Raw genomic sequence first — 57,671 nt, forward strand, 5'->3', positions numbered from 1 at the left:
GGGCGCGTTCAAGGGTTGCCTGCACCAGGTCATCGGCAGCGCTGGGGTCGCGCGTCAGGGACAGCGCAAAGCGCCGCAGCCGGGGCAGCAGGTCGCGCAGTTGTTCGTCGAAATCGTTCATGGCCGGTGGCCCGCAAGGTGTCGAGATGCGGTAGACGCCTGCGCCGCCGGTTTATTCCCTCGGCCGACAGTTGAAACACTGCGCGGAATAAACCCTCGCTGCGGGGCGTCCCCCCAGGGATGAGCAGCCAACCGATGAGGAAACTCCCGTGACCGATGAACCCGTAGCCCTGAGCCCGCTGGCCAAGGCCTGCCGGCTGGGCCTGATCGCCGTGCCGGTGATCGCCCTGGGCGCAGGCCTGGCCTGGGCCCGTGACCTGTTCGACCCCACCCGCCTGACGCCTGCGCGCATCGTCGACACTCTCGAAGGTGGCAAACCGCATGCCGGCTACCGACGCAATCACGCCAAGGGCGTGTGCGTGACCGGCTGGTTCGAAAGCAATGGCCAGTTGCAACACGCCTCGCGCGCCGCGCTGTTCGCGCCGGGGCGCACGCCGGTGGTGGGCCGTTTTGCCCTGCCTGGTCCCAACCCGTATGCCCCCGATAGCAGCGTGCCGATCCGCAGCCTTGCCCTGCGCTTCACCCAGCCCGATGGCCAGCAGTGGCGCACCGGCATGAACAGCATGCCGGTGTTCGCGGTCGGCACGCCGGAGGCCTTCTACCAGATGCTGCAGGCCAGTGCTCCGCTGCCCGAAACCGGCAAGCCGGACCCGGCAAAAATGCAGGCCTTCTTCGCCAGCCACCCGGAAACCGCGCCGTTTCTGGCCTGGGTCAAGACAGCCAAGCCATCGCCCAGCTATGCCAGCGAGCGCTACGACGGCTTGAATGCCTTCTACCTGGTGGACGCCCAGGGCCAGCGCCAGGCGGTGCGCTGGCGCGTGCTGCCGCAAGCGAGCGACACCGGCCAGCCGGCCGGGCAGGGCGCCGACTACCTGGCCGCCGACCTCAAGCAGCGCCTGGCCCAAGGCCCGCTGCGCTGGACCTTGCAGATGAGCTTTGCAGGCCCCGGTGATGTGGTCGATGACGCCAGCAAGTCATGGCCGGCCGATCGGCAGGCCGTCGATGCTGGCACCCTGGTGCTCGACCGCGCGCTGGACCAGAACGACGGCCCCTGCCGCGATGTGAATTACGACCCCACCATCGTGCCCGATGGCATCGAAGCCTCCGCCGACCCTTTGCTGGCGGCCCGTTCGGCCGCCTACGCCGCTTCCTACCGGCGCCGCGCCGGTGAAACCGCTGCCTTGCAGGAGAAACAGCCATGAAACAGGCCCCCGAGCATTTCGTGCCATTGGCGCGCTGGCTGCACTGGGTGATGGCGGTGTTGCTGCTGGCGATGCTGTTCATCGGTGCGGGCATGGTCACCAGCGTGTCGGAGCGGCATCAGTGGCTGATTCAACTGCACAAGCCGCTGGGAATTGCTTTGCTGGCGTTGGCATTGCTGCGTGTGGCGGTGCGCCTGGGCACCCGCCAGCCGCCATTGCCGGCAGACTTGCCCAAACCTCAGGCCCTGGCGGCCAAGGCTTCGCACCTGTTGCTCTACGGCCTGATGCTGGCCCTGCCGCTGATCGGCTGGGCGATGATCAGCGCCGCAGGCGACCCGGTCACCCTCGCGCCCGGCGTGCAATTGCCCCCTTGCTGAGCGCCGACGCGCCGACCTTCGCCCTGTTGCGCAACGCCCACGGCTACCTCGCCTACTTGCTGTTCCTGACGGTGCTGGTGCATTGGCGGCGGCGCTCTATCACGGCCTGATTCGCCGCGATGGCGTGCTGCGTTCGATGCTGCGCGGGCGCTGAGCCACCTTCGGTAAGCCGCCTGCCGGTGCGCGGGTTGTGAGGGGCGAGGCAGGGGCGTAGAATCGCCCCTTCACGCCGTAGTCTTCCTGAGAAAACCCATAAAAACCCGCGTGCCGTTCACTGCAGGCCTTGGCCTGAGGCGCGGCGGTTGGGGGCCTTTCGCGCGCCGTGCCACCGTCTCGAAGGAAGCTCACCTGCATGCACACCCCTTCCACCCAAGCGCCCACCGGCAGCTGGCTTTGCGTCGTCGCCCTGGCGCTGGCGGCGTTCATCTTCAACACCACCGAATTCGTACCCGTAGGGCTGCTCAGCAGCATTGGCGCAAGCTTTGCCATGACGCCGGCAGAAGTGGGCCTGATGCTCACCGTCTACGCCTGGATCGTGACCCTGGCCTCGCTGCCGCTGATGCTGATGACCCGCAACATCGAGCGCCGTGGGTTGCTGCTGGGGGTGTTCGCGCTGTTCATCGTCAGCCATGTGCTATCAAGCCTGGCCGGGAGCTTTCCGGTGCTGTTGCTCAGCCGCCTGGGCATCGCCCTGGCGCATGCGGTGTTCTGGTCGATCACCGCCTCGCTCGCGGTGCGCATGGCGCCACCGGGCAAGTCGGTTCAGGCGCTCGGGCTGCTGGCCACCGGCACCGCCCTGGCCATGGTGCTGGGCATTCCGCTGGGGCGCATCGTCGGCCAGGCGCTGGGCTGGCGCATGAGCTTCCTCAGCATTGCCGTGGCCGCCGCTTTGGTAATGGCCTGGCTGGGCTGGGGCCTGCCGCGCCTGCCAAGCCAGAACTCCGGTTCACTGCGCAGCCTGCCACTGCTCCTCAAGCGCCCGGCACTGGCCATCAGCTATGTGCTTACCGCGCTGGTGGTCACGGCGCAGTTCACCGCTTACAGCTACATCGAGCCGTTCGTTGCCAGCGTCGCGCACCTTGATGGCAGCACCACCACGGTGCTCTTGCTGCTGTTCGGCGGTGCCGGGCTGATCGGCTCGCTGCTGTTCAGCCGCTACAACGACCGTTACCCGCGCGGGCTGTTGATCGCCGCCATCGGCACCCTGGCTGTTTGCTTGTCGCTGCTCTTGCCGCTGGCCGGCAGCGCGATGTGGCTGGGCGGCGTTTGCCTGCTGTGGGGCATGGCGATCATGTGCTTTGGCCTGGTGATGCAGGCCCGCGTGCTGGCCTTGGCGCCGGACGCGACGGATGTCGCCATGGCCCTGCATTCGGGCATCTACAACGTCGGCATTGGCGGTGGCGCGCTGCTGGGCAGTGTGGTGAGCCTGCAGATGGGCGTGGCCAGCATCGGCCTGGTGGGTGGGCTGTTGGGGTTTGCGGGGCTGGGGCTGTGTGTGGCGATGACGGTGCGGTTCGGGGAGGGGGTGTATCGGCCGGCAGAGCAGGGCAACGCGGCCTGAGCCGCGCTCGAGTCAGTTGCTCAACCGCGCCTCTTTGGACGGCGGGTATCCGAAATACGCCGTATAGCGCTTGCTGAAGTGGCTCGCCGACACAAACCCGCAGGCAATCGCCACATCCAGGATCGACAGCTCCGAATGCTGCAGCAGGCGCCGCCCCTCTGTGATGCGCAATTCCAGGTAATGCCGCTGCGGCGTGGTGCCCAGCTGTTCCTTGAACAGGCGCTCGATCTGCCGGCGTGAGCGGCCCACGTAGTCGGCCAGTTGATCCAGCTCCAGCGGCTCTTCGAGGTTGGCGTCCATCAGGTTGACCACCTCGCGCAGCGGGGCGGTCATCTTCACGTTGAGGGTGGGGTTCACCCGGCGGTAGCGCGAGGCTTCGAAGGCGAGGATGTCTTCGATGCCTTCGACCAGCGCGCGGCCGTGCAGCAGGCCGATCCATTCCAGGGTGAGGTAGAACGCGCCGCTGGGGCTGGCTGCGGTGAGGCGGTCGCGGTCGATCACATAGCTTTCGCTGGTCACGTTGCTGGCCTTGGCGATTTCCGCCAGGGCGGCGCGGTGCTCGGGGTGCACGGTGCAGCGATAGCCACCGAGCAGGCCGGCCTGGCCGAGGAACCAGGCGCCGTTCCACAGCCCGGCAAGGTCGAGCCCATGGCGGGCGGCGGCCTGCAGCAGGTGCGCCAGCTCCTGGCTGGGGCGCAGCGGCGTGCGCAGGCCGCCACACACCACCAGCAGGTCGAGCTGTTCCAGGTTCATGGCCGCCAGGGCGGCGTCCGGGCGGATCACCAGGCCCAGATCGCTGGCCACTTCCTCGCCGCTGAGGCTGAAGGTGCAGGTGGTGAAGGCTTTGGCTTCGAGCAGGTTGGCGGTCACCAGGGTGTCCAGTGCCTGGGTGAAGGCCGGCAAGGAAAAGTGCTCGAGCAGAATGAACCCTGCGCGGGCCTGGCTGGGCGGCTGTTTTTGTTGTTCGCCCAGGTAGCGCAGGTTCTTGCCCTGCATCCCGGTGCTGAATTGCCTGCGTTCGACCAATCTGCGCCTCGAAGAAGGTGCTTGAGTTGGCGGCATTCTAGGGGCGCGCCGTACGCAGGAGCCAGAGGCGCCGAAGGCGATGGCGCAAACCGCAATGGCGATGCCGTTTGCCGAATATTACTGGTCATCCATACAGCTATCGGGTAAAAAGGCGCCTTCGATCCTTTCACTGCCCGGAGGCTGGCATGAGCTTGAATGTGGTCAGCCTCGACGGGCTGCTCGACCAACGCCGGGTGTGGCGCGCCGGGCAGGCACCCGAGGTGCGCAGCGGCGCCCAGCCCACCGGCCACCCGGCGCTCGACGCCTGCCTGCCCAGTGGCGGCTGGCCGCCCGGTGCGCTGTCGGAAATTCTGCTGCCGGCCCCGGGGTGCGGCGAGTTGCAGCTGCTGTGGCCGAGCCTGGCGCGGCTCACCCAGGCCGCCGAAAAGGTCGTGCTGGTGGCACCGCCCTGGGTGCCTTACCCGCAGGCCTGGCAGGCGGCCGGTGTGGTGCTGGAGCAGCTGGCCTGGGTGCGTGCGCCGGCTGCGCAAGTGCTCTGGGCCGCCGAGCAGTGCCTGCGCTCGGGCAGTTGCGGTGCGGTGCTGTGCTGGCCGGCACAGGCCGACGATCGCGCGCTGCGCCGCTTGCAGGTGGCTGCCGAGGCCGGCCAGGCGCTGGCCTTCGCCCTGCGTGGCCTGGCAGCGCTGCACAACCCGTCCCCGGCGGCATTGCGCCTGGCCATCGAGCTGCGCCCGGCGCGCTGGCGGGTGATCAAGTGCCGCGGCGGCCAGGCACCGGCCCAACCCATCGCCTGGCGAGGGTAGCGCCGTGCTCTGGGCCTGCATTCTGTTGCCACAGCTTGCGCTCGATGGGGTGCTGCGCGGCCATGCCGAGCCGGAGCAGCCGTTGGTGCTGCTGGGCGGGCCCAGCCAGCGGCGCGTGCTCAAGGCCGCCAACCCCGCTGCGCGCGCCCTGGGCTTGCGTGCCGGCCAGCCGCTGAGTACGGCGCAGGCCCTGGCTCAGGGTTTCGAGGCGGTCGATTACCCCAGCGCACGGCTGGGCGAATGGGAGCAGTTGCTGGCCGCCTGGGCTTATGGCTTCAGCGGGCAGGTCAGCCTGCACTATCCGCGTGCCCTGTTGCTGGAGGTGGGTTCGACCCTGGGGCTGTTCGGGCCTTGGCCTGTGTTCGAGGCGCGCTTGCGTGAAGGGTTGCGCGCGCTGGGCTTCAGCCACCGCATCGCTCTGGCGCCCAACCCCGCAGCGGCCCGAGTGCTGGCCGGGGTGCGCGACGGCACGGCGGTGCACAGCGCAGCGGCGCTGCTCGATCCTCTGGAGGCACTGCCGGTCGACCGCCTGGGGCTGGCTCCCGAACAGGCGCAACTGTGCCAGCGCATGGGGCTGCGCCGCCTCGGCCAGGTCCTGGCACTGCCGCGCGAGGCGCTGGCGCGGCGTTTTCCTCGCGAGCTGCTGCTGCAACTCGACCGCCTGCGCGGCCTGGCGCCGCTGGCACTGGCCTTCTATCAACCGCCGGAGTGCTTCCAGGCGCGCATCGAATTCAACTTCGACGTAGAGAACATCGCCTCTCTGGTGTTTCCGCTGCGCCGGCTGATCGACGACCTGGGCGCCTTCCTGATCGCGCGCGACGGGGGCGTGCAGCGCTTTGTGCTGCGCCTGGAGCATGCCGAAGGTGCGCCCACCGAAGTGCCCGTCGGGCTGCTGGCGCCTGAGCGGGCCCCGCAGCGCCTGCTGGAGCTGGCCCGTGGCCGGCTGGAGCCATTGCAGGTGCTGCGGCCGGTACGGGCGCTGGCCTTGCACGCAGATGAGCTGCCGGCCTTCGTGCCGGCCCACAGCGAACTGTTCGGCGCTCGCGCCCAGCAGCTGGAACCCTGGGCTCCCTTGCGCGAGCGCCTGCGCGCCCGGCTGGGCGACGACGCCGTGCAAGGCCTGGGCTATGTGGCCGACCACCGCCCCGAGCGCGCCTGGCAAGCCAGCCCCGGCGTGCTGGCGCTGCCCGGGGGCCAACGGCCGGGCTGGTTGCTGCCCGAGCCTTGCGAGCTACCCGAGGCACTGCCGTGCGGCGGCCCGGAGCGGCTCGAAAGCGGCTGGTGGGACGGCGCCGACGTGCGCCGGGATTACTACCGCGTGGCGCTTGCCGACGGCCGTGAGGGTTGGGCCTACCGGGAGGTGGGCACGGCAGGGCCGCTGTGGTTGCAGGGGCTGTTCGGGTGAGCCTCGATTACGCCGAGCTGCACTGCTTGTCGGCCTTCAGCTTCCAGCGCGGCGCCTCCAGTGCCCAGGAGCTGTTCCAGCGCGCCGCGCAGTGTGGCTATCAGGCGCTGGCGATCACCGATGAATGCACCCTGGCCGGCATCGTGCGTGCCTGGGAGGCGGCCGAGGAGGCTGGCGTCGCGCTGATCGTCGGCAGCGAAATGGCCGTGGAGCAGGGCCCACGCTGCGTGCTGCTGGTGGAGAACCTTGCCGGCTACCAGGCGCTGTGCCAGATGATCACCCTGGCGCGGCGGCGGGCGGCCAAGGGTGAGTACCGGCTGTTGCGTGATGACTTCACTGTTGTCGATGGGTTGATCGCGCTGTGGCTGCCCGGCGCGCAGCCGAACCTGGCGCACGGCCACTGGCTCAAGGGCCTGTTCGGTGAGCGCTTGTGGCTGGCGGTGGAGCTGCACCGGGGCGCCGACGACGCCGAGCGGCTGCGCGCCTGGCGCGAGGCCGCTGCCACGCTGGGCCTGCGCTGCGTGGCCAGCGGCGATGCGCACATGCACAGCCGCGGCCGCCGCGCGCTGCAGGACACCCTCACCGCCATCGCCCACCACACCACCGTCGCCCAGGCCGGCCAGCGCCTGTTCGCCAACGGCGAGCGCCACCTGCGCCGGCGCGAGGAGCTGGCCAGCCTCTATGGCGCCGAGTTGATGGCCGAAACCCTGGCCATCGCCGCACGCTGCCGTTTCAGCCTCGCCGAGCTCAAGTACCAGTACCCCCATGAGCTGGTGCCCACCGGGCACACCCCGGCAAGCTGGCTGCGCGAGCTCACCGCGCAGGGGGCGGCATGGCGCTGGCCAAAGGGGGTGCCGCCGGAAACCCAGGATCAGCTCGGCAAGGAGCTGGCTGTCATCACCGACATGGCCTACGAGTCGTACTTTCTCACCGTGCACGACATCGTGCGCTTCGCCCGCGAACGCCACATCCTCTGCCAGGGCCGCGGCTCTGCGGCCAACTCGGCGGTGTGCTTCGCGCTGGGTATCACCTCCATCGACCCGAGCAAGACCGCGCTGCTGTTCGAGCGCTTCATCAGCCGCGAGCGCAACGAGCCGCCGGATATCGACGTCGACTTCGAGCACGAGCGCCGTGAGGAGGTGATCCAGTACATCTTCCAGCGCTACGGCCGCCATCGCGCCGCGCTTACGGCCGTGGCCAGCCGTTACCGTGGCACGGGCGCGGTGCGCGACGTGGCCAAGGCGCTTGGCATGGGGCCGGATGAAGTCAACGCATTGGCCGGTTGCGTGAGCCGACACGATGAAGGCCTGCCCTCGCACGAGCGCCTGCGCGAGGCCGGTTTCGACCCCGCCAGCCCGCAACTGCATCGGGTCATGGTGCTGGCCGGGGAGCTGGTGGGCTTTCCAAGGCACCTGTCGCAGCACCCGGGGGGCTTCGTGATCAGCGAGCAGCCCCTGCAAACCCTGGTGCCGGTAGAAAACGCCGCCATGGCCGAGCGCACTGTGATCCAGTGGGACAAAGACGATCTGGACAAGGTCGGCCTGCTCAAGGTCGATGTGCTCGCGCTGGGCATGCTCAGTTGCCTGCGCCGCTGTTTCGACCTGCTGCCGCCGCACCCGGAGAACCGCCGCTGGGAGCTGGCCGACATCCCCGCAGACTGCCCGGCCACCTACGCCATGCTCTGCCGTGCCGATACCGTTGGCGTGTTCCAGATCGAATCACGCGCGCAGATGGCGATGCTGCCCCGTCTGCGGCCCAAGGCGTTCTATGACCTGGTCATCCAGGTGGCCATCGTGCGGCCCGGGCCGATCCAGGGCGACATGGTGCATCCTTACCTGCGCCGGCGGCATGGCGAGGAGCCTGTCGAGTACCCCAGCAAAGCCTTGGAGGCTGTGTTCGAGCGCACCTTGGGCGTGCCTCTGTTCCAGGAGCAGGTGATGCAACTGGCCATCGTCGCCGCCGGCTACACCCCCGGCGAAGCCGACGAACTGCGACGCTGCATGGCAGCCTGGAAGCGCAAAGGCGGCCTTGAGCCTCACGAGATTCGCTTGCGCGAGGGCATGCGCAGCAGGGGTTACAGCGAAGCTTTCGCTGCGCGCATCTTCGAGCAGATCAAGGGCTTTGGCAGTTATGGCTTCCCTGAGTCGCACGCAGCCAGCTTCGCGCTGTTGTGCTACGCCAGCTCCTGGCTCAAGTGCCATCACCCGGCGCTGTTCGCCGCAGCCCTGATCAACAGCTGGCCGATGGGCTTCTACAGCCCGGACCAGATACTCCAGGACGCGCGCCGCCATGGCATTCAGGTGCTGCCGGTGGACGTGCGTTTCAGTGATTGGGATTGTTCACTTGAGCCGATGGGCAAAACGCAGCCGGCCATTCGTCTCGGCCTGCGGCTGGTGCGTGGCCTCGCCGAGCCTGCCGGGCGCTCGGTAGCCGCTGCCCGCGTGCGGCGGCCCTTTGTGGATGTGGCCGATCTGGTACAGCGCGCTGCGCTCGATGCCCGCGCCCGTGAGCGGCTGGCCGACGCCGGTGCGCTCAAGGGCCTGGCCGGCCACCGCTTTCGTGCCCACTGGGAGGTGGCACGGGCCGAGCCGCAACTGCCGCTGTTCGCCGAGCTGCCTGCTCAGGCCGAGGCCGAAGTGGCCTTGCCGTTGCCGACGGTGGGGGAGAACCTGCTGGCCGATTACTCGAGCGTCGGCACCACCCTGGGCCCGCACCCGCTGGCCTTGCTGCGCCCGGCGCTGGCGCCCTGGCGCTGCCGGTCGTCACGCGAGCTGGCGCAACTGGCGCACGGGCAAAGCATCAACCTGTGCGGGCTGGTCACCGGCCGCCAGCGCCCAGGTACTGCCAGCGGGGTGACGTTCGTCACGCTCGAGGACGAATTCGGCATGACCAACGTGGTGGTATGGCTGAGCCTGGCGCAGCGCCAGCGGCGCGTGCTGGTAGGGTCGCAGTTGATGCTGGTGCAGGGCAGGGTGGAGCGCAACGGCGAGGTGCTGCATGTGATCGCCCGCAACCTGCTGGATTTGAGCAGGCTGCTCGACGGGTTATCCATTCGCAGCCGGGATTTTCACTGACGGGCGGCTCAATGCCGCGTCGCGATCCAGATCAGCAACCCGGCCTGGAACACGGCAAAGGCGATCAGGCAGACGATAGTGAAGCGCAGGCTGCCATCTTCACGGCGGTATTGGGAGATCTGTTCCTGGCTGTTGCGCAGCTTCGCTTCCTGCTCCTGCATCTGCTGGTCGGCCAGTTGCAGCATGTTGGCGGCATCGAGCACGGTCACCAGTTGCACTTTCTCCGGGTTCCACTGCGCCACCAGTTCACTGGCGGGCACCTCGGCGTAGCTGGCTTTCATGAACTGCGGGTCGGCATAGGCCACTTCCAGGCCGTGGCTGCGCAATACGTGGTCACGGCGCTTGCGGGTGTCTTCCACCAGGCCGTCACGGGCGGGCAGGTCCTGGCCCTGGAGGCGGTAGTTCGGGCCCTGTTCGTGCAGCCAACCGGCGGCCTGGGCTAGCATGAAGCGCCCCAGGCCCCGATTGATCGGCTCGATGTTCAGCACAGGCGGCTCGCACCAGGCAATCTGTTTTTCATGATCGACCCACACGTCCAGGCGGTTCTGGTCGCTGCGCACGCGCTGGCCGGTGAGCTGGATGTCCATGCGCAGCAGGCTGTGATGGCGGTTGTGCCGTTCGGCATTGCCCCATTGCACGAAGCGTAGCGGCCGCGGCCCGACACTGCGGTCGGTGGGCAGCGGCAGCAGGCGCAGCAACTGAAAGTACTCAGGCTGCACATCGCTCCACGGCAGGTTCTGCGCCACGGAAGGGGCCTGGGCCTCGGCCGCATCAGGCGCGGCAGAGGCTTCGGTGGGGGTGTCGGTCATCGCGGCGCTCCTCAAATCTCTGGAGCCTGTATCGACCGTGCTGAAAAAAGCTGAAGTCAGTGCAAGGTGTCGATGAACTTGACCAGCGCAGGCGTCAGGTTCCACGCCAGTGGCAGGTTGGGGTTGGCGTAGGAATCCACCTGCGCCTTCATGTCCATCGGCACGATGCGCAGCACGTGGTTCATGCCGTCGATCAACGCCAGCCGTGCGTCGGGCTGGGCGGTTTTGAGCGCACGTGCGTCGGCTTCGCTGACCTGGATGTCGTGACGGCCCTGCACGATCAGCACCGGCACCTTCACCGCCGCGATGGCCTTGGCCGGGTCCTGGCGGAACAGCGAAATCAGGTAGGGCTGCACACTCGGGCGGAACACCACGTTCAGTTGTGGCGGCACCTGGTCGTCGAGCTGGCCGGCGCTCAGGTGCTCGATCAGCACCCGGCTCTGTTGCGCCAGCTCCGGGGCAGACGGGTTTTGAGTTGTTCTTCGAGCAACTGGCCCACCGGCCGGCCGCTGCCGCCGATGGAAATCAGGCCCTTGGCGGGGCTTTCGGGGGCGGCGAGGGCGGCGATCAGTGCGCCTTCGCTGTGGCCCAGCAGGATCAACGGGCCGAAGCGCGGGTCGGCATTGAGCTGGCGGCTCCAGGCCAGGGCGTCGTCTACATAACCTTCGACGCTGAGCTGGCGCTCGTCCGGCGCCAGCGAAAGGCCGGCGGCTACCCCGCGCTTGTCATAGCGCACGCTGGCAATGCCGGCGCGGGCCAGGCCCCAGGCGAGCTTCTTGAGGCTGTCGTTGCGCCCGCCGTCGGGGTTGTTGCCGTCGCGGTCGGTGGGGCCGGAGCCTGCCAGGATCAGCACCACCGGCACCGGGTGGCCCGGCTGGGGCAGCAACAGGCTGCCATGCAGCACACCGCCTGGGCGGGCGAGGTCGATCGGGGTTTGCAACACAGGGACGGGCGCGGCGTGGGCGGCGCAGGCCAGGCACATCAAAAGCGAGGCGAGCAGGCGTAGCATCTGGGGGTATCCGAGGCGGTGGCGGTTGGACTGGAGGGCCGTGGCGAAGGTTCGCCGCTGCGAAACAATCTGTATACTGGCGGCCCGTTCGACCTGGCTGACTGATTTTCGCGGAGCGTTCGCATGTCCGGCAATACCTTCGGCAAGCTGTTCACCGTCACCACCGCCGGCGAAAGCCATGGCCCGGCGCTGGTCGCCATCGTCGACGGCTGCCCGCCCGGCCTGGAACTGGCCCTCGAAGACCTGCAGCGCGACCTGGACCGGCGCAAGCCCGGCACCAGCCGCCACACCACCCAGCGCCAGGAAGACGACGAAGTCGAGATCCTCTCCGGCGTTTTCGAAGGCCGCACCACCGGCACCTCCATCGGCCTGCTGATCCGCAACACCGACCAGCGCTCCAAAGACTACTCGGCGATCAAGGACGTCTTCCGCCCGGCCCACGCCGACTACGCCTACCACCACAAGTACGGCCTGCGCGACTACCGCGGTGGCGGCCGCAGCTCGGCGCGCGAAACCGCGATGCGCGTGGCCGCCGGTGCCATCGCCAAGAAATACCTGGCAAACCAGGGCATCAGCGTGCGCGGCTACATGAGCCAGCTCGGGCCGATCGAAATCCCGTTCAAGGGCTGGGAGTCGGTCGAGCAGAATGCGTTCTTCAGCCCCGACCCGAGCAAGGTGCCGGAGCTGGAGGCGTACATGGACCAGCTGCGCCGTGACCAGGATTCGGTCGGTGCGAAGATCACCGTGGTTGCCGAGGGCGTGATGCCGGGCCTGGGCGAGCCGATCTTCGACCGCCTGGATGCAGAGCTGGCTCATGCGCTGATGAGCATCAACGCAGTCAAGGGCGTGGAGATCGGCGCAGGCTTCGGTTGCGTGGCTCGCCGCGGCAGCGAACTGCGCGACGAGATGACCCCTGAAGGCTTCACCAGCAACCATGCGGGCGGCGTGCTGGGCGGCATTTCCTCCGGCCAGCCCATCGTTGCCCACCTGGCGCTCAAGCCCACCTCCAGCATTACGGTTCCCGGCGACAGCATCGATGTGCACGGCAACCCGGTTCAGATGATTACCAAGGGCCGGCATGACCCTTGCGTCGGCATCCGCGCCACGCCCATCGCCGAGGCCATGATGGCCATCGTGCTGATGGACCACCTGCTGCGCCATCGCGGCCAGAACGCCGACGTGCGCGTCAGCACCCCGGTGCTGGGCCAGCTTCGACCGCTGAGCCGCCCGCCGCCGCACCTGCTGCGGCGGTGCCTTACTGGCGGCTGTCGGGGTTCTACTTCTTCTATTTCGCCCTGCTCGGGGCCACCGCGCCGTTTCCTCGGCGTGGCTGGCGCACCTGGGCTTTGCCAGCGCGCGCATCGGCGAGCTGGTCGCCATTCCCATGCTCATGCGCTGCGCCGCGCCCCACCTCTGGGGCTGGTTGGCTGACCGCACCGGCCGGCGGCTGGCCATCGTGCGCCTGGGTGCGGCCTGCACGCTGGTGGCCTTCAGCCTGATCCTGTTCGACCACAGCTACGCCTGGCTGGCGGCGGTGATGGCCTTGCATGCGTTCTTCTGGCATGCGGTGCTGCCGCAGTTCGAAGCCATCACCCTGGCGCATTTGCGCGAGCAACCGGGGCGCTACGGCATGGTGCGGCTGTGGGGCTCGATCGGTTTCATCGTCGCGGTGGTGGCGCTGGGGCGGGCCTTTGAGTGGGCCGGGCTGGACGCCTATCCCTGGACCGTGCTCACGGTGATGTTGGGCATTCTGTTGGCAAGCCTTCTGGTACCGGCCCCACCGGTGGAGCCGGCTGCAGCGCGGGGGCAGGGCGCGGCCGGGTTCTGGCCGAAGGTGCGTGCGCCGGCGGTGCTGGCGTTCTACGGCGCGGTAGCGCTCATGCAACTGAGCTATGGGCCGTACTACACCTTCTTCACTATCCACCTGGAGCACTTGGGCTATAGCCGCGCGGCCATCGGCCTGCTGTGGGCGCTGGGGGTGGTGGCCGAAGTGCTGATGTTCATGGCCATGTCGCGCATTCTGGCGCGCTGGCCGGTGCGCCAGGTGTTGGGCGCGAGCCTGGTGGTAGCAGCGCTGCGCTGGTTGCTGCTGGGCAGCCTTGAAGGCGGCTGGGTGCTGTTGTGCCTGGCGCAACTGATGCACGCCGCTACCTTTGGCGCCTACCACGCCAGCGCCATTCATTTCGTGCAGCAACGCTTCGGCGGCCACCACCAGGGCCAGGGCCAGGCGCTGTATGCGGCTCTGTCCGGGGTGGGCGGTGCGCTGGGGGCGTTGTATTCCGGCTACGCCTGGGCCAGCCTCGGCGCGCTGGCCAGCTTCGCCATCGCCAGTGTGGCCGCAGCGCTGGCGGCGGTTATGATCTACCTCTTTATGCCCAAGGAGCGCGCATGAGCCCGAACCGCGACACCCTGACTCGCCAGATCATCGACGCCGGGCGTTTTCTCCATGCGCGCGGCTGGTCGCCGGCCACCAGCAGCAATTACTCGGCCCGGTTGTCACCGGAGCAGGCTCTGCTGACGGTCTCCGGCAAGCACAAGGGCGAGCTGGGCACCGAGGATGTGCTGGCCACCGACATGGCCGGCCTGAGCCTGGAGCCCGGCAAGCGCCCGTCGGCCGAGACCCTGCTGCATACCCAGTTGTACCGCTTCGACGCGCGCATCCAGGCGGTGCTGCACACGCATTCGGTCAACGCCACGGTGCTGTCGCGGGTGATCGCAGGTGACCGCCTGGTGTTCGAAGACTACGAGCTGCAAAAGGCCTTTGCCGGCATTCACACTCACCAGTCGCAGGTGGTGGTGCCGATCTTCGACAACGATCAGGACATCGCCCGCCTGGCAGGCCAGGTGCAGCCTTGGCTGAACGCGCATCCCAACTGCGTCGGCTACCTGATCCGTGGCCACGGCCTCTACACCTGGGGTGCGAGCATGAGCGATGCGCTGCGCCAGGTAGAGGCTTTCGAATTCCTTTTTGAATGTGAACTGAAACTGCGCGCCATTGGCCGCTGAGCCTGCAGGGGGCCCCGATGAGTTGCCTGAGCGTTTACCACCAGAGCAGCCCCGAGCTGCCGAACAAAGTCCTCACCCACCTGGAAGACATCGCCGCCACCCTGGCTGAGCAGGGCGTGCGTTTCGAGCGCTGGCAGGCCGATGCTCCCATCGCCCCCGGTGCCAGCCAGCAAGCGGTGATCGAGGCCTATCGCGAGCCGATCGAGCGCCTGAAGCGTGAGTGTGGCTATCAGGAGGTGGATGTCATCAGCCTTGACCGTGACCACCCAGGCAAGGCGGAGCTGCGGCAGAAGTTTCTCGATGAGCATCGCCATGGCGAAGACGAAGTACGTTTTTTCGTTGCGGGGCGCGGGCTGTTCAGCCTGCACCTGGGCGAGCATGTGTACGCGGTGCTGTGCGAGAAGGGCGACCTGATCTCCGTGCCGGCCGGCACGCCGCATTGGTTCGACATGGGTGAGCAGCCGCATTTCGTGGCGATTCGCTTGTTCACCGACCCGCAGGGCTGGGTCGCGCACATGACGGGCGAATCCATCGCCCGGCGCTTTCCTCTGCTGGAAGACTGAGCCAATGCCGATTACCCATGTGCTCACCGACATCGAAGGCACCACCAGTTCGGTGAGCTTCGTTTACGAGGTGTTGTTTCCGTTCGCAGCCTTGCATCTGCCTGCCTGGGTAAGGGCCCACCCTGATGCGCCTGAAGTCGACGCCGTGCGCGCATCGAGCGGGGAGGCACAGGCCAGTACGGAACGCGTGATCGAGATTGTGCTGGGCTGGATGGCCGAAGACCGCAAGGCTACGCCGCTCAAGGCGATCCAGGGTCATGTCTGGGCGGATGGCTACGAGACCGGGCGCTTGCACGGGCATGTTTACCCCGATGCTGTCGATACGCTGAGCCGATGGCACGCTGAGGGCCTGGTGCTGGCGGTGTATTCGTCAGGGTCGGTACAGGCGCAGAAGCTGCTGTTCGGGTATTCCGAGGCCGGCGACCTCACCGCGCTGTTCAGTCACTACTTCGACACGGGGAGCGGCGGTAAACGTGAGGCGGGTTCATACCTGGCAATCGCGCAAGCCATGGATGTGCCGGCGGAGCAGGTGCTGTTTCTCTCGGATGTGGTGCAGGAGCTCGATGCTGCACAAGCGGCGGGGATGGTCACGTGCGGATTGGTACGGGAAGGAGGAGAGCTGCCGGGGCACGTGTGTGTTGGCAGCTTTTCTGAAATCAGGCCCCGGCAGTAATGATCTTCACACCGAATGATAGGTCGGCAGTGCGAAGCGGTTCTGGCTTTGCAGCAGGTGAATGTCTGGCAGCTTGCTGGCCTCGTCAGCCAGGTCACGGCGGATCGCACTGATTACCCACGACAACTGCTCTGGCGTATTCAGTTGGGCGTAGGAAATGGAGCGGCGGGTGGTCTTGCCGCCATTGTCGCGCAGGGTCAGCAGCACAGCGCCGTCAGGGCGAGGTTGTGCAACTACGTCGTACTCGCTGAACAGGCTGGCAAATTTCTCTTGAAGGAAATGCATGGTGGCTCCTCGATGCACGGTATTCGGTTGCAGGAGGAGTTGCAGGCTGTGTGCCAGCTTTTGGATTTTTGAGAAATCCTTTCAAATCAGTGGTTTAACTAGTTTGTGCAGTAAATGTCTTCGTGCAAATTGCAAGATGGGGTTATTTGCATGATGCATTTTGCACAGGGAGGAGGGGCTAGGCGGGAGGTGAGTGAAACATAGAGTGTTTGCTCAGCGATTAATTCCGTTGAGCGAGGTCATAGAAATACCTGCCTGGTGTTGAAAATGTGAACCGCTGCACACTCAGGCCCCTGAACACTGCCATGGAGCGCCCCCTGATGACCGACCAGCCCACTGTGATGACCGAAGAAGAGTCCTTGGCTTTTGCCCAGCAAGTATTGGAAGTGGCCCGCCATGGCGATGCGGTGATGCTCGAGCGCCTGCTCGGCAAAGGCCTGCCCGCCAATCTCAAGGATCACAAAGGCGATTCGCTATTGATGCTGGCCAGCTACCACGGGCACGCACAGGCCACCGAGGTTCTCATGCGCTACGGGGCCGACCCGATGATGGCCAACGACCGGGGCCAGTTGCCCATCGCTGGAGCGGCCTTCAAAGGTGATCTGGCGGTGATGCGCGCACTGGTGGAAGGCGGTGCGCCGGTCGATGGCACCGGTGCCGATGGCCGTACCGCACTGATGATGGCGGCGATGTTCGACCGGGTAGAAATGATCGATTACCTGCTCACCCAGGGTGCCGATCTTCAGGCCCGCGATGCCCAAGGCATCGACGCTGCAGGCGCCGCTTCGGCGATGGGCGCACAGCGGGCACGCCAACACCTGCAGGCACTGCTCGGCTGAAGCCCGCTCCGCCATGCTGCGCGGCCTTTTGCCCCTGGAGCCTGCCCCATGAAAGCCTTGCTTGCCGAACTCGTCACCCTGATCAGCTCCGGCTGCATGAGCGAGGAGGCCATCGATACGGTGGCCGAGGAGGCAGCGCAGGCCCATGCCGACCCGGCAGCCTTCCTGGCTGCCAACCCGGATGTCAACTACGACGAGAGCTTCCCGATCCCGTTGTGGCAGTGGGTAGTCGCCGGCAGCCTGCCTGAAACCGTGCTGTTCCAGGCCGACACCGGCGCTGAGCTGCTGGAGCAGATCATGGCTTCCTTCGGCCCGGCAGTTGAATTTCACATCAAGCCCAAGCAACTGGCCCGCACTGAGCCAGAAGTGGCGATCAACCGCATCCAGACCCAGCTCGCTGCACTGAGCAAGGACAAAGGCGGCTATGCGCTGCTGGATTTCTGCGCACGCATCGATTTCGATTTCCAGGCCGTGCTGGTTTACGGCCAGGACCTGCCGCGCGTGCTGGAACTGTGCGCACAGGCCGGTATCCACGCGGTGCCTACGCTGCAGGGGCTGCGTGAGGGAGCTGCTGGCTAAGGCAGATGCTGACGCATGGGCGCGACTTTCAATAACCTGGTGGGCCTGGTGATCCTGGCCTTGGATATCTGGGCGATCGCCAATGTGCTCACCAGCCAGGCGAAGGCCGGCATGAAGGTGCTCTGGATCCTGCTGATTGCGTTGTTGCTGGTGCTCGGCTTTATCATCTGGGCCATTGCCGGCCCGCGCGGTAACGTTCGCACGTAAAACCCTTCCCCCAGCCAGGCCACCCCCGTATACTTCGCGGCGGGTAGCTTGCGCTGCATCGGCAACAAAATTTTCACCGGCCGCTGCCCACAATTCGCCGTTTGCTTCGCCCAGCCACGCGCGTGGGCGGTGCCTCTTATCAACCTACGGAACACGCACAAGACATGGCCATCCAGGATGCCCTGAAACCGGAGCGCCAGCCGCTGCTGCGGCGCCAGCCCACCGTCAAGTCCCATCTCCTTTACCTGCTGCTCTGCACACTGGCCCTGATGCTGCTGCAAAGCGGCCTGCGCCTGGCGCTGCTGATCTACAACCGAGAGCAAATCGGCAATGCCGGCGCCGACGCCTTCATGGAAGCCTTTGGCAATGGCCTGCGCTTCGATATCCGCCTGGCGGTGTATCTGCTGGTGCCGGTGATGCTCGCCACGCTGTTCAAGGCTTCCATGCGCTGGCGCGGCCTGTTCCGCCTGTGGCTCACGCTGGCCAGCAGCGTGATGGTGCTGCTGGGTGTGATGGAGCTCGACTTCTACAAGGAATTCCACCAGCGCCTCAATGGCCTGGTGTTCCAGTACGTCAAGGAAGACCCGAAAACCGTGCTGAGCATGCTCTGGTACGGCTACCCGGTGGTGCGCTACCTGCTGGCCTGGGCATTGGTCACCTGGCTGATCAGCCTGCTGTTCAAGGCTGCCGACCGCCTCAGCCGGCCGCGTGAAGCGGTGGCCGATCAGGCACCGGGCGTGCGGCGTGTGGCGCCCTGGTACGGCCGTGTGCTGGTGTTCTTCGTGCTGCTTTGCGTAGCGGTGGTCGCCGCCCGCGGCACGCTGCGCCAGGGCCCGCCCCTGCGCTGGGGCGACGCCTACACCACCGATTCCAACTTCGCCAACCAGTTGGGCCTCAACGGCACCCTCACCCTGATCACCGCCTTCAAGAGCCAGCTCTCCGACGACCGTGACAACATCTGGAAGGCCACCTTGCCACAGGACCAGGCCGTGGCCACCGTGCGCAAGCTGCTGATGACCGCCAACGACCAGCCGGTCGATCTGGATTCAGCTCCCGTGCGCCGCCTGTTCACCCCGCCTGCGGAAAACACCCTGCCCGGGGTGAAGAACGTGGTGGTGATCCTGATGGAAAGCTTCGCCGGCCATTCGGTGGGCGCGCTTGGCAGTGATGCCAACATCACGCCGTACTTCGACAAGCTGGCCAAGGAAGGGCTGCTGTTCGACCGATTCTTCTCCAACGGCACCCACACCCACCAGGGCATGTTCGCCACCATGGGCTGCTTCCCGAACCTGCCGGGCTTCGAGTACCTGATGCAGACACCCGAGGGCAGCCACAAGCTGTCGGGCCTGCCCGAGTTGCTCAGCGCTCGCCAGTTCAAGGACGTGTACGTCTACAACGGCGATTTCGCCTGGGACAACCAGTCCGGCTTCTTCAGCAACCAGGGCATGACCACCTTCATCGGCCGCAATGACTTCGTCAACCCGGTGTTCTCCGACCCCACCTGGGGGGTATCGGACCAGGACATGTTCAACCGTGGCAACGAGGAGCTCGACAAGCTCGCTGCCGGCGGCAAGCCGTTCTACGCGCTGCTGCAAACGCTCTCCAACCACGTGCCCTACGCTTTGCCGCCGCAATTGCCGGTGGAGCGCGTTACCGGGCGAGGCGCGCTGGACGAGCACCTCACTGCGATGCGTTATTCCGATTGGGCATTGGGGCAGTTCTTCGAAAAGGCCAAGAAGTCGCCTTACTACAAGGACACCCTGTTCATCGTGGTGGGTGACCACGGCTTCGGCAACGAACAGCAGATCACCGAGTTCGACCTCGGCCGCTTCAACGTGCCGCTGCTGGTCATTGGCCCGGGCATCCAGGAAAAGTTTGGTACCGTCAGCCATACCGTGGGTACCCAGATCGACATCGTGCCGACCATCATGGGCCGCCTCGGCGGGCCGACCCAGCATCAGTGCTGGGGCCGTGACCTGCTCAACCTGCCAGCGGGGGACCCGGGCTTCGGCGTGATCAAGCCTTCGGGCAGCGAGCAGACGGTCGGCATTATCCGTGGCGATCGCCTGCTGATCGAAAGCCGTGACATGGACCCGCGCATGTACCGCTTCACCCTTGGCCACAATCCACAGGGCGAGCGCATTCAGGACCCGGACATGAGCGCCTGGCGCGAGCAGCTCGAAAGCTTCCTGCAAGTGGCCACCAAGGCTTTGCTCGATGACACCGCCGGTGCCGTGCAAAGCAAGCGCGAGTAATGCTGCGCGCATGAAAACGCCGGGCGATGCCCGGCGTCGTCTACCTCTCCAGCCCCTGCCATCGTGCAGGGGCTTTTTTATGGCACCGGCGCTGGTTCAGGCACCGTGGCACTTCTTGAATTTCTTTTCGCTGCCGCAGGGGCAGGGGTCATTACGGCCAACATCCTTGAGGGTGTTGCGCACGGGTTCCTGATGGCTGTGGTTGCAATGAGGGCCGTGTACGTGGCCAGCGTGGCCGTGATCGTGGTCATGACCGTGGTTGCAGTCAGGGCCGTGCACGTGAGGTTGTTGCGACATCGAGGTTACTCCGGGTTGAGCTGACGGCCGATTATCGCATCAGTTCGCCGGGCTGTAAGGTGCTGGCCGAAGATAAATCCGGTGCGCAGATGCACGGTGAGCGTATAGTTCAGCGGCTCGCCCGCGCGCTGTTTCAACAACCGCGCAAGAGGCTTTACGTGCTGCCAGAGGCTGGTATGCACCTGGACCTGGTAGTTTCGGCTGCCGTTGGCCGGCACGCTGAACCAGGTGCGCTCGCTGCCTTCGGCCAGAGTGATGCCTTCCAGGCGCAGGCTGTAGCGCACCTGCCGGACGGGCAGGGCGCGTGCGTTGGGGTTGGTCAGGCGCATATGCAAAATGAAGCGCTGCGACAGCCAGCGCGCCTTGGCTTTTTCGATGCTCACCAGGCGCACTTCAGGCGCATCGAGCGGGCGTTGCCAGCCCAGCAGCGAGCAACCCGGCAGGCACAGCGCTAAGATAAGCAGCAACAGCCTGGGTGACCTTGTCATGGCCGGGCCTCAGTCATGGGCACAGGAGAGAAGGGATGAGCCTGCACGAAATCGTATTCGAAGGCCAGGTATTGCCGGGGCATGCGCCCGAAACTGTCCGCCAGAACCTTGCGAGGGTGTTCCAGGCCGATACAGCGCGGCTCGACAAACTGTTCTCCGGCCGGCGGTTGGTGCTCAAGACCGGCCTGGACACCCAGGCTGCGGAAAAATACCGGGAAGTACTCGAGCGCGCCGGCGCCCGTGTGCAGGTCAATGCACTGCAGGTGCCGGTAGAGGCTGACTGGGCGGCATCGCCCGAGCCTGCGCCCGAGCGGGCTCAGGTGGTACCGCGTGATGAGTATATGGCTGCCTTCGCCGGCGTCGACGCACCGGACTATGGCATTGCCGAAGCAGGGGCGACCATGGCCCCCGCCCAGCCAGCCAGAGCGGCGCCGCTGCTGGACCTCTCCGGCCTCAGCATCGCGCCTGCCGGCAGTGACCTGGGCCAGGCCAAAGCGGCACCGGCCCCGGCGGCGCCCGATACGTCCCATCTCAAGCTCAGCCAATAAGGTAGCCTGCGCAGCACTTCTTGAACTTCTGCCCGCTGCTGCAAGGGCAGGGGTCGTTGCGCCCGGCTTTGAGCGGTGCGGTGGGGTCGATGAAATACCATCGCCCGTCCCGCTGCACGAATGCCGAACGCTCGCGATGGCTATGCTCGCCAGAGTCGTCGTGCCAGCGCGCGGTAAAGGTCACGAACGCGTGCTCGGGCTGGCCGCCGTGGGTTTCGCAATGCTCTACTTCAAGCCCCAGCCAGGTGGCCGACGCGCTCCACTGAGCGATGGCCGCCCGGTCAAGGGTCGCTTGCTGGGCGGGCAAGGTGGTGCTGACCAGGTAGTCAACCTGGCCCATCACGTAGGCGCTGTAGCGCGAACGCATCAGCGCCTGGGCGTCCGGGGCCGGGAGGCCCTGATGCAGCCGGCCGCAGCAGCCTTCGAGGGAGTTACCGCTGCCGCAAGGGCACACTGTCATGAGAGTTACCACCAATACTTTCCAAAATTCTCCGGGTTGGCCCAGAACTTCGCATTCAGCCAGTCCGGCACCTGCTTGTAATCCTTAAGATCATAGGTGAACAACGACAGCACCTGCCCCTCGCGCTCGAACCGCTCACTGGCCTGAAGCGCCAGCGAGAACAGGTCGGTTGCGGCCCAGCCGGCGGCGGGCAGGTCTACCAGCAGCGCCAGGCGGCTGGCGTTGAGGTTGCGGATACCGCCGAGCAGTTCAAGGCCTTGACGCTTGGGGAGGTGTTCCAGGCAGTCGACCAGCAGCGCAAGGTCAAAGCGCCGTGCAGCGAGCGCCGGCGGTAAGGGGCCGGGCTCGGCGAAGGCCAGCTCGCACGCAGGGTGCGCCTGAGCGAAGGCCTCAAGCGCGGGAAACTGGCTGGCGCCCACTACCAGAAGTGAACGCGGAGCATGCTGAGCGAGCAGGGCGGCCAGTGCCTGCTGCGGGGTGCGTTGTGAAGCGGCATCGGTCATCGTCAATCCTCGTTGGATAATAAAGATTAACCGGCTTGGGAGTCATTGGCGAAGCGCCGTGGTCCTAAAGCAGGCAACCCGTGGGTTACAGGGATGTGCCGTTAGGCTTGACTACCAATACCGGCAGCAGCCGGAGACACAGGAGCTTCGATGATGATGAGCCGCTGCACGAAGGCTTTATTACCCGTACTTCTGGTCAGCAGTGTTCTCTCGGGATGTGCCACTCGCAGTGATGGAAGTGCGCCACTGAACCAAAGGAACTGGCCAATTTGCAGCCTGCTCGGCGGTGCCGCCGGTGCAGGCTTGGGAGCGTTGGAAAGCGGTGCCTGGGCCGCCGGTGGCGGTGTGCTGGGCGCTGTAGGTGCGGGGCTGGTGTGCTTCGCGCAGGACGGCGACGAGGATGGCGACGGTATCTTCGACCGCCGCGACCGGTGCCCGGGCACGCCCGAAGGGACGCCGGTCAGCCACAACGGATGCCCACTGCCGCCTGCACCGGCAATCACGCCGGCCTCGGCACCCGCCCCGCAACCTCCGGCGCCCCCGGCGCGGGAAGTGGTCACGCTCAGTGATGTGGGCGATGTGCTGTTCGAGTTCGACAAGGCTGACCTCAGAGCGCCTGCCCGCGCCGCACTCGATGCCCAGCTCGACAAGCTCAAGGCGGCGGACGTTGTCAGCGTCAAGGTCGAAGGGCACACCGACAGCAAGGGTTCCGATGCCTACAATCAGAAGCTCTCCGAGCGTCGCGCAGCCAGCGTAGTCACCTACCTGGTGGACCATGGCGTACCGCAGGCACGCCTGAGCAGCGAAGGCTTCGGTGAAAGCCGCCCGGTGGCAGATAACAGCACCGATGCGGGCCGGGCGAAAAATCGCCGGGTCGAGCTGATCATCAGCCGCTGACCGCAGCACCAGGAGGGCACACGACATGTTGGGTTTGTTCAAACTGTTGATGCTGCTCTTCTGGTGGCTGGTGGTTGCCAATCTGCTCATGCCGCTGGTGTGGCCGTTCCGTGCCTGGGTCAACCTCGCAGGCGCCGCCATGCTTGGGCTGCATCTGCTGGAGATACTGGCTTTCAAAGGCCGCCTGCTTGGCCGCAGCCATCCAGGGCTGGATCGCCTGCAAATCCTTTTGTTGGGCATCTTTCACATCCAGAGCCTGCCACCGCCGCTGCCGAGGCGGTAAATCTTTGTTTGCATTGCCGGGCGCCTCTGTGGGCAGAAGCGGGTATGATAGCCGCCACACGCACCACTGAAGATTTATCCAGCCCTCGCGCTGGCCCGGATCCCATGCTCAGCACCGAACTCAAGTCCACCATTCAGGGCGCCTACTCGCGTTTTCTCGAAGCCAAGCAGCTCAAGCCTCGCTATGGCCAGCGCCTGATGATCGCCGAAGTCGCCAAGGTTCTGGGGGTATCCCGCAGGACGACGAGGGCCATCGCCTGGGCGACCCGGCAGTGGTGGCGGTGGAGGCGGGGACCGGTACTGGCAAAACCGTCGCCTACAGCCTGGCAGCCATCCCGGCGGCCAAGGCAGCTGGCAAGCGGCTGGTGATCGCCACCGCCACGGTCGCCTTGCAGGAGCAGATCGTCCTCAAGGATTTGCCCGACATCGCGCGCAATGCCGGGCTCAGTTTTACCTACGCCCTGGCAAAAGGGCGCGGGCGCTACTTGTGCCTGTCCAAGCTCGATGCGCTGTTGCAGGAGGGCCAGGCGCAGTCGGCCACCGCTCAGTTGTTCGAAGACGAAGGCTTCGCCATCGACGTCGACGAGGCCAGCCTCAAGTTGTTCAACAGCATGATCGAGAAACTGGCCGGCAACCGCTGGGACGGCGACCGTGACAGCTGGTCCGAGGCGCTCGACGACAAGGACTGGGCACGCCTGACCACCGACCACAGCCAGTGCACCAACCGCCATTGCCCCAACTTCCAGCAATGCGTGTTCTTCAAGGCGCGCGAAGGCATGGGCAAGGTGGATGTGATCGTCACCAACCACGACATGGTGCTGGCCGACCTGGCTCTGGGTGGCGGTGCGGTGCTGCCCGACCCGCGCGACACGCTTTATGTGTTCGATGAAGGCCACCACCTGCCAGACAAGGCCATCGGCCATTTCGCCCATTACACCCGCTTGCGCTCCACCGCCGACTGGCTGGAGCAAACGGCTCGCAACCTCACCAAACTGCTTGCCCAGCACCCGCTGCCTGGCGACCTGGGCCGGCTGGTCGAGCAGGTGCCGGAGCTTGCGCGCGAGCTCAAAAGCCAGCAGCAGTTCATGTTCGGCGCCTGCGAGCAGGTGGCCGATTTCCACGGCGGCGAAGACATGGAGGGCCGCGACCGGCCACGGCATCGCTTCGAAGGCGGCGTGGTGCCAGAGCATCTTCGCGAGATGGGCCTGGAATTGAAAAGGGTTTCGGCCGCCTGACCGACCTCTACACGCGCCTGGCCGAGCTGCTCAAGGAAGGCATGGACGGCGAAAAGAACATCGGCATCGCCAGCCACCAGGCCGAGGAGTGGTACCCCTTGTTCGGCAGCCTGCTGGCACGCTCTCAGGGCAACTGGGAGCTGTGGACGGCATTCACCGGCGAAGACCCGGAAAACACCCCGCCCATGGCGCGCTGGATGACGCTGGTCGAAGCTGGCGCTGGCCACGACATCGAGGTGAACGCCAGCCCGATCCTGGCTGCCGACATGCTGCGCCGCACGCTGTGGAACGTGGCTTATGGGGTGCTGGTCACCTCTGCGACGCTCACTGCGCTCAACCGTTTCGACCGCTTTCGCATGCGTTCAGGCATTCCCCGCGATGCGGTCACCACCGTGGTGCCAAGCCCGTTCCATCATGCCGACGCCGGTGTGCTGCGGGTTCCCGACCTGCGCGCCGACCCGCGCAACGCCTCTGAGCACACCGCCGCTATTGTCCGTGAATTGCCCAAGCTGGTAGAGGGCTCACGTGGCTCTTTGGTGTTGTTCAGTTCGCGCAAACAGATGCAGGACGTGTTCGACGGGCTTGACCGTGAGTTCCGTCGGCAGGTGTTCATTCAGGGCAACCTGTCCAAACAGGAAACCCTCAACAAGCACAAGGCCCGGGTCGATGGCGGTGAAAGCAGCGTGCTGTTCGGCCTCGCCAGTTTCGCCGAAGGCGTCGACCTGCCAGGCGCCTATTGCGAGCACGTGGTCATCGCCAAGATTCCCTTCGCGGTACCTGACGATCCGGTCGAAGCAGCACTGGCCGAATGGATCGAGGCTCGCGGCGGCAATCCGTTCATGGAAATAGCCGTGCCAGACGCCTCGCTGCGGCTGATTCAGGCCTGCGGCCGCCTGCTGCGTACCGAGCAGGACCGCGGCACCATCACCCTGCTGGACCGCCGCGTGGTCACCCAGCGCTACGGCAAGGCGATCCTCGCTGCGCTACCGCCGTTTCGCCAGGAAATCGGCTGAATATATCTTGTAGCCCCCGTTCCCAAAGCGGCCTGGGGCTGAAACAATGCGTGCCATTCAAATGCCAGATCACAGGGGAGCGGCGGGTGCAGATTCAGGGCTATTTCCAGCTTGAGTTCGAGGCCGTGCGCGATGCTTTCGCGGCACTCTTCGAAGACCCTCAGGAACGCGGCGCTGCCTTGTGCATCCAGCTCAACGGTGAAACCGTCATCGACCTCTGGGCTGGCACCGCCGATAAAGATGGCCAGGCAGCCTGGCACAGCGACACGATTCTGAACCTGTTCTCCTGCACCAAGGCCTTCACGGCCGTGGCGCTGCTGCAACTGGCGAGCGAGGACAAGTTGTCGCTCGATGCGCCGGTCGCACGCTACTGGCCGGAATTCACAACTGCGGGCAAGGCGGATATCACTGTTCGCCAGGTGCTGTGCCACCAGGCCGGTGTGCCGGCGATCTCTGCACCACTGCCCGCCGAAGCGCTGTACGACTGGCAGGCCATGCTCCACGCACTGGAAGGTCAGTCGCCCTGGTGGCAGCCAGGCACTGCTCATGGCTACGCTGCCATTACGTTCGGCTGGCTCGCCGGTGAGTTGATCCGCCGCGTCACTGGTCGTGAGCCAGGTGACGTCATCGTCGACCGTGTGGCCCGCCCCCTGGGTCTGGATTTTCACATCGGCCTCGCCGACAGCGAGTTCGACCGCGTTGCCCACATCTCCCGCGCCAAGGGTAATGCCGGTGATGTAGCGGCCCAGCGGCTGTTGCAAGTTACCCTGCGCGAGCCCGAGGCGCTCAGCACGCGTGCTTTCACCAACCCGCCTTCAGTGCTCACCAGCACCAACAAGCCTGAATGGCGGCGCATGCAGCAGCCGGCGGCAAACGGGCACGGCAACGCACGCAGCCTGGCGGGTTTCTACAGCGGCCTGCTGGCGGGGGATCTGCTTGGCGGCGAGTGGCTGGACGCGATGGTTCAGCCGCACAGTGATGGCGATGATCTTACCCTGCTCACGCCTACTCGTTTCGGCCTGGGGGTGATGCTCGACCAGCCTGATCAGCCGAATGCCACCTTCTGCATGGGGCGGGGCGCGTTCGGCCATCCCGGTGCGGGCGGGTCCATCGGCTTTGCCGACCCTGCGTCCGGGGTTGCGTTCGGGTTTGTGACCAACACGCTTGGGCCATACATCCTGATGGACCCGCGTGCGCAAGGCCTGGTGCGCGCATTGAACGATTGCCTGCCATGAAACTCTCGACAAGCGGTCACCAATTGAACAAAAATTGATCTACCATTCCAATCAATCAGTTATACGGGTTTGTTAACCCGCTTTATCAATCAACGCCTGGATTGCCCAATGCACGTCAAGAAATCTCTCGCCCTGGCCCTGTGCCTGGCCATCACCGGCTGCGCAAATACCCCGGACGCCAAGAACGGCAGTGCCAGCACCGGCCACAGCTGGTGGCCGTTCGGCGGCAATGAAAGCACCGCTGCCGCTGACAAGGGCGTTGGCAAGGACGTGCAGGCTGCAGTCAACGACCGTGTCGCCAAGGCCGATGCCAAGGCAGCTGCACCCGTTGCCGCACCGACTGCTGCCAGCGAAAGCCACTGGTGGTGGCCGTTCGGCGCCAGCGAAAGCGCCAAGGCAGACGAGGCCAAGCCTGCCGCAGCGGTTGCTGTGCCGAAGGTCGACCCGGCGGCTACCAAGGCGTTTCTCGACAAGTACGAGCCCAAGGTTCGTGAAGCGGTCAAAGGCACCAAGTTCCAGGTCGACCGTCGCGAAGACCTGTTGATCGTGACCGCGCCGGTCGATAGTTCCTTCAACCCCGATCGCCCGTCCATGTTGATGCCGATTGTGCTCGGCCCGATCACCAACGTTGCCAAGCTGCTCGAGCCCGATCCCCAGGGTGCCATCCTGATCCTGGGCCATGCCGACAGCACCGGTGCTGCCGATGCCAACAAGAAGCTGAGCCTGGAACGCGCTCAGTCGATCGCTGCGATCTTCCGCCTGAGCGGCCTCGAGCGTACTCGCCTGAGCTTGCGTGGCATGGGTTCGGTGATGCCGCGGGCCGCCAACGACAGCGTCGCTGGCCGTGCGCTGAACCGCCGCGTCGAAATGATCGTGACCCCGCAGAACACCATGATCGCGTTGATGGCTCGCTATGACCTGCCACCGACCGCGCTGCCGCAGATGGTCGCCATGCAGGATGCCAAGGCCGAGCCTGAAGCGCCTGCCAAGCCCGCAGTGGCCGCCAAGAAGGCGCCTGCCGAAAAGCTCCGGCCAAAGCCACTGCCGCGAAAAAGCCAGCTGCCAGCACCACCAAGGCGCCGGCCAAGAAAGTCGCAGCCAAAAAGCCAGCCGCTGATCAGCAAGCGTCCAACTGAGCCAAGGAAAGCCCGGCATGAGCCAGCCACTTGCGGACATGCGCCGTGACTACACCCGCGACGGCCTGAGCGAAATACAGGCCCCGGCCGAGCCCTTTGCGCTGTTCAGGCAATGGTTCGACGATGCGGTGAACACCGAGCAGCCGCCGGTGGAGGCCAACGCGATGACCCTGGCCACCGTTGATGTCGAGGGACGGCCGCACTGCCGCGTGTTGCTGCTCAAGGCGCTGGACGATCAGGGCTTCACTTTCTTCACCAATTACCAGAGCGCCAAAGGCCAGCACCTGCTGGCCAACGGTTTCGCGGCAATGACGTTCTTCTGGCCAGCCCTGGAGCGCCAGGTGCGTATCGAGGGCAGGGCGCTGAAGGTCACGCCTGCCGAGTCCGATGCCTACTATCAGGTTCGCCCGCTGGGTAGCCGCCTGGGTGCATGGGCTTCGCCACAGAGCCAGGTGATCGAAGGGCGCGAGACGCTTGAGCACTTGCTCAAGGCCACCGAGGCGCGCTTCTCTGACAGCGCGCCGCATTGCCCTGAGCATTGGGGTGGTTATCGGCTGGTGCCGGATCGCATCGAATTCTGGCAGGGGCGGCCCAGCCGCTTGCACGACCGCCTCAACTATCGCCTGGTCAACGGCCACTGGTTGCGTGAGCGGCTGGCGCCCTGAGCCAGCTGTCTGCAACCTGAATAAATCATTATTAATACATATTGCCGCGTGACACTCCGGGGTTGATTGCGTCTAATGACGGTCAGTCCTACGGAGAGTGCTTCATGCGTAAATCAGTATTGCTCGCCAGTTTCACTGCCTTTTCACTGCTGCTCGGGGGCTGCGCGTCCGACCTGTCGGGTGATGTCTATTCCCGCGACGAGGCTCGCCGCGTGCAAACCGTGCGTATGGGTACCATCGAGTCCCTGCGCCCTGTGCGTATCGAGGGCACCAAAAGCCCGATCGGTACTGGCGCCGGCGCTATTGTCGGTGGTGTAGCGGGCTCGGCGGTCGGTGGTGGCCGTGGCAGCATCGTCGCTGCAGTGATCGGCGCCGTGGCGGGTGGTTTTGCCGGCTCCGCAGCCGAAGAGGGCATCACGCGTACGCAAGGCGTCGAGATCACCGTGCGTGAAGACGATGGCAGCATGCGCGCCTATGTTCAGCAGGTGCAGCCCAATGAGATCTTCCGCGTCGGCGAGCGCGTGCGCATCATGACCGTCGACGGCACCAGCCGCGTCAGCCACTGATGCCACTCGGCGCCGCCAGCCGGCGCCCCGCTTCGTTCAGGCTCGGCGCGATGCCAGCCTGACCACTGCGTAGCCAAGCACTGCCGCAATGCATGAGCCTGCGAGAATGCCCATGCGATCCTCGCCTGCGTAAGAGCTGTTGGCCGGGTCGAAGGCCAGTGAACCTACGAAAATGCTCATGGTGAAGCCGATACCGCACAGGATCGCCACCCCCAGCAATTGCCCCCAGTTGGCCCCCTCCGGCAAGCGCGCCAGGCCCAGGCGGATTGCCATCCATGTCAGGCCCAAAACTCCCACCGTCTTGCCCAGCACCAGCCCCAGTGCGATGCCGAACGGCACGCCATGGGTAAAGCTTTCAGCACTCATGCCGGCCAGGGAAATGCCTGCGTTGGAAAAAGCGAACAAGGGCAGGATGCCGTAGGCCACCCAGCGGGTGCAGGGCATGTTCGAGATGCAGCAGAGGTTGCCGGGGCGTACGCAGCGGAATGAAGAACGCCAGTGCCACACCTGCAAGCGTTGCGTGCACGCCACTTTTAAGCACGCACACCCAAAGCACCGCCCCCACGATCAGGTAAGGTGCCAGGCGCGTCACGCCCAGGCGGTTCAGCACCAGCAGCAATGCCAGGCAACCGCCGGCCATTGCCAGGGCGCCGCCGGCGAGGCTGCTGGTATAGAACAGCGCGATGATCACGATGGCGCCCAGGTCGTCGATGATCGCCAGCGTCATCAGAAACAACTTGAGCGAGGCGGGCACACGCTTGCCCAGCAGAGCCAGCACGCCCAGGGCGAAAGCGATGTCTGTGGCGGTGGGGATGGCCCAGCCCGCCAGCGCGGCGGGGTCGTGGCGGTTGATTGCGGCATAGATCAAGGCGGGTACCAGCATACCGCCTACCGCTGCTGTGCCGGGCAGCGCCACTTGCGATACGTTGGATAACTGCCCTTGCAGGACCTCGCGTTTGATCTCCAGCCCGATCAGCAGGAAAAACAGCGCCATCAGCAGGTCATTGATCCACAGTAAGGCAGGCTTGTCGATGTTCAGCGGCCCCAGGCGCAGTTGCACCGGAGCGTCGAGAAAACCCTGATAAAGCCCGGAAAGGGGAGAATTATTGATGCACAGCGCCAGAATGGCAGCGGCAATGAGCATCAGGCCGCTGGCGGCCTCGAGCTGGAAAAATCGCGCGAGCGAGTGGCGCAGAGCCATGGGTAGCCTCCCTTGGGGCGGGGCGAAGGAGGCATACCCTAACTGCGGCGCCGGCAGTGGGAACAAAAACTATATTCTTTTGGAATATAGGAGATGTACTGATTCCCTGTTTGGGGGGAGGCGTGCTTGTATCTCAGTTTGTTTCAGTTTGTTTCGTTATAAAAATGCAATGATCAGCCGAAGCGCACCGGAGGTAGCTCGGTCAGCCTTACCGTTTGCTGCTTGCGCGGAGCGAGAATCTCGGCCACGCCATCGACGACACGCTCGTCGTTCTGGTTGTAGACCTGGGTGGCGATACGCACCTTGAATTTCGGCAGCTTCTCGAGAATCTCCAGGCGTACGGTGAGGGTGTCGCCCAACTTGACCGGTTTTTCGAAACTCATCTGCTGGCCCAGGTAAATGGTGCCAGGGCCGGGCAACTCGCACGCTACCGCAGCGCTGATCAATGCCCCGCTGAACATGCCGTGTGCAATGCGCTGCCGGAAAGGGGTGCGGGCCGCGAATTCGGCATCCAGATGCACCGGATTGTGATCGCCGCTCATGGCCGCGAACAGCTGGATGTCGCGCTCCTCGACGGTCTTGCTGTAGGTAGCGGTCTGGCCAACTTCCAGAGCATCGTAGGGCGTGTTGGTGACTTCGGTCATCGCGGGGGCTAATCCTTGGTTATTGAAGGGGTAATTGTACCGATTCGTTGCGCGGGCAGGGTGAAAACGCCGGAAGATGTGCCCAGAAAACGTCCGTCTGCCAGGTTGCCTCCGCTCAGGCCCGCGCCAGAGCCATCAAACCTCTGTCGAGCAAAGACTCTAATGATGACCGTGAAATCATTGCTGGTTCTGTTAGTGACCCATAAGCAACCCTTAGCACCTAGGCGGGTGTGGGCAAAACTGCTAATCTCGGCGCGCTTTGCCCAGATCAATAAAACCGCAGCCGATGCGGTACCCCAGCGCGAGTACGGAAAGGAGCAGGTTTTCCATGGTTGAAGATTTCTGGATGGACAAGTACCCGGCCGGCGTGCCAACGCACATCGACCCCGACCAGTACCCCAACGTCCAGGCCGTGCTCAAGGCATCGTGCGAGCGCTTTGCCCAGCAACCGGCATTCAGCAGCATGGGCAAAACCCTGACCTACGCCGACCTCTATCGGCTTTCCGGCGCTTTCGCCGCCTGGCTGCAGCAGCACACCGACCTCAAGCCCGGTGATCGCATCGCGGTACAGCTGCCCAACCTCTTGCAATACCCGGTGGTGGTGTTCGGTGCGATCCGCGCCGGCCTGATCGTGGTCAACACCAACCCGCTCTACACCGCCCGCGAAATGGAACACCAGTTCAACGACTCCGGTGCCAAGGCGCTGGTGTGCCTGGCGAACATGGCGCACCTGGCTCAAGCCGTAGTGCCCAAGACCCAGGTCAAGCATGTGATCGTGACCGAGGTCGGCGACCTGCTGTCGCCCTTCAAGCGTGTACTGGTCAACGCCGTGGTGCGTTATGTAAAGAAGATGGTCCCGGCCTACCACCTGCCGCGTGCGGTGCGGCTCAACCAGGTACTTGCCCAAGGCGCTGGCCGTTCGGTCAACGAAGCGGTGCCGGCAGGCGCCGACGTCGCCGTGCTGCAATACACCGGCGGCACCACGGGCGTGGCCAAGGGCGCGATGCTCACCCACCGCAACCTGGTCGCCAACATGCTGCAGTGCAAGGCGCTGATGGGCGCCAACCTGGATGAAGGCCGTGAAGTGATCATCACGCCGCTGCCGCTGTACCACATCTACGCCTTCACCTTTCATTGCATGGCGATGATGCTGATGGGCAATCACAACGTGCTGATCAGCAACCCCCGCGACCTGGCGGCCACCACCAAGGAGCTCGCGCGCTGGAAGTTCAACGCCTTCGTGGGCTTGAACACCCTGTTCGTGGCGCTGTGCAACAACGCCGAGTTCCGCAAGCTCGACTTTTCCAGCCTGAAGGTCACGCTCTCTGGCGGCATGGCCTTGCAGCAATCGGTGGCCGAGCGCTGGCGCGAAGTCACCGGTTGCGCCATCTGCGAAGGCTACGGCATGACCGAAACCAGCCCGGTGGCCACGGTCAACCCGCGCGAGCATATCCAGATCGGCACCATCGGCATCCCGGTGCCGTCCACCCAGTGCAAGGTGATCGGCGAGCAGGGCCAGGAATTGGGCTTCGACGAGGCCGGCGAGCTCTGCGTCAAGGGCCCGCAGGTGATGAAAGGCTACTGGCAGCGTGCCGAGGCCACCGCCGAGATGCTCGACGGCGAAGGCTGGCTCAAGACCGGTGATATCGCGGTCATCCAGCCCGATGGCTACATTCGCATCGTCGATCGCAAGAAAGACATGATCCTGGTCAGCGGCTTCAACGTGTACCCCAATGAACTCGAAGACGTGCTCGTAACATTGCCTGGCGTGATGCAGTGCGCGGCAATCGGCATTCCGGACGAAAAAAGTGGCGAGCTGATCAAGGTTTTCGTGGTGATCCGCCCGGGTGCTTCGCTCACCAAGGAGCAGGTGATCGACCACATGCGCGCCAACCTCACCGGTTACAAGGTGCCCAAGGCCGTGGAGTTTCGCGAGTCGCTGCCCACCACCAACGTGGGCAAGATCCTGCGCCGCGAGCTGCGTGACGAAGAACTGCGCAAACTGGGCCTGAAGAAAACCGCCTGACGGCCTGTGCCACGGCAGCCCCGTGCTGCCGTGGCCGGCCAAATCTGCGACAATCGCCGGCTTGCTCTGTAGTGAAGCCGTTGCGCGCCCTGATGACCGATCAAGCCCCGTCTCTCGACACCCTGCTGAAAAACCTCGACCAGGCCCAGAACGCCGACCGCCATCGCTTGCGCCGGCAGTTGCACGAATTGCGCAAAAATCCTGACCCGCAGCGCCTGGCCCAGTGGCTGGAGCGGTTCCAGGCTTCGTGCGCACTGGTCGAGCAGCGCCGTGCCAGCGTGCCGGCCATCCGCTACGACGATCAGCTCCCCATCGCCGCCAGGCGCGACGAAATCAAGAAGGTGCTGGCCGAGCACCAGGTGGTGGTGATCGCTGGCGAAACCGGCTCGGGCAAAACCACCCAGTTGCCGAAGATCTGCCTGGAGCTGGGGCGTGGCCAGTTCGGCCTGATCGCCCACACCCAGCCACGGCGTATCGCCGCGCGCAGCGTGGCGGCGCGGGTTGCCGAGGAGCTGGGCTCGCCGCTGGGGCAATTGGTGGGTTACCAGGTGCGGTTCGAGGACCAGACCGGCCCGCAGAGCCTGGTCAAGCTGATGACCGACGGTATTCTGCTGGCAGAGACCCAGCACGACCGCTTCCTTGAGCGCTACGACACCATCATCGTCGACGAGGCGCACGAACGCAGCCTCAATATCGATTTTCTGCTGGGCTACCTGAAAACCCTGCTGCCGCGCCGGCCTGATCTGAAGCTGATCATCACCTCGGCCACCATCGACCTGGAACGTTTCTCCAAGCACTTTGGCGATGCGCCGATCATTGAGGTTTCCGGCCGTACCTACCCGGTGGACACCTGGTATCGCCCGCTGGTACGCGAGCAGGACGAAGACGGCAACGCGGTGGAAGATGACCTGTCGGTCGACCAGGGCATCCTCGCCGCGCTGGACGAGATCGCCGCCCATGAGCGCAACGAGCGCAAGGGGCCGGGCGATGTGCTGGTATTCCTGCCGGGCGAGCGGGAGATTCGCGACGCCGCCGAAATGCTGCGCAAGGCGCAATTGCGCCATACCGAGATACTGCCGCTGTACGCGCGCCTGTCGCCCTCCGAGCAGCAGCGCATCTTCCAGAGCCACCCGGGGCGGCGCGTGGTGCTGGCCACCAACGTCGCGGAAACCTCGCTCACAGTGCCCGGCATTCGCTACGTGATCGACAGCGGTACTGCGCGCATCAGCCGCTACAGCTACCGCGCCAAGGTGCAACGCCTGCCGATCGAGGCGGTGTCCCAGGCCAGCGCCAACCAGCGCAAGGGTCGTTGCGGCCGGGTAGAGCCGGGGATCTGCATCCGCCTGTACAGCGAAGACGATTTCAACGCCCGGCCCACCTTCACCGACCCGGAGATCCTGCGCACCAACCTGGCGGCGGTGATCCTGCAGATGCTGCACCTGCGCCTGGGCGAGATCGATGCCTTCCCCTTCATCGAGCCGCCGGACGGCAAGGCCATCAGCGATGGCTTCAACCTGTTGCAGGAGCTGTGCGCGGTCAACCGCGAGCAGCAACTTACCCCGTTGGGCCGGCAGTTGGCTCGCCTGCCGATCGACCCGCGGCTGGGCCGCATGCTGCTGGAAGGCACCAGGCAGGGCAGCCTCGCCGAGGTGCTGATCGTCGCCAGTGCGCTGTCGGTGCAGGACCCGCGTGAGCGCCCGGCCGAGCGCCAGCAGGCTGCCGACCAGGCCCATGCGCAATGGAAGGACCCGGATTCGGACTTCGCCGCGCTGGTCAATCTCTGGAACGGTTTCGAGGAGCAGCGCCAGGCACTGGGCTCCAACGCCTTGCGCAATTGGTGCCGCAAGCACTTCCTCAATTACCTGCGCATGCGCGAATGGCGCGACGCCCACCGCCAATTGGCGTTGATCAGCCGCGAACTGCAATTGAAGGTAAACCCCGAGCCTGCCGATTACCCGCGCCTGCACAAGGCGGTGCTGGCCGGCCTGCTCAGCCAGATCGGCCAGAAGACCGAGGAAGGCGACTACCTGGGCGCCCGCCAGCGGCGTTTCTGGGTGCACCCATCCTCCGGCATCGGCCGCAAGCGCCCGCAGTGGATCATGGCTGCCGAGCTGGTCGAAACCACCAAGCTCTATGCGCGCATGGTCGCCAAGATCGACTCCCAGTGGCTGGAGCCGCTGGCCGCGCACCTGATCAAGACCAACCACTTCGAGCCGCACTGGGAGAAAAAGCGCGGCCAGGTGGTAGCCTTCGAGCAGGTGACGCTGTATGGCCTGATCATCATCGGCCGCCGGCCGGTGCATTACGGCCCGGTGGACCCGGTAGTGTCGCGCGAGCTGTTCATCCGCGAAGGCCTGGTGCGTGGCGACATCCAGTCCCGCGCCCGGTGCCTGGCGGCCAACCGCGCGTTGCTCGAGCAGCTCGACGAGCTGGAGGCCAAGGCGCGCCGGCGCGACATCCTCGCTGATGAAGAAACCCTCTACGCCTACTACGAGGCGCGCCTGCCGGCAGACATCCACCAGGCCGCCACCTTCGATGCCTGGTACCGCGTCCAGAGCCAGAAGAACCCGCAGCTGCTGATCATGCAGCCCGAGGATGTGCTGGCCCGTGACGCCAATGAAGTGACCGCGGCGCAATACCCGGATGTGCTGCGGCTGGGGGAGCTGAGCCTGCCGCTGAGCTATCACTTCGAGCCGAATCATCCACGCGATGGCGTCACCGTGCGCGTGCCTGCGCCGCTGCTGCCGGCGCTGCCCGGCGAGCGCCTGGAGTGGCTGGTGCCGGGCCTGCTGGAGGCCAAGAGCATCGCGCTGGTGCGCAACCTGCCCAAGGCGCTGCGCAAGAACTTCGTGCCGGTCCCGGACTTCGTCAAGGCTTCGCTGGAGCGCATGGTGTTCGCCGAAGGCGCCTTGCCCCAGGCGCTGGGTGCACAACTATTGCGTATGACCGGCGCACGGGTGAGCGACGAGGCGTGGGCCGAAGCCGCGAGCCTGGTGGAGCCTCACCTGAAGATGAACATCGAAGTGGTCGACGGTAAAGGCCGGCCACTGGGTGAGGGCCGTGACCTTGCAGAGGTCACCGCGCGCTTTGCCGAGGCCAGCCAGGCAGCGCTGAGTGTGCCGCGCCAGGCCGAGGCGGCAGCGCCGGTGCAGGCCAAGGGCTTTGCCAATGTGGCCGAGACCGCGCGCCAGCACTTCGCGGGCCTGGAGATGACCGTGTACCCGGCCTTGGCCGAGGAGGGTGGCCAGGTACACGAGGCGCGTTTCTCGACCGCCGCCGAAGCCGCCTGGCAACACCGGCGCGCGTTGCAGCGCCTGCTGCTGCAGCAACTGGCCGAGCCGGCAAAGTTTTTGCGCGGCAAGCTGCCCGGGCTCACCGAGCTTGGGCTGTTGTACCGCGAGCTGGGCCGGGTGGAGGCGTTGATCGAAGACATCCTGCTCGCCAGCCTCGACGCTTGTGTGCTCGAAGGCGAAGCCACATTGCCGCGCGATGGCGCTGCGCTGGCAAACCTTGCCGAACGCAAGCGTAGCGCCTGGGCAGAGCACGCCGAGCAGCTCGCCCGGCGGGTGCTGGAAGTGCTGAAGCTCTGGCACGGCCTGCAAAAGCGCTTCAAGGGCAAGATCGACCTGGCCCAGGCCGTGGCCCTGAACGACATCAAGCAGCAGCTCGGTGCGCTGGTCTATGCTGGCTTCGTGCGTGAAACCCCGACGCAATGGCTCAAGGAGCTGCCGCGTTACCTCAAGGCGATCGAGCAGCGCCTTGAGAAGCTCCCGGGCCAGGTACAGCGTGACCGGGTCTGCAGTGGGGAGCTCACCGGCTATTGGGCGCAATACCAGGCGCGCCTGGCCAAGCATGGGCAGGAAGGCAAGCGCGATGACGCGCTGGTGACCTATCGCTGGTGGCTGGAGGAATATCGGGTTTCGCTGTTCGCGCAGCAACTGGGCACCCGGGTGCCGGTGTCGGACAAGCGCCTGGGCAAACAATGGGCGCAGGTCGAGCCCTGACAAAAACGGAACGCGGGTGCCATTCGTGGCAGAATCGCCCACCTGCAATACGCCCCACAACTTCGAGGATGGATCGTGCATAAGGCTGTTATCAGTGGCACCGGTTTGTACACACCGCCCCACAGCATCAGCAACGACGAACTGGTCGCTGCCTTCAACGCTTACGTCAACCGCTTCAACGCCGAGCACGCTGCCGCCATCGAGGCCGGCCAGGTGCAGGCGCTGGCCGAATCCAGCGCCGCGTTCATCGAAAAGGCCAGCGGCATCCAGAGCCGTTACGTGATGGACAAGGCCGGCATCCTCGACCCCGAGCGCATGAAGCCGCGCCTGCCCGAGCGCAGCAATGACGAACCCTCGATCCTCTGCGAAATGGCCGTGAACGCTGCGCGCCAGGCCCTGCAGCGCGCGGGCCGTGAGCCCGCCGACGTGGACGCTGTCATCGTGGCCTGCTCCAACCTGCAGCGCCCGTACCCGGCCATCGCCATCGAGGTACAGCAGGCCCTCGGCATCCAGGGTTTTGCCTTCGACATGAACGTTGCCTGTTCCTCGGCGACCTTCGGCATCCAGGCGGCCGCCAATGCCGTGCAACTGGGCCAGGCCCGCGCGGTGCTGGTGGTGAGCCCCGAGATCTGCACCGGCCACCTGAATTTCCGTGACCGCGACAGCCATTTCATCTTCGGCGACGCCGCCACCGCCGTGCTGGTGGAGCGTGAAAGCCTCGCCCAAGGCGCCCAACGCTTCGAAATCCTTGGCACCAAGCTGCTGACCCAGTTCTCCAACAACATCCGCAACAACTTCGGCTTCCTCAACCGCGCAGGCGAAGAAGGCCAGGGCCAGCCCGACAAACTCTTCGTGCAGGAAGGCCGCAAGGTGTTCCGCGAAGTGTGCCCGATGGTCGCCGAGTTGATCGCCCAGCACCTGGCCGAGCTCGACGTGCCGGTGGCGCAGGTGCAGCGCTTCTGGCTGCACCAGGCGAACCTGTCGATGAACCAGCTGATCGCCAAGAAGCTGCTGGGGCGCGACCCCGAACCGCAAGAGGCTCCGGTGATCTCGATCGCTACGCCAACACCAGCTCGGCGGGCTCGGTGATCGCGCTGCACCTGAACCATGAAGACCTGCCCGCCGGCGCGCTGGGTGTGCTCAGTTCGTTCGGGGCAGGGTATTCGATTGGCTGCGTCGTGCTGCGCAAGTTGGCATGATGCTGCCCGTCGGCCGCTGAGGCGAGGGCTGCAGCCAAAGGCGCTGCGCCCGGCCGAAGTCTTCCAGCGGATGAGCTGAGCCTTGGGCTGTCAGCGGCTCTCTTCCCGTAATTCATCACCGACAACAGCCTGATCGGCACCTGCACGAGCTCCTCCGGGCCGTGCGGTACGTCACCGTCGAACGTCAGGCTGTCACCGGCCTGCAGGCGGTAGAGCTGGTCGCCGTGGCGATACACCAGTTCACCTTCGAGCAAATGCAGAAACTCGGTCCCGGGGTGGGAGAAGGTCGGGAACTCTTCGCTGGCGTCGTCCATGCTCACCAGGTAGGCCTCGAACGGCTTCTTCGGCCCGCGGGTGTGGTTGAGCAAGTGATAGGTATGGCCTTTCTCGGTGCCGCGGCGCACCACCTCCAGCCCTTCGTCCTTCTTCACCAGCAGTGCGCTGCCACCTTGCTGGTCGTATTGGGAAACAGCTTGGACATCGGCATGCCCAGTACATCGCAGAGGCGGCTGAGCACGTCCAGGCTGGTAGACACCTGGGCATTTTCGATCTTGCTGAGCATGCCCTGGCTGATGCCGGCGATGCGCGCGACGTCGGCGAGCTTCAGTTCCTGGGCCTGGCGTTGCCGGCGCACCTGCATGGCCGAAGGTATTGCTCCAGTTTCAGGCGGGGGGCTTGGACGGTCATAAAATACGCACGGTTTCTGTTCGTTAATAATTATTTCGCACTAAGAATGTGCGAATCGAAGGCTTGAATTTTCTTCAGAGGAAACGGAGTTTCTCATACAACCCGCGTAATGGCTCGCTCGCGGGCAAGACGAACAACATTGGCACGGCAGCTGCATTCCTGAAAAGGAAGTAAATTTCCTAATTGGAATATATATCAGGCGAGTGTTCAACTCGCCCGAAGCCAGGAGCCATCCGATGTTGCCCGCAGAGACCCAACGCCTCATCGAACAGCACGGCATCAAGTACGTGCTGGCCCAATTCGTCGATATTCATGGCTCGGCCAAGACCAAATCGGTGCCGGTCAATGGCCTGGAGGCGGTCAGCGAGGCCGGCGCCGGCTTCGCCGGGTTCGCCATCAGCGGCATGGGCATGCAGCCCAACGGCCCGGACTTCATGGCCAAGGGCGACCTCGCCTCGCTGATTCCGGTGCCGTGGCAACCTGGCTACGGGCGGGTGGTGTGTATCGGCCATGTCGACGGCGAGCCCTGGCCCTACGACAGCCGCTATGTGCTGCAGCAGCAGGTGGCGCGATTGAGTGAACGCGGCTGGCACTTGAACACCGGGCTTGAGCCGGAATTCAACCTCTTCCAGCGCGGGGAGGGCGGCAAGCTGCAACTGGTGGACGCCTCCGACAACCTCGACAAGCCCTGCTACGACTACAAGGGCCTGTCACGGTCGCGGCAGTTTCTCGAGCGCTTGACCGAAGCCCTGCAGCCGGTGGGTTTCGACATCTACCAGATCGACCACGAAGACGCCAACGGCCAGTTCGAGATCAATTACACCTTCTCCGAAGCCATGGAGTCGGCCGACCGCTTCACCTTCTTCCGCATGGCCGCCGGCGAGATCGCCAACGACATGGGCATGATCTGCTCGTTCATGCCCAAGCCCGACCCCAAGCGCGCCGGCAATGGCATGCACTTTCACCTCTCGATCGGCAGCGCCAGCAGCAAGAACCTGTTCCACGACGCCAGTGACCCCAGCGGCATGGGCCTGTCGAAGCTGGCCTACCATTTTGCCGCCGGGCTGCTGGCCCACGGCCCGGCGCTGTGCGCGTTCGCCGCGCCCACCGTCAACTCCTACAAGCGCCTGGTGGTGGGCAACTCGCTCTCCGGCGCCACCTGGGCCCCGGCCTTCATCGCCTTTGGCGCCAACAACCGCTCGGCCATGGTGCGTGCGCCTTACGGGCGGCTCGAGTTCCGCCTGCCCGATGCTGGCTGGCAATCCCTACCTGGTGACCGCCGCGATCATCGCCGCCGGGCTCGATGGCATCGACCGCCAGCTCGAGGTGCCGGCGGTGTGCAACGACAACCTCTACTCCCTGAGCCTGGAAGCGATCGCCGCGCGCGGCATCAAGACCTTGCCGCAATCGCTCAAGGAAGCCTGCGACGCCCTGGAAGCCGACCCGCTGTTCGCCGAGGTGATGGGCCCGCAGATCGTCAGCGAGTTCATCCGCCTCAAGCGCATGGAATGGGTGGAATACAGCCGGCACGTGAGCGACTGGGAAGTCCAGCGTTATACCGAATTCTTCTAGAGCAGATGCAAGCTTCGAGCTTCAAGCCGCAAGCAAAAGCAAAAGCTGCGTTGCGGCGTACACCGAATTTCAAACCACCGAAGGCCAGCTTGCAGCTTGGAGCTAGAAGCTTGCAGCTCGCCGACCAAAGTGAGGCGTTTATGTGTGGGATTGTGGGGCTTTATCTGAAGAACCCTGCGCTGGAAGGCCAGCTGGGGGCGTTGTTCGAGCCGATGCTGGAGGCGATGACCGACCGTGGGCCCGACAGCGCGGGCTTTGCCATTTACGGCGATGAGGTGGGTGAGGGCTGGGTGAAGCTGACGCTTCAGGCGACGGGTGAGGGTTACGACTTTGCCGCGTTGATCGAGCAGGTCAGGGAGCGGCTGGGCGCGGAATTCGACTGGTTTCAGAACGCCAGTGCCGTGGTGCTGAAGATCAAGGCCGAGGAAGCTGCCGTGCGCGCTGCGCTCGCTGAGCTGGCGCCGAGCGTGCGCATCATGAGCGCCGGGCAGAGCATCGAGATCCTCAAGGGCATGGGCTTGCCCAAGGCGATCTCCGAGCGCTTCGGCCTGGCCGGCATGCAGGGCAGCCACATCATCGGTCACACCCGCATGGCGACCGAAAGTGCCGTCACGATGGAGGGCAGCCACCCGTTCTCCACCGGCGCCGACCTGTGCCTGGTGCACAACGGCTCGCTGTCGAACCACTTTCGCCTGCGCCAGGCCCTGCGCCGTGAAGGCATCGCCTTCGAGACCGAGAACGACACCGAAGTGGCCGCCGGTTATCTCGCCTGGCGCCTGCAGCAGGGCGACAGCCTCAAAGCAGCCCTGGACAAATCCCTGGAAGACCTCGACGGCTTCTTCACCTTCGCCATCGGCACCCGCAACGGCTTTGCCGTGATCCGCGACCCGATCGCCTGCAAGCCGGCTATCCTGGCCGAGACCGACGACTACGTGGCCATGGCTTCGGAATACCAGGCGCTGTCGAGCCTGCCGGGTATCGAGCACGCCAAGGTCTGGGAACCCGCACCGGCCACGATGTACATCTGGGAACGCGCCTGAGGAGCCACGCATGAATACGTTCGACCTTTCCAGCGCCAGCGTGCGCGAACTCAACCAGGCCCTGCACCAGCCGGCCGACGACCGCGAATTCGTGGTCGCCCATCCCAACGGTGCGCATAACCTGGCCGTGGGCGTGAACCAGGCGGTGTCGGTGGATATCCAGGGCCACGCCGGCTACCACTGCGCCGGCATGAACCAGCAGGCGTCGATCACTGTGCACGGCAACGTGGGCGTGGGGTGCGCCGAGAACATGATGAGCGGCTACGTGCGGGTCAAGGGCAGTGCGTCCCAGGCCGCTGGCGCCACCGCCCATGGCGGCTTGCTGGTGATCGAAGGTGATGCCGGTGCTCGCTGCGGCATTTCGATGAAGGGCGTCGACATCGTGGTCGGTGGCAGCATCGGCCACATGAGCTGCTTCATGGGCCAGGCCGGGCGCCTGGTGGTGCTGCGGCGACGCCGGCGATGCGCTGGGTGATTCGCTCTACGAAACCCGGATTTTCGTCAAGGGTACGGTCGCCTCGCTCGGCTCGGACTGCATCGAAAACAGATGCGCCCCGAGCACCTGGAGGAGCTGCAAGCGCTGCTCAACCAGGCCGGCTTCAACGAGAAGGCCAGCGACTTCAAGCGCTACGGCTCAGCCCGCCAGCTCTACAACTTCAAAGTCGATAACGCCAGTGCGTACTGATCAGGAGCCTTCCCCATGACTGACAAACACTCCCCGTGCTGCGCGAGTCGGCCACCTTCGACCGGCTGGCGATCCAGGAAATCCAGCGCGCCGCCGAGACTGGCATCTACGACATCCGCGGCGGCGGCACCAAGCGCAAGCTGCCGCACTTCGACGATCTTCTGCTGCTGGGGCGAGCGTGTCGCGCTACCCGCTGGAGGGCTACCGCGAAAAATGCGGCACCGACGTGGTGCTCGGCACCCGTTTTGCCAAAAAGCCGATTCACCTGAAGATCCCGGTGACCATCGCCGGCATGAGCTTCGGCGCGCTTTCGGCCAATGCCAAGGAAGCGCTGGGCCGGGGCGCCACCATCGCCGGCACCAGCACCACCACCGGTGACGGCGGCATGACCCCGGAAGAACGCGGCCAGTCGCAACACCTGGTGTACCAGTACCTGCCGTCGCGTTACGGCATGAACCCCGATGACCTGCGCAAGGCCGACGCCATCGAGGTGGTGCTCGGCCAGGGCGCCAAGCCCGGCGGCGGCGGCATGCTGCTGGGCATGAAGGTGACCGAGCGGGTGGCGGGCATGCGCACGCTGCCGATCGGCGTCGACCAGCGCTCGGCCTGCCGCCACCCGGACTGGACCGGCCCGGATGACCTGGCGATCAAGATCGCCGAACTGCGCGAGATCACCGATTGGGAAAAACCCATCTACGTGAAGATCGGCGCCAGCCGGCCGTACTACGACGTGAAGCTTGCGGTGAAAGCCGGGGCCGACGTGATCGTGCTCGACGGCATGCAGGGCGGCACTGCCGCCACTCAGGAAGTGTTCATCGAGCATGTCGGTATCCCGATCCTGCCGGCCATTCCCCAGGCGGTTCAGGCGCTTCAGGAAATGGGCATGCACCGCAAGGTGCAGTTGATCGTCTCCGGTGGCATCCGCAACGGCGCAGACGTGGCCAAGGCCATGGCGCTGGGCGCCGACGCGGTGGCCATCGGCACGGCGGCGCTGATCGCCCTGGGCGACAACCACCCGCGCCTGGATGAGGAGCTGCGCAAGATCGGCTCGGCCGCAGGCTTCTATGACGATTGGCAGAACGGCCGCGACCCGGCCGGCATCACCACCCAGGACCCGGAGCTGGCCAAACGCCTGGACCCGGTCGAAGGCGGGCGGCGCCTGGCCAACTACCTGCGGGTGCTGGTGCTCGAAGCCCAGACCATGGCCCGCGCCTGCGGCAAGAGCCACTTGCACAACCTCGACCCTGAAGACCTGGTGGCGCTGACGGTGGAATCCGCCGCCATGGCCCGGGTGCCGCTGGCCGGCACCAGCTGGATTCCCGGCCAGCCATAAGTCGCCGCAAATCCGTAGGAGCGGCTGTGCCGCGCGACGCGCCGATCTTGAATTCGCCCCGTCGCCCGGCACAGCCGGCCTCCCACAATCATCCGGCATTCCCCCAATGGCCGTTGTTTCGCTGTGGCTTGCACCCCTCGACCCCGCAGGAGCACACCCATGATCAAACCCCTCTCGGGCGGCCTCGCCCTGATGTCGTCAGTCGGCCTCGCCCAGGCCGCCGATGCCACACCCACCCTCGACACCGGCTCCAGCGCCTGGATGATCACCGCCACCGCGCTGGTGCTGTTCATGTGCGTGCCGGGCCTGGCGCTGTTCTACGGCGGCCTGGTGCGAGCCAAGAACATGCTGTCGCTGTTCACTCAATGCTTCGGCATCGCCGGCCTGATCGGCGTGCTCTGGGTGCTCTACGGCTACAGCTTGGTGGTCGATGCCACCGGCATGGTCGAAGGGCAGGTCACGCTCAACAGCTTCATCGGTTCGCTCAGCCGGGCGTTTCTGGTCGGCATGACGCCCGACAGCCTGGTCGGCACGATCCCGGAAGGGGTGTTCGTCACTTTCCAGATGACCTTCGCCATCATCACCCCGGCGCTGATCGCCGGCGCCTTCGCCGAGCGCATGAAGTTCTCGGCTGCGCTGTTGTTCATGGCGCTGTGGTTCACCTTGGTGTATGCGCCGATCGCCCATATGGTCTGGGGCGGGGCAGGAGCCTTGATGCACAACTGGGGCGTGCTCGACTACGCCGGCGGCACGGCGGTGCACATCAGACGCAGGCGTGGCGGCGTTGGTGGCGGCGCTGATGCTGGGCAAGCGCAAGGGCTACCCGCACGCCGCCATGCCGCCGCACAACCTGTGCCTGGCGATGGTCGGCGCGGCGATGCTGTGGGTCGGCTGGTTCGGCTTCAACATCGGCTCCGGCGGCGGCCTGTCGGGCGCCTCCGGCATGGTGATGATCAACACGCAGGTTGGCGCCTGCGCCGGCATCGTGGGCTGGATGTTCACCGAGTGGTTCAAGGCCGGCCGCGTCAGCGCCCTGGGCCTGGCCAGCGGCGCCCTCGCGGGCCTGGTCGGCATCACACCGGCCTGCGCCTACGTGGGCGTTGGTGGTGCGCTGGCCATCGGTTTGTTGTGCGGGGTGGGGTGCTACCTGGCCGTTACGGTGCTCAAGCATCGCCTGGGCTATGACGACACCCTCGACGTGTTCGGCCTGCACGGGGTGGGCGGCATCATCGGCGCGGTGCTCACGGGGGTGTTCTGCGTGCCCGAACTGGGCGGTTTGGTCGAGAACGTGAGCATGGCGAGCCAGGTGCTCGCGCAGATCAAAGGCGTCGCCTTTACCTTCGGCTACTGCTTCGTGGCCAGTTGGGTCATCTTGAAGCTGGTCAACTTCATCACCGGCCTGCGCGCCCAGGATGCGGTCGAGGAGATGGGCCTGGACCTGGGCGAGCACAACGAGCGGGCCTACAACCATTGAGGGCAGCTGCAAGCTGCAAGCCACAAGCCACAAGCCACAAGCTACAAGCAGAAGCGGTTAGGCAGGAGTTCGCGATGAACCTGCCGCACCGCGCTTTGCTCTTTCTTGCAGCTAAAAGCTCGAAGCTCGAAGCTGTGATCTCAGCGAAACGCTGGGATCACCTGATCGATGAAGAGCTTGAGCGACTTGCGCTTTTCTTCGTGGCTCAAGCCGTTGTCGCACCAGAAGCTGAACTCGTCGACGCCCAGTTCCTGATAGTGGCGAATGCGCGCGATGATCTGTTCCGGCGTGCCGATCATGGTGTTCTTGCGGATGTTCTCCAGCTCGAACTCCGGGCGCTCAGCGAATTTTTCTTCCGGGCTCGGGGCCAGGAAGCCGTCGACCGGCGCCTGCTTGTTGCCGAACCAGGCGTCGAAGGTGCGATAGAAACGGTTGATCGCGGTGGCGCCGACCTTCCAGCCTTCGGGGTCGTCCTCGGCGTGTACGTGGGTGTGGCGCAGCACCATCAGCTGCGGGCGCGGAATGCCAGGGTTGTTGGCAAGGGCGGTCTCGAACTTGTTGCGCAGGTCCACCACTTCTTCATCGCCCTTCATCAGCGGCGTGACCATCACGTTGCAGCCGTTGGCCACGGCGAAATTGTGCGAGTCGGGGTCGCGCGCGGCGATCCAGATCGGTGGGGTGGCGATGGGCTTGCGGCACGCTGGTGGAAGTGGGGAATTTCCACAGCTCGCCGTCATGGGCGTAGTCGCCTTCCCAGAGCTTGCGCACCACCGGCACCATTTCGCGCAGCGCCTTGCCGCCTTCGGTTGCGGGCATGCCGTTGGCCAGCCGGTCGAACTCGACCTGGTAGGCGCCACGGGCCAGGCCCACTTCCATGCGGCCGTTGCTGATCACATCGAGCAGGGCGCATTCACCGGCCACCCGCAGCGGGTGCCGGAACGGCGCGATGATGGTGCCGGCGCCCAGGCGGATGGTCGTGGTGCGTGCGGCGAGGTACGCCAGCAGCGGCATCGGGCTTGGGGAGATGGTGTATTCCATCGCGTGGTGTTCGCCGATCCACACGGTGCTGAACCCGCCGGCCTCGGCCATCAGGGTGAGCTCAGTGAGGTTTTCGAACAGTTGCCGATGGCTGACCTGGTCGTCCCAGCGTTCCATGTGAACGAAAAGCGAAAATTTCATGACAGCCTGCCTTTCGTTTTTTGCGATGCGGCCGATTCAATCAGCGGCCACATGGAGGATGTTCTGGTTGCGCGGCACTGGGGCTCAGAGCGCGTGCACTATTGGTATACCATACTACGGTGTATTGCAAGGCCGGCTGGCCTTCGCACCTTGGGGAAGGGATGAACGTCTGAAGATAAAAACAAAATTGATCGCGGCCTTTGCCAGCATCGCCGCGGTGCCTGTGGTGCTGGTGGCGGTGGTGGTGATCCTGGAACCTGCGCACGCAGGCGCTGGAGAATTTCGAAAGCGCCAGCGGCCGGGAGATTCGCCAGGTCGACAACGCCATGCGGCTGTTTTTCGACGGCATCGACCAGAACGTCGCGTTCCTGGCCGGGCAGCCCTTGCTGGCGGGCGCCGATGGCCACCTGACGCGCTATCCGAAGGGCGGCAACCTCGCCGGCGACCTTGACCCGCAGGTGTTCGCACTGTTCGAGCAGCTCGCCAGAAGCCACGCCAACTATGCCTATGTTTCGATGGGCACCGCTGATGGCGGCTATGTGTTCTGGCCTGGCTCGGCGCTCAGCGATTACGACCCGCGCACCCGGCCCTGGTACCAGGCGGCCATGGCCCAGCCAGGCAAGACGGTTCGCACCGCGCCTTACCACTGGGCGGCCGACAAGGTCACGCTGGTCAGCACCGTGCGCGCCCTGGCCGGCGCCGATGGCCGCCCGGCGGCGGTGGTGAACATCGATGTGTCGCTCGGCCAGCTCACCGACCTGATCAAGCAGATCCGCCTCGGTGAAAGCGGTTACGTGCTGCTGGCCACAGACGACGGCACCGTGCTGGTAGACCCTTCGCAGCCAGAGCACAACTTCAAGCGCCTGGCCGACCTCGGCCCGGCCTATGCCGAGCTGGGCCAGGCGGCAAAAGGCCTGGTGCCGGTGCGCCTGGGCGAGCAGGACTACCTGGCCAACGTCTGGCGCTCCGACGCACTGGGCTGGCGGTTCGTCGGGCTGGTGCCCAAGGCCGAGGTGATGAGCACAACCGTGTCGCTGACCTGGGTGATCGTCGCCATCGCAGCGCTGTTCGCCTTGGGGTTTGCGGTGCTGGGCGGAATGTTCGCCGGTGTGCTGGTGCGGCCGATCCATGCCGTAGCCAGTGGCCTGGAGGGTATCGCCCAGGGCGAAGGCGACCTCACCGCGCGGCTTGAGGTGAAAGGGCGCGATGAAACGGCCCAGCTTGCCGGCTGGTTCAACCAGTTCCTCGGCGCCATCGCAGGGATCATCCAGCGCATCGGTGCAGCGGCCGGGCAGATCCACGGCTCGTCCAGCGACTCGACCCAGGCCGCCCAGGCGCTGGCCGAAACTGCCGAACGCCAGCGCAGTGCGGTGGACCAGGTGTCTACGGCCTTCCATGAGATGGTCGCCACCGCCAACGAAGTCGCGCGCTCCTGCAGCCAGGCGGCGGCGTCGGCCGATGATGGCCAGCGCCAGGTGCGCGACGGCCAGCAGCAGGTGCAGACCGCCGTCGACCGAGTCGGGCAGCTTCGTGCCGAGTCGAGCCGGCGGCGGGCCATGCGCCAGTTGCAGCAGGACAGCAGCGACATCCAGTCGATCCTCGGCACCATCAACGCCATCGCCGAGCAGACCAACCTGTTGGCCCTGAACGCGGCCATCGAGGCGGCCCGTGCCGGCGAACAGGGCAGGGGGTTTGCCGTGGTGGCCGACGAGGTGCGCGCGCTCGCGCGGCGCACGGCCGATTCCACCGGCGAGATCGACAGCCTGCTCAGCACCCTGGCCAAGCGCACTGAGCAGATGAGCGGGCGCATGGACGCAAGCCTTGAGGTGTCGCGTGCCACGGTGACCTCCATCAACGATGCCCGTGGCAGCTTCGAACGCATCCGCGATTCGGTGGACGTGATCCGCGACATGAACGTGCAGATCGCCACCGCAGCGAGGAGCAGCATCAGGTGGCCGAAGACATCAACCGCAACATCGGGCAGATCCACGGTGACGCCCAGCAGGTTGCTGGAGCTGGCTGAGCGGACCCAGGGCGAAGCGGGGCACATGACCCGTTTGTCCGAAGAGTTGAATGGGTTGGTGAAGCGTTTCCGCATCTGACGCGCGGGGGAGGCCAGGTGGTTTGGCTGACTGGCTTGCCATCGAGCAGGGCGTGAAAGTCGTTGAGTTGTTTGGCGTACCATAATATGGTGGGCCTCGACGGTGACCCGCGCACAGCTCTCGAGCAGGGCATTCACGGGTGCCGGTCTGGCTTCAAACAACGACAAGAACAGACGAACACGAGACCCCTTGCGCATGTCCGAACAGCATTCCCACGCCCTGGCGATCGAAAACCATACGGTCGATCACGTGCCGGATAGCGAGCGCCACGGCCGCTCGCGTGACCTTTTCACCCTCTGGTTCAGTACCAACATTGCGCCTTTGCCCATCGTCAGTGGTGCGATGGTGGTGCAGACCTTCGGCCTGGGGCTGTGGTCGGGCCTGCTCGCCATCGCGCTGGGCCACTTGCTCGGCGGCACGGTGCTGGCGCTGTCGTCGGCCCAGGGGCCACGCCTGGGCATTCCGCAGATGGTGCAAGGCCGCGGCCAGTTCGGCCGTTACGGTGCGCTTGGCATCGTGCTGATCACCGCGCTGATCTACCTCGGGTTTTTCATTTCCAACAGCGTGCTGGCCGGCAAATCGGTGCATAACCTGGTGCCAGCCGTGCCGCTGTCGGTGGGCATCGTGCTCGGCGCGCTGGCGGCCACGGCCATCGGCGTGATCGGTTACCGCTTCATTCACATCCTCAACCGAATCGGCACCTGGGTCATGGGCGCGGGCCTGTTCGCAGGCTTTGCCATGGCGCCGAGCCGGCCGCTGCCGGCGGACTTCTTCAGCCGTGGCGGCTTCAACCTGGCCGGCTTCATCGCCACGGTGTCGCTGGGGGTGGTGTGGCAGGTGAGCTTCTCGCCCTACACCTCCGACCATTCGCGCTACTTGCCCCGGGACGTGGGCATCGGCAAGCCGTTCTGGGCCACCTATCTGGGCGCGGTCTGCGGCACGGTGCTGTCGTTCGCTTTCGGCGCGGTGGTGGCATTGGCGTCGGCCACCGATGCCGATGCCAGTGGCGGCGGTGGAGCAGAGCGCCGGCGTGCTGGGCCCGGTGCTGATGCTGCTGTTTCTGTTCGACATCATCAGCCACAACGCGCTCAACCTGTACGGCGCGGTGCTCTCGCTGATCACCGTGCTGCAAACCTTCATGGCCCGCTGGGTGCCGTCGGTACGCCTTAAAGTCGCGCTGTCGAGCCTGGTGCTGTGCGGCTGCTGCCTGGTGGCGTTGGGCGCCTCGGCCGACTTCATCAGCCGCTTCATCGGCCTGATCCTGGCGCTGCTGCTGGTGCTGGTGCCCTGGGCGTCGATCAACCTGGTGGATTTCTACCTGATCAAGCGCGGCGAGTACCACATCCCCTCGCTGTTCGAGGCCGACGGCGGCCGCTACGGGCGCTTCGACTGGCACGCCATCGGCGCCTGGTTCGTCGGTGTGGTGCCGCAACTGCCGTTCGCCAACACCTCGCTGTTCACCGGGCCCTACGCCAACCTGGTGCCGGGGCCGACCTGTCCTGGGTGGTCGGGCTGCCGGTGACCGCGCCGCTGTACTTTTGGCTCGGCTACCGCCGCGAAGAGCGCTGCGCCCGCCGCAACGCGGTCAACTGGAACTGACCGGTAGCGGGGCCGCCCAGCCAAGGCCCAGAGCCTTGTGCAGGGCGGTGAAGTCCTTGAGCAACTGGGCGTCACCGGCAATGCGATTCTGCCGGGCATCGAACAGGGTGCGCTGGGCATGCCAGCCAGTCGAGGGTGCTGGCAGTGCCGGCGTGATAGCGCTGGCCGGTGAGGTCGGCGGCGCGCGCGGCGCTGGCTTCCACCTCCTGCAGCAGCACCACGTTCTGACGCTGGTGGCCATAGCGGGCCAGTGCGCTGTCGGCGTCCTTCAAGGCGGCCAGCACCACGCCCTGGTAGTTGGCCAGGGCTTGATCACGTTGCCCCTCGGCTTGCTCGACCTGAGCGCGCACCCTGCCGAAATCCAGCAGGCTCCATTTCAGCCGCGGCAGCGCCAGCCAGGTGCCGTTGCTGCTGCGCAGCAGATGGCCGGGGTCGCCGGCACTGAACGAGAGGTCGCCGGTCAGGCTCAGCGTGGGGAACCACTGCGCCTGCTGCTGGCCGACCTGTGCGCTGCGCATGGCCAGGCCGCGCTCGGCGGCGCGGATATCCGGGCGCGCCTTGAGCAGTTGCGCCCGGGTCGCCCACTGGCACGTTCCGCCGGCACTTGTGGCAGCGGCACGGCGGCGGCGAGCGGGGTGTCGAGCTGGCCCGGTTCCAGGCCGCACAGCAGCGCCAGCTCGTCGAGCGATTCCACGGCCTGCGACTGCAGCGGCAGGCGCTGGGCCTCTGTGGTGCGCGCCTGGGTGAGCACTTGTTCAAGCTGCACTTGCGAGGCCACGCCGCGGGTGAGGCGCTGCCGGGTGAGCTCCAGCGCCTGGTTCTGCACCTGCGCAGTGGCGTCCACCAAGGCCAGCCGCGCTTGCTGGTCACGCAGGCCCACGTAGGCCTGCACCACTTCGGCGGCCAGTTGCACTTGGGCGTCGGCCAACTGCGCGGCGCTGGCCTCGGCGTTGGCGTCGGCCGCCTGCACCGCGCGGCGGGTGCCACCGAACAGGTCGGCCTCCCAGCTGGCATCGAAACCGGCCAGATAAAGGCTCAGAGGGCCACGCCCGCCACCGCCCAGGCCGAAGGCAGAGGTGTCTGGCGAACGGGTGCGCAGCATCATCGCGTTGGCCGACACCGTCGGCATCTGCTCGGCCTGCTGGCCGGCAAGGCTGGCCCGCGCCTGGCGCACGCGCGCGCGGGCCTGGGCCAGGTCCGGGCTGTGAGCGAGCGCTTGCTCCACCAGCCGATCGAGCTGCGCATCGCCAAGTGCCTCCCACCATCTTGCAGCAGCCGGCGCCGAGCTGCCTTGCTCAGGTGCATGGGGCAGGCGCCCGGCCTGCAGGGTGGCCGGCGCCACTGCCGGCGCACCGTGGTAGTCAGGGCCAACAGTGCAGCCGGCCAAGGTCAGCAGGGCCAGCCCTGCAAGGGTGCGCTTCATCGTGAGGATGCCTTCGCTTGGCGTAACAGAAAGGCCAGGGGCAGGCAGGCAAGCATGGCCAGGCCCAAGGCGAAAAACGCATCGTTGTAGGTCATTACCAGCGCCTGCTGGGCGATCTCGTTGGCCAGTTGGGCGATGCCTTGCAACGGCGCCGCCGCCGGGTCTCCACTCTGAGCGAGAAAGCTGGCGCTGCGCTCGGCCATCTGGCTTTGCGCAAGTGACGCGTTGGCGCTGATGCCTTCGCGCAGCACGGCATCATGGAAGTGCTGGCGCCGGTCGATCAGCACCCCCAGCAAGGCTAGGCCCAGTGTGCCCCCGAGGTTGCGCGCCATGTTGTAGAGCCCGGCAGCGTCGCCAGCGTCCTGGGCGCTGACCGAGCGCATCGACAACTGGCTCAGCGGCATCATCACCAGGATCTGCCCCACGCCGCGCAGCAGCTGCGAAGCGGTGAAGTCGTGGCCCACGCTCTGGGCGGTGAGGGTGGTGTCAACGAAACAGCTGGCCCAGTCCAGCACCAGCCCCAGCAGCACCAGCAAACGTCGATCCGCCTTGCCCAGCAGGCGCGGCAGGATCGGCATCATCAAAAAGGCCGGCACGCCGGTGAGCAGCATCACCGCGCCGGCCTGCTCGGCGTTGTAGCCGCTGAGGTTGCCGACGAATTGCGGCACCAGGTAGGCCGTGCCATAAAGCCCGGCGCCGACGCAGGTGCCGATCAGCAGCACACTGGCGAAGCGCGGGTTGGCCAGCAGCCCGAGGCGCAGGATCGGCTGGCGCGCGCTCACCTGGCCGGCGGCGAGCAAGGCAAATCCCAGCACGCAGGCCAGGCTCAGCCAGCAGATCAGGCTGGAGTCGAACCATTGCTCGCGCTGGCCTTCTTCCAGCACAACGGTCAAGGTCGACAGCCCCAGGTGCCAGGCCCAGGATGCCCAGCCAGTCGGCGTTGAACAGTGCCTGCAGGTTGGCGTTCTCCCGTGGCAGGCCGGTGTAGAGCAGCGTCACCAGCGCAGCGGTCACCGGCAGGTTGAGGAAAAAGCACCAGCGCCAGCTGAAGCTTCCGTGAGCCAGCCGCCGATCACCGGGCCCAGCAAGGGGCCGAGGATCACCGTCATGCCGAACAGGGTGATGCCGACCGGCAACTGATGCGGCGGCAGGCGCGTGCGCACGATGGTCTGCGCGGTGGGGATCATCGCCCCACCGGTAAAGCCCTGGCCGATGCGGCAGAGGATCATCGCCGTAAGGCTCGACGACAGGCCGCAGCCCACGGAAAACAGGCTGAACAGCAGGGTCATCACGATCAGGAAGCGCCGCAGCCCCATCACCCGCGTGCACCAGGCCGCCAGCGGAATCATCACGATCTCCGACATCAGGTAGCCGGTGGCGATTCCAGGTGCCCTCGGTGCCGGTGGCGCCGATCTGGCCCTGGATCTGCGGCAGCGCCGAGTTAGTGATGGAGATGTCCAGGGTCGCCAGCAGCGCGCCCAGGGCGCCGGCGATCACGGCGATCCAGTCGGTGACGCTGGCGTTGGGCGCAGAGGACTCAGCCATGGTGCTGGCCGGCAGTGGTGTTGCCACGGGTGTCGCCACGGGTGTCGACCTCGACGGTGGCCGACAGGCCCGGCAGCAGCACACCCTGCAAGTCGCCCGGGACCTCCAGGCGGATGCGCACCGGCACGCGCTGCACGATCTTGGTGAAGTTGCCGGTGGCGTTGGCCGGGGGCAGCAGCGCGAACTGCGCGCCGGTGCCGGGGGCGAAGCTGTCGATCCAGCCAGTCAGCTCGCGGCCAGGCAGGGCATCGACCTTCACGCTCACCTGCTGGCCGGCGCGCATGGCGCCGATCTGGGTTTCCTTGAAGTTGGCGGTCAGGTACAGGCCCTGCACCGGCACTACCGTCAGCAACCGCGTGCCGGGCTGCACGAACTGGCCCAGGCGCACGCCACGGTCGCCCACGCGGCCGTCGAGCGGTGCGCGGATGTCGGCATCGTCGTAGTCGCAGCGCGGCCTGGGCATTGCCGGCCTGCGCCACACCCAGTTGAGCCTGAGCCTGTTGCACCTGCGCCTGCTGTGTGGCCAGCCGTGCCTGGGCCGAGCGCAGCGCTGCCTGGCGCGCGGCCAGCGTGCTGCGGGCCTGGGCCTGCTGGTTGGCAAGCTCGGCCAGGCGCTCCTGGGTTTCGGCGCCCGAGCGCGCCAGCGGTGCATAGCGTTGGAACTCGGCCTGGGCATGGGCGAGATCCGTTCGCGCCCCTGAGCCTGAGCGCTGGCCTCGGCAATGCTTGCCTGCTGTTGGGCCAGCTCGGCACGGGCGCGGGCCAGGTCCGCCTCTCGGGCGGCGATGGTGGCATGGGTTTCATCGGCGGCAGCGCGGTATTTGCGCGCGTCCAGGCGCACCAGCAGGTCGCCCTGGTGTACTTGCTGGTTATCGCTCACCAGCACCTGTGCCACGTAGCCACCGATCTTCGGCGCCACAGCGAGGCTGTCGGCTTGCAGGTAGGCATCGTCGGTGCTTTGCAGGTATTGGCCGCGCAGCCACCACCAGCCGCCCCAGGCTGCCCCGGCCACGGCGGCGGCTACAGCGAGCCCGAGCAGGGCACGCCGCGCTTTGCCGCGTTGGCGGTCGGTGCCCGGTTGAGGATCGGGGGACGTATCGGCCATGAGGTGGCTCCAGAATTATTCCAGTCGGAATAAAATCTTCTTCGAGACATATTTTGTCAACAGTTATAGGCTGGTCGGATCCAGTTCAGGTGCAAAGGCCATGGCACGACACAAACCCACCGCCGAGGGTGGCTACCCACGCGGTGAAGAAACCCGCGCGCGGTTGATCGACGCGGCCGTGCGCGTGTTCGGCGAAAAAGGCTACGACGCCGCTTCCACCCGAGAAATCGCAAGCGTTGCAGGCTTGAATGCCCCGGCCTTGCAGTACTACTTCGACAACAAGGAAGGGGTGTACCTGGCCTGCGTCGAGCACATGATCGAGCGGCTCTGGGAGCAGGTGGGGCCGGCGGTGGCCGAGGCCGAGGCGGTGTTCGATGGCACCCTTGCCAGTGATGCCGAGCGTATCGAGGCGCTGCTCGAGATCTTCTCGGGCATGCTCGGGCTGATCCAGGACGGCCCCGAATCACTGCGTTGGCGCGAATTCATGTCACGCCAACAAGCCGGGCAATGCCCGCCGAGCGCTCATGCGTTGATGAAAGAGGGCTTCAAGGTGCGCATCGGCCGGGTGATACGCGGCCTGGTCGCGAACCTCACCGGTTACCCGCCAGACGACGAGCGCACGGTTCTGCATGGCTTTGCCCTGTTCGCGCAGGTGGTGGCCTTTCGTGTGCAGCGCCACAGCCTGCTCGATTCGCTGGGCTGGGACGGTGTAGACGCCGAACGCCTGGCGCGAGTGCGCGCGGTGCTGCTGGCGCATGTACGTGCGGCATTGGAAGGCCTGGTGCGCGCCCGCGATGCCGGGGTTTGATGGGCGGCGCTTGCCGCTGGCATGATGGGGCACTTTTTCCACGGAGCACTTTGGATGCGGGTTTTACTTCGATCGAGCCTCGGCCTGCTGCTGTGCTGGCAGGCTGCTGGCGCAGCCCACGCCGATGAAGCCGGCACGCTGATCGACGGCCTCAACGCCTACCGCAGCCAGTATCAGCGATGCGGCGAGCAAGTCTTCCGGCGATTGCCGCCACTGGCCGCTGACCCACGGTTGGCGCTGCCGGTGGACGCCCGGGCGATCTGCAGCAAGCACTGGCGGGCAAGGGCTACCGATGGTCAATGTCCAGGCGATCACCCTCTCCGGGCCGCGTGATGCCAAAGCGGCACTGCAAGCGGTGCAGGGCAGCTACTGCAAGGTGGTGCTCGACCCGCAATTCGTCGATATCGGCGTGACCCAGGCCGGGCGCGACTGGCGCATCGTGCTGGCCCGGCCGCTGCTGAGCGCACGGCTGGGGCCGTGGCAGAACGAGGGCCAGGCATTGCTCGCCGCGATCAACAGCGCCCGTGCCCAACCCCGCCAGTGCGGCGGCCAGCCCTACGCCGCTGCCCAGCCCCTGGCCTGGAGCGAGGTGCTCGGCACCGTGGCCGAAGCGCACAGCCGCGACATGGCCAACAACAACTACTTCGACCACCAGGACAAAAGCGGTGGCACGCCAGGCGACCGCGCAGAAATCGGCGGCTATACCGGCCAGCGCGTGGGCGAGAACATCGCCGCCGGCCAGGACAGCACAAGCAAGGTGCTGGCCGGCTGGCTCGCCAGCCCTGGCCACTGCGCCAACCTTATGAATCCGCAATACCGCGAGCTGGGCGCAGGCTACGCCAGTGATCCGAAAAGCGATGCGGGCATCTACTGGACGGCGATGTTCGGCGGCTGAGGCCCCAGGGCCGGTGTCGCACAAGGAAGGCTTGCGATGGAACGAATACCACCGGACTGGGTGATCCGCGCCGAGGCACCCAGTGGCATAGAGCGCATCGAGGCGTGGTTTGGCGGCCATGGCTACGACCCGCATCGGCACGACACCTATTCGGTCGGCAGGACGCTGACCGGTGTGCAGAGCTTCACTGACCGCGGTGCCCTGCGCCACGGCCTGCCGGGCAATACGCTGGTGCTGCATCCGGACGAACTGCACGACGGCATGGCCGGCACCGCCGCTGGTTTCGGCTACCGCATGGCCTACATCGACCCTGCCTTGATCCAGCAGGTGCTGGGCGGCGAGCCGCTGCCCTACATTGCCGGGGGGCTGTCGAGCGACCCGCGCCTGTACCGCGCCAGCGAGGTGTTCGTGCAGGCGCTGGACCACCCTTTGGAACCTTTGCAGGAGCAGGACGCGCTGTTCGACCTGGCCACGGCGCTGCGAAGTGTCGCCGGGCGGCCAAGAGGGCGGCAACGCATGGACTACCGAGCGGCCGAGCGTGCGCGGGCTTTCATTCTTGAGCACGTAGGGGAGGGCATTAGCCTGGAGATGCTCGAACAGGCCAGTGGCCGCGAGCGCTGGAGCCTGTCGCGGGATTTTCGTGCGCTGTACGGCACCAGCCCCTATCGCTTCGTCACCTTGCGCCGGCTCGACCGTGCCCGAGGCCTGATGCTGGCGGGGTTTGCACTGGTCGACGCAGCGCTGGCGGCAGGCTTTCACGACCAGAGCCACATGACCCGCCACTTCAGCCAGTGTTTCGGCGTGGCTCCGGCGCGCTGGCTGGAGCGCATTCGCCAGCGCTGAGTTGCAGGATCGTACAAGCCGGCGGGCCCGGCGCCTGGTTACTCTCGAAGCTCATTTGACCTTCAAGGATCTTCCCATGTCGCAATCCTCTGCACCCATTTCGCAAGCGCCGGTGAACCTGCTGCACAAGGCCACCCTCATCGATCAGCCATGGAGCCCGAGGGTGGTCGCGCAGATGAACCAGTACCAGTTCAAGGTGGTGCGGATCGAAGGCGAATTCATCTGGCACGAACACCCGGAGACCGACGAGGCGTTTCTGGTGCTGGAGGGCATCCTGCGCATCGACCTGCCCGAAGGCTGCGTATTGCTCGGCCCGGGCGAGTTGTACGTAGTGCCGCGCGGGGTTCGCCACCGCACGGCTGCCGAGGGCCAGGCAAAGCTGATGATGATCGAGCCACAGGGCATCCTCAACACCGGCCACGAAGGCGGTGAGCGCACCGCGCCCAACGATGTGTGGATCTGATCCAGGCTTGAAGGCATGGGCTGGCCGGCCCAGCGCTCAGCCCCAGAAGTTGTTGCCGATCCGCTGCACCGCCGCGTGGGCGGCGCGCAGGTCGAACAGCTCCGGGTCGAAGCCGCCGCCTACCCATTCCCGCGCAAAGTTACCGTCGTCGGTCCCAGGCTGGTTCGAACACTCCAGGAAAGTGCGCGTAGCCCCCCACACCGCCGACGTTCTCCGGCGGGCAGGCACGCGCGCCATCGATCACCTCGCACCAGCTGCTGCTGACCTCGATAGCCTCGATACGCTCCACGGCGATCACGTGTTGCCAGCTGTCGCCGAAATCGTAGAGGTAACGCAGGCGCTGGTCGGGGCTGCTCAGCACCCGGCGCAGCTTGACCTTGCGGTCATCGCGGCTGCCCTCGGGCATCGAGGCGAATTCGGATTCGGGGCGGGTGTAGAGCACGTTGTCCTGTTCGAACTCATGCAAATGCTCGCTGCACCAGCCGAAAGCGGCCTGGATGAAGTGGTGCAACTTGCGCAGTGAACAGTCCCCTGTCACGCGCAGACGGCGCCAGATCGGTGGGTTGATCTGCAGGGGTTCGAGCTGGATATGCAGGGTATACAGCAGCGGCGGCTGGGCCATCGGGTGCTCGCAGTGTGAATGGAAAGGCGCGTAGCTTAGCGGCATTTGCCGAGCAGATCAGCCCTCGTTGCTCCCGGCTTGCTATGCTGCGGGCGCCTTCACCC

The 57,671-nt window shown here is 65.7% G+C and carries 40 protein-coding genes and 16 pseudogenes (1 of these 56 running past the window's edge); 37 read left to right on the forward strand and 19 right to left on the reverse strand.

Features of this window, described 5'->3' with window-relative positions; translation table 11 throughout:
• A protein-coding gene (locus LN139_RS06980) for a sigma-70 family RNA polymerase sigma factor (RefSeq protein WP_236359303.1) crosses the window boundary here: on the reverse strand, positions 1–121 show its 5' end (the start). The gene continues 392 nt to the left of window position 1, outside the view; 121 of the gene's 513 nt are visible here — the first part of the coding sequence; the start codon lies at positions 119–121; its stop codon lies beyond the left edge, outside the window.
• A 148-nt stretch (positions 122–269) separates the two neighbouring features.
• Between LN139_RS06980 and LN139_RS06985 the strand changes: the two genes are divergently transcribed.
• The 3 genes and pseudogenes from LN139_RS06985 (at position 270) to LN139_RS06995 (ending at position 3,260) form a co-directional block, all read left to right on the forward strand.
• Positions 270–1,322 (forward strand): catalase family peroxidase, encoded by a 1,053-nt coding sequence (locus LN139_RS06985; RefSeq protein ID WP_442964391.1) that lies wholly within the window; start codon positions 270–272, stop codon positions 1,320–1,322.
• Positions 1,319–1,853: pseudogene (locus LN139_RS06990) on the forward strand (cytochrome b). Before LN139_RS06985 ends, LN139_RS06990 begins: the two are co-directional and overlap by 4 nt.
• A gap of 198 nt (positions 1,854–2,051) precedes the next feature.
• Entirely contained in the window at positions 2,052–3,260 is a 1,209-nt protein-coding gene (locus LN139_RS06995; RefSeq protein ID WP_236359304.1) for a sugar transporter, read from the forward strand.
• A 12-nt stretch (positions 3,261–3,272) separates the two neighbouring features.
• Here the strand turns inward: LN139_RS06995 and LN139_RS07000 are convergent, their stop codons facing one another.
• Entirely contained in the window at positions 3,273–4,322 is a 1,050-nt protein-coding gene (locus LN139_RS07000) for a GlxA family transcriptional regulator (protein ID WP_236359305.1), read from the reverse strand.
• A gap of 149 nt (positions 4,323–4,471) precedes the next feature.
• Here LN139_RS07000 and imuA point away from each other — a divergent pair, with 149 nt between their 5' ends.
• Genes imuA through LN139_RS07015 form a run of 3 tightly spaced genes read left to right on the forward strand, consistent with a single transcriptional unit; the run spans position 4,472 to position 9,568 of the window.
• Positions 4,472–5,089: a translesion DNA synthesis-associated protein ImuA gene (gene imuA, locus LN139_RS07005; RefSeq protein ID WP_236359306.1), complete on the forward strand. Its 618-nt coding sequence runs from the start codon at positions 4,472–4,474 to the stop codon at positions 5,087–5,089.
• Between the two features lie 4 nt (positions 5,090–5,093).
• Positions 5,094–6,494, forward strand: coding sequence for a Y-family DNA polymerase (locus LN139_RS07010; RefSeq protein WP_236359307.1), 1,401 nt, complete (start codon positions 5,094–5,096; stop codon positions 6,492–6,494).
• Positions 6,491–9,568 (forward strand): error-prone DNA polymerase, encoded by a 3,078-nt coding sequence (locus LN139_RS07015; RefSeq protein ID WP_329611018.1) that lies wholly within the window; start codon positions 6,491–6,493, stop codon positions 9,566–9,568. The genes LN139_RS07010 and LN139_RS07015 overlap by 4 nt, the downstream gene beginning before the upstream one ends.
• An 8-nt stretch (positions 9,569–9,576) precedes the next feature.
• Here the strand turns inward: LN139_RS07015 and LN139_RS07020 are convergent, their stop codons facing one another.
• On the reverse strand, positions 9,577–10,377 hold the full coding sequence (locus LN139_RS07020) for a hypothetical protein (protein WP_236359309.1): 801 nt from the start codon (positions 10,375–10,377) through the stop codon (positions 9,577–9,579).
• Positions 10,378–10,433: 56 nt separating this feature from the next.
• Positions 10,434–11,386 (reverse strand): annotated as a pseudogene (locus LN139_RS07025) (alpha/beta hydrolase).
• Positions 11,387–11,509: 123 nt separating this feature from the next.
• Between LN139_RS07025 and aroC the strand changes: the two are divergent.
• The 5 genes and pseudogenes from aroC to mtnC form a co-directional block, all read left to right on the forward strand.
• A pseudogene (aroC, locus tag LN139_RS07030) lies at positions 11,510–12,598 on the forward strand (chorismate synthase); the annotation flags it as partial.
• Positions 12,599–12,636: 38 nt separating this feature from the next.
• A pseudogene (locus LN139_RS07035) lies at positions 12,637–13,778 on the forward strand (MFS transporter).
• Entirely contained in the window at positions 13,775–14,392 is a 618-nt protein-coding gene (locus tag LN139_RS07040) for a methylthioribulose 1-phosphate dehydratase (protein ID WP_236359310.1), read from the forward strand. The pseudogene LN139_RS07035 and the gene LN139_RS07040 overlap by 4 nt, the downstream one beginning before the upstream one ends.
• Before the next feature lie 17 nt (positions 14,393–14,409).
• The gene (locus tag LN139_RS07045; protein WP_236359311.1) at positions 14,410–14,955 is read left to right on the forward strand and encodes a 1,2-dihydroxy-3-keto-5-methylthiopentene dioxygenase; all 546 of its coding nucleotides are present in this window, start codon (positions 14,410–14,412) and stop codon (positions 14,953–14,955) included.
• Positions 14,956–14,959: 4 nt separating this feature from the next.
• Positions 14,960–15,628, forward strand: a complete 669-nt coding sequence (gene mtnC / locus LN139_RS07050) for an acireductone synthase (protein WP_236359312.1) — start codon at positions 14,960–14,962, stop codon at positions 15,626–15,628.
• 6 nt (positions 15,629–15,634) lie between these two features.
• On the opposite strand, the gene LN139_RS07055 is transcribed toward mtnC, so the two are convergent.
• Complete coding sequence (locus LN139_RS07055) at positions 15,635–15,913, reverse strand: DUF3509 domain-containing protein (protein ID WP_236359313.1); 279 nt, start codon at positions 15,911–15,913, stop codon at positions 15,635–15,637.
• Positions 15,914–16,233: 320 nt separating this feature from the next.
• On the opposite strand from LN139_RS07055, the gene LN139_RS07060 reads away from it, so the two are divergent.
• From LN139_RS07060 to LN139_RS07075, 4 genes are all read left to right on the forward strand, one after another.
• Positions 16,234–16,752, forward strand: a complete 519-nt coding sequence (locus LN139_RS07060; RefSeq protein ID WP_236359314.1) for an ankyrin repeat domain-containing protein — start codon at positions 16,234–16,236, stop codon at positions 16,750–16,752.
• A 48-nt stretch (positions 16,753–16,800) separates the two neighbouring features.
• A complete protein-coding gene (locus LN139_RS07065) occupies positions 16,801–17,331 on the forward strand; it encodes a hypothetical protein (RefSeq protein WP_236359315.1) in 531 nt (176 codons plus the stop codon).
• Between the two features lie 15 nt (positions 17,332–17,346).
• Positions 17,347–17,538 carry a PLDc N-terminal domain-containing protein gene (locus tag LN139_RS07070; RefSeq protein ID WP_236359316.1) on the forward strand — a complete coding sequence of 64 codons (192 nt, stop codon included), beginning with the start codon at positions 17,347–17,349 and terminating at the stop codon, positions 17,536–17,538.
• 164 nt (positions 17,539–17,702) lie between these two features.
• The gene (locus tag LN139_RS07075) at positions 17,703–19,793 is read left to right on the forward strand and encodes an LTA synthase family protein (protein WP_236359317.1); all 2,091 of its coding nucleotides are present in this window, start codon (positions 17,703–17,705) and stop codon (positions 19,791–19,793) included.
• Positions 19,794–19,889: 96 nt separating this feature from the next.
• On the opposite strand, the gene LN139_RS07080 is transcribed toward LN139_RS07075, so the two are convergent.
• Positions 19,890–20,090 (reverse strand): SEC-C metal-binding domain-containing protein, encoded by a 201-nt coding sequence (locus LN139_RS07080; RefSeq protein ID WP_236359318.1) that lies wholly within the window; start codon positions 20,088–20,090, stop codon positions 19,890–19,892.
• A 5-nt stretch (positions 20,091–20,095) separates the two neighbouring features.
• Entirely contained in the window at positions 20,096–20,557 is a 462-nt protein-coding gene (locus tag LN139_RS07085) for an LEA type 2 family protein (RefSeq protein ID WP_236359319.1), read from the reverse strand.
• A gap of 56 nt (positions 20,558–20,613) precedes the next feature.
• Here LN139_RS07085 and LN139_RS07090 point away from each other — a divergent pair, with 56 nt between their 5' ends.
• Complete coding sequence (locus tag LN139_RS07090; RefSeq protein ID WP_236359320.1) at positions 20,614–21,126, forward strand: hypothetical protein; 513 nt, start codon at positions 20,614–20,616, stop codon at positions 21,124–21,126.
• On the opposite strand, the gene LN139_RS07095 is transcribed toward LN139_RS07090, so the two are convergent.
• Both LN139_RS07095 and LN139_RS07100 read right to left on the reverse strand, forming a co-directional pair.
• Positions 21,116–21,586 (reverse strand): YchJ family protein, encoded by a 471-nt coding sequence (locus LN139_RS07095; RefSeq protein WP_236359321.1) that lies wholly within the window; start codon positions 21,584–21,586, stop codon positions 21,116–21,118. The two genes, LN139_RS07090 and LN139_RS07095, sit on opposite strands and share 11 nt — an antisense overlap.
• A 5-nt stretch (positions 21,587–21,591) precedes the next feature.
• On the reverse strand, positions 21,592–22,089 hold the full coding sequence (locus LN139_RS07100; RefSeq protein WP_236359322.1) for a DUF6231 family protein: 498 nt from the start codon (positions 22,087–22,089) through the stop codon (positions 21,592–21,594).
• A gap of 156 nt (positions 22,090–22,245) precedes the next feature.
• Between LN139_RS07100 and LN139_RS07105 the strand changes: the two genes are divergently transcribed.
• The 7 genes and pseudogenes from LN139_RS07105 (at position 22,246) to LN139_RS07135 (ending at position 29,118) form a co-directional block, all read left to right on the forward strand.
• The gene (locus LN139_RS07105; RefSeq protein ID WP_236359323.1) at positions 22,246–22,986 is read left to right on the forward strand and encodes an OmpA family protein; all 741 of its coding nucleotides are present in this window, start codon (positions 22,246–22,248) and stop codon (positions 22,984–22,986) included.
• Between the two features lie 25 nt (positions 22,987–23,011).
• On the forward strand, positions 23,012–23,269 hold the full coding sequence (locus tag LN139_RS07110; protein WP_236359324.1) for a DUF1145 domain-containing protein: 258 nt from the start codon (positions 23,012–23,014) through the stop codon (positions 23,267–23,269).
• A gap of 104 nt (positions 23,270–23,373) precedes the next feature.
• A pseudogene (gene dinG, locus LN139_RS07115) lies at positions 23,374–25,516 on the forward strand (ATP-dependent DNA helicase DinG).
• An 86-nt stretch (positions 25,517–25,602) separates the two neighbouring features.
• A complete protein-coding gene (locus tag LN139_RS07120; protein ID WP_236360308.1) occupies positions 25,603–26,751 on the forward strand; it encodes a serine hydrolase domain-containing protein in 1,149 nt (382 codons plus the stop codon).
• Between the two features lie 108 nt (positions 26,752–26,859).
• Positions 26,860–27,936, forward strand: a complete 1,077-nt coding sequence (locus tag LN139_RS07125) for an OmpA family protein (protein ID WP_329611019.1) — start codon at positions 26,860–26,862, stop codon at positions 27,934–27,936.
• Positions 27,905–28,552 (forward strand): pyridoxamine 5'-phosphate oxidase, encoded by a 648-nt coding sequence (pdxH, locus tag LN139_RS07130; RefSeq protein WP_236359325.1) that lies wholly within the window; start codon positions 27,905–27,907, stop codon positions 28,550–28,552. Before LN139_RS07125 ends, pdxH begins: the two co-directional genes overlap by 32 nt.
• Positions 28,553–28,656: 104 nt before the next feature.
• Positions 28,657–29,118, forward strand: coding sequence for a glycine zipper 2TM domain-containing protein (locus tag LN139_RS07135; protein WP_097083946.1), 462 nt, complete (start codon positions 28,657–28,659; stop codon positions 29,116–29,118).
• Positions 29,119–29,154: 36 nt separating this feature from the next.
• On the opposite strand, the pseudogene nhaA reads toward LN139_RS07135, so the two are convergent.
• Together nhaA and LN139_RS07145 are read right to left on the reverse strand one after the other, a co-directional pair.
• Positions 29,155–30,319 (reverse strand): annotated as a pseudogene (gene nhaA, locus LN139_RS07140) (Na+/H+ antiporter NhaA).
• 173 nt (positions 30,320–30,492) lie between these two features.
• Entirely contained in the window at positions 30,493–30,963 is a 471-nt protein-coding gene (locus LN139_RS07145; RefSeq protein WP_236359326.1) for a MaoC family dehydratase, read from the reverse strand.
• 328 nt (positions 30,964–31,291) lie between these two features.
• Here LN139_RS07145 and fadD1 point away from each other — a divergent pair, with 328 nt between their 5' ends.
• The 3 genes and pseudogenes from fadD1 (at position 31,292) to LN139_RS07160 (ending at position 38,192) form a co-directional block, all read left to right on the forward strand.
• Positions 31,292–32,989, forward strand: coding sequence for a long-chain-fatty-acid--CoA ligase FadD1 (gene fadD1, locus LN139_RS07150; protein ID WP_236359327.1), 1,698 nt, complete (start codon positions 31,292–31,294; stop codon positions 32,987–32,989).
• A gap of 92 nt (positions 32,990–33,081) precedes the next feature.
• Positions 33,082–36,993, forward strand: coding sequence for an ATP-dependent RNA helicase HrpA (gene hrpA, locus LN139_RS07155; RefSeq protein ID WP_236359328.1), 3,912 nt, complete (start codon positions 33,082–33,084; stop codon positions 36,991–36,993).
• A 75-nt stretch (positions 36,994–37,068) separates the two neighbouring features.
• Positions 37,069–38,192: pseudogene (locus LN139_RS07160) on the forward strand (beta-ketoacyl-ACP synthase III).
• 104 nt (positions 38,193–38,296) lie between these two features.
• On the opposite strand, the pseudogene LN139_RS07165 reads toward LN139_RS07160, so the two are convergent.
• A pseudogene (locus LN139_RS07165) lies at positions 38,297–38,879 on the reverse strand (helix-turn-helix domain-containing protein); the annotation flags it as partial.
• 236 nt (positions 38,880–39,115) lie between these two features.
• Here LN139_RS07165 and glnT point away from each other — a divergent pair.
• From glnT to LN139_RS07190, 5 genes and pseudogenes are all read left to right on the forward strand, one after another.
• Positions 39,116–40,451: pseudogene (gene glnT, locus LN139_RS07170) on the forward strand (type III glutamate--ammonia ligase).
• 140 nt (positions 40,452–40,591) lie between these two features.
• A complete protein-coding gene (locus tag LN139_RS07175; RefSeq protein WP_236359329.1) occupies positions 40,592–41,491 on the forward strand; it encodes a class II glutamine amidotransferase in 900 nt (299 codons plus the stop codon).
• A 10-nt stretch (positions 41,492–41,501) separates the two neighbouring features.
• A pseudogene (locus LN139_RS07180) lies at positions 41,502–42,176 on the forward strand (protein glxC).
• Positions 42,177–42,211: 35 nt separating this feature from the next.
• Positions 42,212–43,509 (forward strand): annotated as a pseudogene (locus LN139_RS07185) (FMN-binding glutamate synthase family protein).
• 159 nt (positions 43,510–43,668) lie between these two features.
• Positions 43,669–44,983 (forward strand): annotated as a pseudogene (locus tag LN139_RS07190) (ammonium transporter).
• Between the two features lie 140 nt (positions 44,984–45,123).
• Here the strand turns inward: LN139_RS07190 and LN139_RS07195 are convergent.
• Positions 45,124–46,162, reverse strand: a pseudogene (locus tag LN139_RS07195) (LLM class flavin-dependent oxidoreductase).
• A 326-nt stretch (positions 46,163–46,488) separates the two neighbouring features.
• On the opposite strand from LN139_RS07195, the gene LN139_RS07200 reads away from it, so the two are divergent.
• A complete protein-coding gene (locus LN139_RS07200; protein ID WP_442964392.1) occupies positions 46,489–48,264 on the forward strand; it encodes a methyl-accepting chemotaxis protein in 1,776 nt (591 codons plus the stop codon).
• Positions 48,265–48,459: 195 nt separating this feature from the next.
• Positions 48,460–49,863 (forward strand): annotated as a pseudogene (locus tag LN139_RS07205) (purine-cytosine permease family protein).
• A 71-nt stretch (positions 49,864–49,934) separates the two neighbouring features.
• Here the strand turns inward: LN139_RS07205 and LN139_RS07210 are convergent.
• The 4 genes and pseudogenes from LN139_RS07210 to LN139_RS07225 form a co-directional block, all read right to left on the reverse strand.
• On the reverse strand, positions 49,935–50,381 hold the full coding sequence (locus LN139_RS07210) for a TolC family protein (RefSeq protein WP_236359330.1): 447 nt from the start codon (positions 50,379–50,381) through the stop codon (positions 49,935–49,937).
• Positions 50,330–51,286, reverse strand: coding sequence for a TolC family protein (locus LN139_RS07215; protein WP_236359331.1), 957 nt, complete (start codon positions 51,284–51,286; stop codon positions 50,330–50,332). The genes LN139_RS07210 and LN139_RS07215 overlap by 52 nt, the downstream gene beginning before the upstream one ends.
• A pseudogene (locus LN139_RS07220) lies at positions 51,283–52,870 on the reverse strand (MDR family MFS transporter). Before LN139_RS07220 ends, LN139_RS07215 begins: the two are co-directional and overlap by 4 nt.
• Positions 52,824–53,936 (reverse strand): HlyD family secretion protein, encoded by a 1,113-nt coding sequence (locus tag LN139_RS07225; protein ID WP_236359332.1) that lies wholly within the window; start codon positions 53,934–53,936, stop codon positions 52,824–52,826. Before LN139_RS07225 ends, LN139_RS07220 begins: the two are co-directional and overlap by 47 nt.
• 100 nt (positions 53,937–54,036) lie before the next feature.
• Between LN139_RS07225 and LN139_RS07230 the strand changes: the two genes are divergently transcribed.
• The 4 genes and pseudogenes from LN139_RS07230 (at position 54,037) to LN139_RS07245 (ending at position 56,945) form a co-directional block, all read left to right on the forward strand.
• Positions 54,037–54,744, forward strand: coding sequence for a CerR family C-terminal domain-containing protein (locus tag LN139_RS07230; protein WP_236359333.1), 708 nt, complete (start codon positions 54,037–54,039; stop codon positions 54,742–54,744).
• 54 nt (positions 54,745–54,798) lie between these two features.
• Positions 54,799–55,639: pseudogene (locus LN139_RS07235) on the forward strand (CAP domain-containing protein).
• Positions 55,640–55,675: 36 nt separating this feature from the next.
• Positions 55,676–56,482, forward strand: a complete 807-nt coding sequence (locus LN139_RS07240) for an AraC family transcriptional regulator (protein WP_236359334.1) — start codon at positions 55,676–55,678, stop codon at positions 56,480–56,482.
• 76 nt (positions 56,483–56,558) lie between these two features.
• The gene (locus tag LN139_RS07245) at positions 56,559–56,945 is read left to right on the forward strand and encodes a cupin domain-containing protein (protein ID WP_236359335.1); all 387 of its coding nucleotides are present in this window, start codon (positions 56,559–56,561) and stop codon (positions 56,943–56,945) included.
• Positions 56,946–56,981: 36 nt separating this feature from the next.
• Here LN139_RS07245 and LN139_RS07250 read toward each other — a convergent pair whose 3' ends face one another.
• Both LN139_RS07250 and LN139_RS07255 read right to left on the reverse strand, forming a co-directional pair.
• Positions 56,982–57,146: a hypothetical protein gene (locus LN139_RS07250; RefSeq protein WP_236360627.1), complete on the reverse strand. Its 165-nt coding sequence runs from the start codon at positions 57,144–57,146 to the stop codon at positions 56,982–56,984.
• Positions 57,085–57,567, reverse strand: a complete 483-nt coding sequence (locus LN139_RS07255) for a plasmid pRiA4b ORF-3 family protein (protein ID WP_236359336.1) — start codon at positions 57,565–57,567, stop codon at positions 57,085–57,087. The genes LN139_RS07250 and LN139_RS07255 overlap by 62 nt, the downstream gene beginning before the upstream one ends.
• Positions 57,568–57,671: the final 104 nt, after the last annotated feature.

It is taken from the genome of Pseudomonas sp. KNUC1026 (assembly GCF_021650705.1).
Lineage (GTDB): Bacteria > Pseudomonadota > Gammaproteobacteria > Pseudomonadales > Pseudomonadaceae > Aquipseudomonas.

Coding starts and splice junctions, on each gene's coding strand:
- LN139_RS06995 (WP_236359304.1), top strand. CDS start 2,052: ATGCACACCCCTTCCACCCAAGCGCCCACCGGCAGCTGGCTTTGCGTC.
- LN139_RS07000 (WP_236359305.1), bottom strand. CDS start 4,322: ATGCCGCCAACTCAAGCACCTTCTTCGAGGCGCAGATTGGTCGAACGC.
- imuA (WP_236359306.1), top strand. CDS start 4,472: ATGAGCTTGAATGTGGTCAGCCTCGACGGGCTGCTCGACCAACGCCGG.
- LN139_RS07020 (WP_236359309.1), bottom strand. CDS start 10,377: ATGACCGACACCCCCACCGAAGCCTCTGCCGCGCCTGATGCGGCCGAG.
- LN139_RS07040 (WP_236359310.1), top strand. CDS start 13,775: ATGAGCCCGAACCGCGACACCCTGACTCGCCAGATCATCGACGCCGGG.
- LN139_RS07045 (WP_236359311.1), top strand. CDS start 14,410: ATGAGTTGCCTGAGCGTTTACCACCAGAGCAGCCCCGAGCTGCCGAAC.
- mtnC (WP_236359312.1), top strand. CDS start 14,960: ATGCCGATTACCCATGTGCTCACCGACATCGAAGGCACCACCAGTTCG.
- LN139_RS07055 (WP_236359313.1), bottom strand. CDS start 15,913: ATGCATTTCCTTCAAGAGAAATTTGCCAGCCTGTTCAGCGAGTACGAC.
- LN139_RS07060 (WP_236359314.1), top strand. CDS start 16,234: ATGACCGACCAGCCCACTGTGATGACCGAAGAAGAGTCCTTGGCTTTT.
- LN139_RS07065 (WP_236359315.1), top strand. CDS start 16,801: ATGAAAGCCTTGCTTGCCGAACTCGTCACCCTGATCAGCTCCGGCTGC.
- LN139_RS07070 (WP_236359316.1), top strand. CDS start 17,347: ATGGGCGCGACTTTCAATAACCTGGTGGGCCTGGTGATCCTGGCCTTG.
- LN139_RS07075 (WP_236359317.1), top strand. CDS start 17,703: ATGGCCATCCAGGATGCCCTGAAACCGGAGCGCCAGCCGCTGCTGCGG.
- LN139_RS07080 (WP_236359318.1), bottom strand. CDS start 20,090: ATGTCGCAACAACCTCACGTGCACGGCCCTGACTGCAACCACGGTCAT.
- LN139_RS07090 (WP_236359320.1), top strand. CDS start 20,614: ATGAGCCTGCACGAAATCGTATTCGAAGGCCAGGTATTGCCGGGGCAT.
- LN139_RS07095 (WP_236359321.1), bottom strand. CDS start 21,586: ATGACAGTGTGCCCTTGCGGCAGCGGTAACTCCCTCGAAGGCTGCTGC.
- LN139_RS07100 (WP_236359322.1), bottom strand. CDS start 22,089: ATGACCGATGCCGCTTCACAACGCACCCCGCAGCAGGCACTGGCCGCC.
- LN139_RS07105 (WP_236359323.1), top strand. CDS start 22,246: ATGAGCCGCTGCACGAAGGCTTTATTACCCGTACTTCTGGTCAGCAGT.
- LN139_RS07110 (WP_236359324.1), top strand. CDS start 23,012: ATGTTGGGTTTGTTCAAACTGTTGATGCTGCTCTTCTGGTGGCTGGTG.
- LN139_RS07125 (WP_329611019.1), top strand. CDS start 26,860: ATGCACGTCAAGAAATCTCTCGCCCTGGCCCTGTGCCTGGCCATCACC.
- pdxH (WP_236359325.1), top strand. CDS start 27,905: ATGAGCCAGCCACTTGCGGACATGCGCCGTGACTACACCCGCGACGGC.
- LN139_RS07135 (WP_097083946.1), top strand. CDS start 28,657: ATGCGTAAATCAGTATTGCTCGCCAGTTTCACTGCCTTTTCACTGCTG.
- LN139_RS07145 (WP_236359326.1), bottom strand. CDS start 30,963: ATGACCGAAGTCACCAACACGCCCTACGATGCTCTGGAAGTTGGCCAG.
- fadD1 (WP_236359327.1), top strand. CDS start 31,292: ATGGTTGAAGATTTCTGGATGGACAAGTACCCGGCCGGCGTGCCAACG.
- hrpA (WP_236359328.1), top strand. CDS start 33,082: ATGACCGATCAAGCCCCGTCTCTCGACACCCTGCTGAAAAACCTCGAC.
- LN139_RS07175 (WP_236359329.1), top strand. CDS start 40,592: ATGTGTGGGATTGTGGGGCTTTATCTGAAGAACCCTGCGCTGGAAGGC.
- LN139_RS07200 (WP_442964392.1), top strand. CDS start 46,489: ATGCGGCTGTTTTTCGACGGCATCGACCAGAACGTCGCGTTCCTGGCC.
- LN139_RS07210 (WP_236359330.1), bottom strand. CDS start 50,381: ATGCGCAGCGCACAGGTCGGCCAGCAGCAGGCGCAGTGGTTCCCCACG.
- LN139_RS07215 (WP_236359331.1), bottom strand. CDS start 51,286: ATGAAGCGCACCCTTGCAGGGCTGGCCCTGCTGACCTTGGCCGGCTGC.
- LN139_RS07225 (WP_236359332.1), bottom strand. CDS start 53,936: ATGGCCGATACGTCCCCCGATCCTCAACCGGGCACCGACCGCCAACGC.
- LN139_RS07230 (WP_236359333.1), top strand. CDS start 54,037: ATGGCACGACACAAACCCACCGCCGAGGGTGGCTACCCACGCGGTGAA.
- LN139_RS07240 (WP_236359334.1), top strand. CDS start 55,676: ATGGAACGAATACCACCGGACTGGGTGATCCGCGCCGAGGCACCCAGT.
- LN139_RS07245 (WP_236359335.1), top strand. CDS start 56,559: ATGTCGCAATCCTCTGCACCCATTTCGCAAGCGCCGGTGAACCTGCTG.
- LN139_RS07255 (WP_236359336.1), bottom strand. CDS start 57,567: ATGGCCCAGCCGCCGCTGCTGTATACCCTGCATATCCAGCTCGAACCC.